Origin of the sequence: Aeromonas sp. R5-3 (assembly GCF_040908225.1) — a bacterium.
In the GTDB taxonomy this organism is placed as follows: Bacteria; Pseudomonadota; Gammaproteobacteria; order Enterobacterales; family Aeromonadaceae; genus Aeromonas; species Aeromonas dhakensis.
The window spans coordinates 112214-168734 of the sequence record NZ_JBFODH010000029.1; the positions used below are offsets into that span (position 1 = coordinate 112214).

Annotated in this window: 51 protein-coding genes, 3 tRNA genes, 1 pseudogene and 1 riboswitch (2 of these 56 cut by a window edge); of the genes and pseudogenes, 14 read left to right on the top strand and 41 right to left on the bottom strand. The window is 62.2% G+C overall.

The window, feature by feature from the left end:
* The 4 genes from AB5Y95_RS19825 to AB5Y95_RS19840 all read left to right on the top strand — a co-directional run.
* Positions 1 to 1454: the final stretch of a NahK/ErcS family hybrid sensor histidine kinase/response regulator gene (locus AB5Y95_RS19825; RefSeq protein ID WP_368161878.1), read on the top strand. The gene continues 2047 nt to the left of window position 1, outside the view; 1454 of the gene's 3501 nt are visible here — the last part of the coding sequence; its start codon lies off the left edge, out of view; its stop codon occupies positions 1452 to 1454.
* 174 nt (positions 1455 to 1628) lie between these two features.
* Positions 1629 to 1716, top strand: a riboswitch (cyclic di-GMP riboswitch).
* Positions 1717 to 1826: 110 nt separating this feature from the next.
* Positions 1827 to 4436 (top strand): glycosyl hydrolase family 18 protein, encoded by a 2610-nt coding sequence (locus AB5Y95_RS19830; RefSeq protein ID WP_260750882.1) that lies wholly within the window; start codon positions 1827 to 1829, stop codon positions 4434 to 4436.
* 68 nt (positions 4437 to 4504) lie between these two features.
* Positions 4505 to 6883 carry a M66 family metalloprotease gene (locus tag AB5Y95_RS19835; RefSeq protein WP_368161879.1) on the top strand — a complete coding sequence of 793 codons (2379 nt, stop codon included), beginning with the start codon at positions 4505 to 4507 and terminating at the stop codon, positions 6881 to 6883.
* A gap of 75 nt (positions 6884 to 6958) precedes the next feature.
* Positions 6959 to 8881, top strand: a complete 1923-nt coding sequence (locus AB5Y95_RS19840) for a glycoside hydrolase family 19 protein (protein ID WP_368161880.1) — start codon at positions 6959 to 6961, stop codon at positions 8879 to 8881.
* A gap of 59 nt (positions 8882 to 8940) precedes the next feature.
* Here the strand turns inward: AB5Y95_RS19840 and AB5Y95_RS19845 are convergent, their stop codons facing one another.
* The gene (locus AB5Y95_RS19845; protein WP_005304051.1) at positions 8941 to 9741 is read right to left on the bottom strand and encodes a putative RNA methyltransferase; all 801 of its coding nucleotides are present in this window, start codon (positions 9739 to 9741) and stop codon (positions 8941 to 8943) included.
* Positions 9742 to 9866: 125 nt separating this feature from the next.
* Positions 9867 to 10505: a cAMP-activated global transcriptional regulator CRP gene (gene crp, locus AB5Y95_RS19850; RefSeq protein WP_005304048.1), complete on the bottom strand. Its 639-nt coding sequence runs from the start codon at positions 10503 to 10505 to the stop codon at positions 9867 to 9869.
* A 311-nt stretch (positions 10506 to 10816) separates the two neighbouring features.
* Between crp and AB5Y95_RS19855 the strand changes: the two genes are divergently transcribed.
* The gene (locus AB5Y95_RS19855; protein WP_005304045.1) at positions 10817 to 11221 is read left to right on the top strand and encodes an OsmC family protein; all 405 of its coding nucleotides are present in this window, start codon (positions 10817 to 10819) and stop codon (positions 11219 to 11221) included.
* A gap of 49 nt (positions 11222 to 11270) precedes the next feature.
* Complete coding sequence (locus AB5Y95_RS19860) at positions 11271 to 11567, top strand: MliC family protein (RefSeq protein WP_017763891.1); 297 nt, start codon at positions 11271 to 11273, stop codon at positions 11565 to 11567.
* A gap of 62 nt (positions 11568 to 11629) precedes the next feature.
* Here AB5Y95_RS19860 and AB5Y95_RS19865 read toward each other — a convergent pair whose 3' ends face one another.
* From AB5Y95_RS19865 to arnB, 9 genes are all read right to left on the bottom strand, one after another.
* Positions 11630 to 12163, bottom strand: coding sequence for a DUF4136 domain-containing protein (locus AB5Y95_RS19865; protein ID WP_010634906.1), 534 nt, complete (start codon positions 12161 to 12163; stop codon positions 11630 to 11632).
* A 15-nt stretch (positions 12164 to 12178) separates the two neighbouring features.
* Entirely contained in the window at positions 12179 to 13048 is an 870-nt protein-coding gene (locus AB5Y95_RS19870) for a phosphoribulokinase (RefSeq protein ID WP_010634905.1), read from the bottom strand.
* A 166-nt stretch (positions 13049 to 13214) separates the two neighbouring features.
* Positions 13215 to 13628: a 4-amino-4-deoxy-L-arabinose-phosphoundecaprenol flippase subunit ArnF gene (gene arnF / locus AB5Y95_RS19875; RefSeq protein ID WP_368161881.1), complete on the bottom strand. Its 414-nt coding sequence runs from the start codon at positions 13626 to 13628 to the stop codon at positions 13215 to 13217.
* Positions 13625 to 13969: an EamA family transporter gene (locus tag AB5Y95_RS19880; protein WP_010634903.1), complete on the bottom strand. Its 345-nt coding sequence runs from the start codon at positions 13967 to 13969 to the stop codon at positions 13625 to 13627. The genes arnF and AB5Y95_RS19880 overlap by 4 nt, the downstream gene beginning before the upstream one ends.
* Entirely contained in the window at positions 13969 to 15612 is a 1644-nt protein-coding gene (arnT, locus tag AB5Y95_RS19885; RefSeq protein WP_368161882.1) for a lipid IV(A) 4-amino-4-deoxy-L-arabinosyltransferase, read from the bottom strand. The genes AB5Y95_RS19880 and arnT overlap by 1 nt, the downstream gene beginning before the upstream one ends.
* 69 nt (positions 15613 to 15681) lie before the next feature.
* On the bottom strand, positions 15682 to 16581 hold the full coding sequence (arnD, locus tag AB5Y95_RS19890; protein ID WP_368161883.1) for a 4-deoxy-4-formamido-L-arabinose-phosphoundecaprenol deformylase: 900 nt from the start codon (positions 16579 to 16581) through the stop codon (positions 15682 to 15684).
* On the bottom strand, positions 16574 to 18565 hold the full coding sequence (arnA, locus tag AB5Y95_RS19895) for a bifunctional UDP-4-amino-4-deoxy-L-arabinose formyltransferase/UDP-glucuronic acid oxidase ArnA (protein WP_368161884.1): 1992 nt from the start codon (positions 18563 to 18565) through the stop codon (positions 16574 to 16576). Before arnA ends, arnD begins: the two co-directional genes overlap by 8 nt.
* Positions 18562 to 19542, bottom strand: a complete 981-nt coding sequence (gene arnC / locus AB5Y95_RS19900) for an undecaprenyl-phosphate 4-deoxy-4-formamido-L-arabinose transferase (RefSeq protein ID WP_017782079.1) — start codon at positions 19540 to 19542, stop codon at positions 18562 to 18564. Before arnC ends, arnA begins: the two co-directional genes overlap by 4 nt.
* Before the next feature lie 6 nt (positions 19543 to 19548).
* Entirely contained in the window at positions 19549 to 20685 is a 1137-nt protein-coding gene (gene arnB / locus AB5Y95_RS19905; protein WP_095593328.1) for a UDP-4-amino-4-deoxy-L-arabinose aminotransferase, read from the bottom strand.
* Positions 20686 to 20906: 221 nt separating this feature from the next.
* On the opposite strand from arnB, the gene AB5Y95_RS19910 reads away from it, so the two are divergent.
* Positions 20907 to 22253 carry a UDP-glucose/GDP-mannose dehydrogenase family protein gene (locus tag AB5Y95_RS19910; RefSeq protein ID WP_005304013.1) on the top strand — a complete coding sequence of 449 codons (1347 nt, stop codon included), beginning with the start codon at positions 20907 to 20909 and terminating at the stop codon, positions 22251 to 22253.
* A gap of 425 nt (positions 22254 to 22678) precedes the next feature.
* Here the strand turns inward: AB5Y95_RS19910 and AB5Y95_RS19915 are convergent, their stop codons facing one another.
* From AB5Y95_RS19915 to AB5Y95_RS19930, 4 genes are all read right to left on the bottom strand, one after another.
* The gene (locus AB5Y95_RS19915) at positions 22679 to 22921 is read right to left on the bottom strand and encodes a YheU family protein (protein WP_019840225.1); all 243 of its coding nucleotides are present in this window, start codon (positions 22919 to 22921) and stop codon (positions 22679 to 22681) included.
* Positions 22922 to 23028: 107 nt separating this feature from the next.
* Positions 23029 to 24012, bottom strand: a complete 984-nt coding sequence (locus AB5Y95_RS19920) for a hydrolase (protein WP_368161885.1) — start codon at positions 24010 to 24012, stop codon at positions 23029 to 23031.
* A 56-nt stretch (positions 24013 to 24068) separates the two neighbouring features.
* Positions 24069 to 24968: a chemotaxis protein gene (locus AB5Y95_RS19925; protein ID WP_005304001.1), complete on the bottom strand. Its 900-nt coding sequence runs from the start codon at positions 24966 to 24968 to the stop codon at positions 24069 to 24071.
* Between the two features lie 182 nt (positions 24969 to 25150).
* Positions 25151 to 25837: a hypothetical protein gene (locus AB5Y95_RS19930; protein ID WP_368161886.1), complete on the bottom strand. Its 687-nt coding sequence runs from the start codon at positions 25835 to 25837 to the stop codon at positions 25151 to 25153.
* A gap of 39 nt (positions 25838 to 25876) precedes the next feature.
* Between AB5Y95_RS19930 and AB5Y95_RS19935 the strand changes: the two genes are divergently transcribed.
* Positions 25877 to 26083, top strand: coding sequence for a YheV family putative zinc ribbon protein (locus tag AB5Y95_RS19935; protein WP_005303994.1), 207 nt, complete (start codon positions 25877 to 25879; stop codon positions 26081 to 26083).
* A 232-nt stretch (positions 26084 to 26315) separates the two neighbouring features.
* Entirely contained in the window at positions 26316 to 26954 is a 639-nt protein-coding gene (locus AB5Y95_RS19940) for a peptidylprolyl isomerase (protein WP_005303992.1), read from the top strand.
* A gap of 62 nt (positions 26955 to 27016) precedes the next feature.
* Here the strand turns inward: AB5Y95_RS19940 and AB5Y95_RS19945 are convergent, their stop codons facing one another.
* Positions 27017 to 27232 (bottom strand): SlyX family protein, encoded by a 216-nt coding sequence (locus tag AB5Y95_RS19945; RefSeq protein WP_005303987.1) that lies wholly within the window; start codon positions 27230 to 27232, stop codon positions 27017 to 27019.
* 14 nt (positions 27233 to 27246) lie between these two features.
* Positions 27247 to 28215, bottom strand: a complete 969-nt coding sequence (locus tag AB5Y95_RS19950; RefSeq protein ID WP_010634893.1) for a WD40 repeat domain-containing protein — start codon at positions 28213 to 28215, stop codon at positions 27247 to 27249.
* Positions 28216 to 28334: 119 nt separating this feature from the next.
* Between AB5Y95_RS19950 and fkpA the strand changes: the two genes are divergently transcribed.
* Together fkpA and AB5Y95_RS19960 are read left to right on the top strand one after the other, a co-directional pair.
* Entirely contained in the window at positions 28335 to 29141 is an 807-nt protein-coding gene (gene fkpA / locus AB5Y95_RS19955; protein ID WP_005303977.1) for an FKBP-type peptidyl-prolyl cis-trans isomerase, read from the top strand.
* A gap of 139 nt (positions 29142 to 29280) precedes the next feature.
* Complete coding sequence (locus tag AB5Y95_RS19960; protein WP_017763901.1) at positions 29281 to 30687, top strand: sigma-54 dependent transcriptional regulator; 1407 nt, start codon at positions 29281 to 29283, stop codon at positions 30685 to 30687.
* A gap of 81 nt (positions 30688 to 30768) precedes the next feature.
* On the opposite strand, the gene AB5Y95_RS19965 is transcribed toward AB5Y95_RS19960, so the two are convergent.
* From AB5Y95_RS19965 to AB5Y95_RS19990, 6 genes are all read right to left on the bottom strand, one after another.
* Positions 30769 to 31638, bottom strand: a complete 870-nt coding sequence (locus AB5Y95_RS19965; protein WP_368161887.1) for a tetratricopeptide repeat protein — start codon at positions 31636 to 31638, stop codon at positions 30769 to 30771.
* A gap of 113 nt (positions 31639 to 31751) precedes the next feature.
* Complete coding sequence (locus AB5Y95_RS19970; protein WP_017763903.1) at positions 31752 to 32087, bottom strand: hypothetical protein; 336 nt, start codon at positions 32085 to 32087, stop codon at positions 31752 to 31754.
* 126 nt (positions 32088 to 32213) lie between these two features.
* Complete coding sequence (locus tag AB5Y95_RS19975; protein ID WP_017763904.1) at positions 32214 to 32555, bottom strand: DUF2956 domain-containing protein; 342 nt, start codon at positions 32553 to 32555, stop codon at positions 32214 to 32216.
* Positions 32556 to 32641: 86 nt separating this feature from the next.
* Complete coding sequence (locus AB5Y95_RS19980; protein WP_368161888.1) at positions 32642 to 34480, bottom strand: bifunctional UDP-sugar hydrolase/5'-nucleotidase; 1839 nt, start codon at positions 34478 to 34480, stop codon at positions 32642 to 32644.
* 233 nt (positions 34481 to 34713) lie between these two features.
* Positions 34714 to 36255, bottom strand: coding sequence for an EAL domain-containing protein (locus AB5Y95_RS19985; RefSeq protein ID WP_368161889.1), 1542 nt, complete (start codon positions 36253 to 36255; stop codon positions 34714 to 34716).
* A gap of 159 nt (positions 36256 to 36414) precedes the next feature.
* Positions 36415 to 37272 (bottom strand): Tim44 domain-containing protein, encoded by an 858-nt coding sequence (locus tag AB5Y95_RS19990; protein WP_017784371.1) that lies wholly within the window; start codon positions 37270 to 37272, stop codon positions 36415 to 36417.
* A 445-nt stretch (positions 37273 to 37717) separates the two neighbouring features.
* On the opposite strand from AB5Y95_RS19990, the gene dnaB reads away from it, so the two are divergent.
* Both dnaB and alr read left to right on the top strand, forming a co-directional pair.
* Positions 37718 to 39112, top strand: coding sequence for a replicative DNA helicase (dnaB, locus tag AB5Y95_RS19995; RefSeq protein WP_010673258.1), 1395 nt, complete (start codon positions 37718 to 37720; stop codon positions 39110 to 39112).
* A gap of 176 nt (positions 39113 to 39288) precedes the next feature.
* Complete coding sequence (alr, locus tag AB5Y95_RS20000; protein WP_368161890.1) at positions 39289 to 40362, top strand: alanine racemase; 1074 nt, start codon at positions 39289 to 39291, stop codon at positions 40360 to 40362.
* 81 nt (positions 40363 to 40443) lie between these two features.
* Here the strand turns inward: alr and AB5Y95_RS20005 are convergent.
* The 8 genes and pseudogenes from AB5Y95_RS20005 to AB5Y95_RS20040 form a co-directional block, all read right to left on the bottom strand.
* Positions 40444 to 40530, bottom strand: a pseudogene (locus tag AB5Y95_RS20005) (ferredoxin); the annotation flags it as partial.
* 24 nt (positions 40531 to 40554) lie between these two features.
* Positions 40555 to 40803 carry a YfhL family 4Fe-4S dicluster ferredoxin gene (locus tag AB5Y95_RS20010; protein WP_017787727.1) on the bottom strand — a complete coding sequence of 83 codons (249 nt, stop codon included), beginning with the start codon at positions 40801 to 40803 and terminating at the stop codon, positions 40555 to 40557.
* A 1-nt stretch (position 40804) separates the two neighbouring features.
* Complete coding sequence (gene yegQ, locus AB5Y95_RS20015; RefSeq protein ID WP_005303943.1) at positions 40805 to 42169, bottom strand: tRNA 5-hydroxyuridine modification protein YegQ; 1365 nt, start codon at positions 42167 to 42169, stop codon at positions 40805 to 40807.
* A gap of 218 nt (positions 42170 to 42387) precedes the next feature.
* Complete coding sequence (locus AB5Y95_RS20020; RefSeq protein WP_368161891.1) at positions 42388 to 43125, bottom strand: EAL domain-containing protein; 738 nt, start codon at positions 43123 to 43125, stop codon at positions 42388 to 42390.
* Between the two features lie 745 nt (positions 43126 to 43870).
* A complete protein-coding gene (locus AB5Y95_RS20025; protein WP_368161892.1) occupies positions 43871 to 44143 on the bottom strand; it encodes a hypothetical protein in 273 nt (90 codons plus the stop codon).
* Between the two features lie 134 nt (positions 44144 to 44277).
* Positions 44278 to 44362, bottom strand: a tRNA-Tyr gene (locus AB5Y95_RS20030).
* 31 nt (positions 44363 to 44393) lie between these two features.
* Positions 44394 to 44478: transfer RNA gene (locus AB5Y95_RS20035), tRNA-Tyr, on the bottom strand.
* Positions 44479 to 44509: 31 nt separating this feature from the next.
* Positions 44510 to 44594: transfer RNA gene (locus AB5Y95_RS20040), tRNA-Tyr, on the bottom strand.
* Between the two features lie 340 nt (positions 44595 to 44934).
* Between AB5Y95_RS20040 and AB5Y95_RS20045 the strand changes: the two genes are divergently transcribed.
* Positions 44935 to 46167, top strand: a complete 1233-nt coding sequence (locus tag AB5Y95_RS20045; RefSeq protein WP_181969435.1) for a cysteine desulfurase-like protein — start codon at positions 44935 to 44937, stop codon at positions 46165 to 46167.
* Between the two features lie 47 nt (positions 46168 to 46214).
* Here the strand turns inward: AB5Y95_RS20045 and AB5Y95_RS20050 are convergent, their stop codons facing one another.
* The 10 genes from AB5Y95_RS20050 to AB5Y95_RS20095 form a co-directional block, all read right to left on the bottom strand.
* Positions 46215 to 47276: a chemotaxis response regulator protein-glutamate methylesterase gene (locus AB5Y95_RS20050; protein WP_054544228.1), complete on the bottom strand. Its 1062-nt coding sequence runs from the start codon at positions 47274 to 47276 to the stop codon at positions 46215 to 46217.
* 10 nt (positions 47277 to 47286) lie between these two features.
* Entirely contained in the window at positions 47287 to 47757 is a 471-nt protein-coding gene (gene cheD, locus AB5Y95_RS20055) for a chemoreceptor glutamine deamidase CheD (protein ID WP_005303792.1), read from the bottom strand.
* Between the two features lie 10 nt (positions 47758 to 47767).
* Positions 47768 to 48571, bottom strand: coding sequence for a protein-glutamate O-methyltransferase CheR (locus AB5Y95_RS20060; RefSeq protein ID WP_010634880.1), 804 nt, complete (start codon positions 48569 to 48571; stop codon positions 47768 to 47770).
* Between the two features lie 56 nt (positions 48572 to 48627).
* Entirely contained in the window at positions 48628 to 50799 is a 2172-nt protein-coding gene (locus AB5Y95_RS20065; protein ID WP_368161893.1) for a methyl-accepting chemotaxis protein, read from the bottom strand.
* A 65-nt stretch (positions 50800 to 50864) separates the two neighbouring features.
* Entirely contained in the window at positions 50865 to 51437 is a 573-nt protein-coding gene (locus AB5Y95_RS20070; RefSeq protein WP_017763910.1) for a chemotaxis protein CheW, read from the bottom strand.
* A 12-nt stretch (positions 51438 to 51449) separates the two neighbouring features.
* Positions 51450 to 53372: a methyl-accepting chemotaxis protein gene (locus AB5Y95_RS20075; RefSeq protein WP_024943066.1), complete on the bottom strand. Its 1923-nt coding sequence runs from the start codon at positions 53370 to 53372 to the stop codon at positions 51450 to 51452.
* A 15-nt stretch (positions 53373 to 53387) separates the two neighbouring features.
* Positions 53388 to 55601: a chemotaxis protein CheA gene (locus tag AB5Y95_RS20080; RefSeq protein WP_368161894.1), complete on the bottom strand. Its 2214-nt coding sequence runs from the start codon at positions 55599 to 55601 to the stop codon at positions 53388 to 53390.
* A gap of 26 nt (positions 55602 to 55627) precedes the next feature.
* On the bottom strand, positions 55628 to 55954 hold the full coding sequence (locus tag AB5Y95_RS20085) for an STAS domain-containing protein (RefSeq protein WP_368161895.1): 327 nt from the start codon (positions 55952 to 55954) through the stop codon (positions 55628 to 55630).
* Between the two features lie 14 nt (positions 55955 to 55968).
* Positions 55969 to 56337, bottom strand: a complete 369-nt coding sequence (locus AB5Y95_RS20090) for a response regulator (protein ID WP_005303778.1) — start codon at positions 56335 to 56337, stop codon at positions 55969 to 55971.
* A 9-nt stretch (positions 56338 to 56346) separates the two neighbouring features.
* On the bottom strand, positions 56347 to 56521 hold the 3' portion of the coding sequence (locus AB5Y95_RS20095) for a methyl-accepting chemotaxis protein (RefSeq protein WP_368161896.1). The gene runs 1040 nt beyond the window's last position; only the last 175 of its 1215 coding nucleotides appear in the window; its start codon lies off the right edge, out of view; it ends in the stop codon at positions 56347 to 56349.

The following is a 56521-nucleotide window of genomic DNA, read 5'->3' on the forward strand; positions in this document are numbered from 1 at the left end:
ACGCCCAGCAGGGGCTGTGCGGCCCCGGTGATGTGGAGGCCCAGGTGGCGCGGCGGGTCGCCTTCATGCAGCGGGGCAGCCAGCACATCTCGGCCCGCGAGCGCCCAGATGGCCGGGTGATCGAGATGCAGGGCAACCCCATGCCGGCGGGCGGTTTCGTGATGACCTTCACCGACATCACCCCGTTTCGCGACGCCGAGCGGGTGCTGCGCGAGGCCAACGAACACCTGGAGGCGCGGGTGGCCGAGCGCACCCACGAGCTCTCCGAGCTCAACCGTCAGCTGCTGCTGGTGAACCAGCAGGTGGAGCGGGCCAACCACTCCAAGAGCCGCTTCCTGGCGGCGGTGAGCCACGACCTGACCCAGCCCCTCAACGCCGCCAAGCTGTTCACCTCCTCCCTGCTGGAGATGCTGCCGCCGGCGGACGAGCCGGCCCGCATCGCCCGCCACATCGACGATGCGCTGGGGGCGACCGAGGATCTCATCACCGATCTGCTCGACATCTCGCGCCTCGAAGCGGGCAAGTTCAAGGCCAAGAAGCTGGATTTCGCCCTGCGCGACGTGTTCGACAACCTCAAGGCGGAGTTCGGGGTGCTGGCGCAGGCGGGGGAGATCCAGTTCTCGGTGGTGGAGAGCAGCCTTGCGGTCTACAGCGACGTGCGCCTGCTGCGGCGGGTGCTGCAAAACTTCCTCACCAACGCCTTTCGCTACAACCCGGGCGGCCGGGTGCTGCTCGGCTGTCGCCGGCTTGGCGACAAGGTGCGCATCGAGGTGTGGGACAACGGCCCCGGCATTCCGGCCGACAAGCAGGAGGCGATCTTCGACGAGTTCTCCCGCCTCGATCACTCCCGCACCGCGCGGGAGCAGGGGCTGGGGCTCGGCCTTGCCATCGCCCGCGGCATCGCCCTGGTGCTCGGCCACAACCTGACCCTGCGCAGCTGGCCGGGGGCGGGCTCGGTGTTTGCCGTCACCCTCAACCTGGCGACCCGTCCTGTCGCAACGACGCAGGTGGCTGCCCCCGCCCAGCGCGACAGCCAGCTGGAGGGGATCCGGGTGCTCTGCATCGACAACGAGAGCGATATCCTGATCGCCATGCAGTCACTGCTGGGGCGCTGGGGCTGCGAGGTGGTGTGCGCCCAGAGCCAGGCCCAGGCGGAGGATCTCATCGCCGGCGGCTTCCTGCCGCAGCTGGTGCTCTCCGATTACCATCTGGACGACGGCAAGACCGGATTGCAGGCGCTGCACATGCTGCGCCTCGCTCACGGCAACCATATCGGCGGCATCATCATCAGTGCGGATCGCAAGAGCGAGCTGCAGGTGCAGATCCGCGAACACGGTTACGGCTACATCAGCAAACCGGTCAAACCGCTCAAGTTGCGGGCGCTGATGAACAGCATCTTGCGGCCGGCCAAACTTGATGGTGATCACGAATCCGGGAATTCGTCCGATTTTTAATCGGCGGTCCCCAAGTGGCAAGATCGGCACTTTCCGACCCGGAAATGTGCCTTTTCTTCTCGTTTGAGGCTCAAAACCGGTAAAAAGTGACTTATTAATAATCAATCAGGGGTTTGCCCTCTCTCCTTTGACTCCCTTATAGTCAGGTCGCGATTATTTTTATCGCAAATCAAGTTGTGCAAAAGGCAAACCGGACGAAAGTCCGGGACGCAAAGCTTCCGGTCTAAGGGTCAGCGGTACCTAGGATAGCGGGGCCACCACAGGTTGTTTCGTCCATGGGCCAAGCCATGGTGCGATGTTGTCTGCGTTACCTGTCAGGTTGCGTTGCCTTTTTCGTTATCTATTCCAAGAACGAAATAAGGATATTCAACTATGTTAAGTCCAAAACCCTCCGTACTGGCACTGATCGTCGGGGGGCTCTGTGCCTCCTCCGCCTTCGCTGCCGCCCCCGGCAAACCCACCATCGGCTGGGGCGAAACCAAGTTCGCCATCGTCGAAGTGGACCAGGCCGCCACCTCCTACAACAAGCTGGTGACGGTTCACAAGGATGGTGCCCCGGTCAGCGTGAGCTGGAACCTCTGGTCCGGTGATGTCGGCCAGACCGCCAAGGTACTGCTCGATGGCAAGGAGGTGTGGTCCGGCGCCGCCTCCGCCTCCGGCACCGCTAACTTCAAGGTCACCCAGGGGGGCCGCTACCAGATGCAGGTGGCCCTGTGCAACGCCGACGGTTGCACCCTCTCCGACAAGAAAGAGATCCTGGTGGCCGACACCGACGGCAGCCACCTGCTGCCGCTCAAGGCGCCGCTCAAGGAGAACAACAAGCCCTACGTCAACAAGACCGGCAAGGTGATGGGGGCCTACTACGTGGAGTGGGGGGTCTATGGTCGCAAGTTCACCGTGGACAAGATCCCGGCCCAGAACCTGACCCACATCCTCTACGGCTTCACCCCGATCTGCGGTGGCAACGGCATCAACGACAGCCTCAAAGAGATCTCAGGCAGCTTCGAGGCGCTGCAGCGCTCCTGTGCCGGACGCGAGGACTTCAAGGTCTCCATCCACGATCCCTGGGCCGCCATCCAGATGGGGCAGGGCAATCTCACCGCCTATGATGAACCCTACAAGGGCAACTTCGGCAACCTGATGGCGCTCAAGAAGGCCTATCCGGACCTGAAGATCCTCCCCTCCATCGGTGGCTGGACCCTCTCCGACCCCTTCTTCTTCTTCGGTGACAAGGCGAAACGCGACACCTTCGTCGGGTCGGTGAAGGAGTTCCTGCAGACCTGGAAATTCTTCGACGGGGTGGACATCGACTGGGAATTCCCGGGTGGCCTCGGGGCCAACCCCAACCTCGGCAGTCCCTCCGATGGCGAGACCTACGTGCTGCTGATGAAGGAGCTGCGCGCCATGCTCGACGAGCTGAGCGCAGAGACGGGCCGCACCTATGAGCTCACCTCCGCCATCAGTGCCGGCGGCGACAAGATTGCCAAGGTGGACTATCGCGCCGCCCAGCAATACATGAATCACATCTTCCTGATGAGCTACGACTTCAACGGCGCCTGGACCAACACCGGGCTGGGTCACCAGACCGCGCTCTACGAGTCGAGCTGGGATCCCAACACCAAGTACACCACCGACAAGGGGGTCAAGGCGCTGCTGGGTCAGGGCGTCGAGCCGGGCAAGGTGGTGGTGGGGGCCGCCATGTATGGCCGCGGCTGGACCGGCGTCAGCGGGTATCAGGGCAACAACCCCTTCACCGGCACCGCCACCGGCCCGATTGCGGGCACCGAGGCGGAAGGGATCTGGGAGAAGGGGGTCATCGACTACCGTGGCATCGCCAAGGGCAAGATGGCCGGCGACTGGCAGTACAGCTATGACGAAGTGGCCGAGGCACCGTCCGTGTTCAAGGCTTCCACCGGCGAGCTCATCACCTTCGATGACGAGCGCTCGGTCAAGGCCAAGGGGCAGTACGTGCTGGCCAATCAGCTCGGCGGCATGTTCGCCTGGGAAATCGACGCCGACAACGGCGACATTCTCAACGCCATGCACGAGGGGCTGGGCCACGGCGATAGCACACCGCCGGTCAACAAGCCGCCGGTGGCCAATGCCGGCAGCGATCTCGCGGTGACCGGCCCGGCCGAGCTGGTGCTGGACGGTTCCTCCTCCCGCGATCCGGAAGGGGCGGTACTGAGCTACAGCTGGGCCCAGATCTCCGGTCCCAAGGCGACCCTGAGCGACGCCACCCAGGCCAAGGCCAAGGTAGCCGTCGATGCGGTGAGCCAGGACGTCAATCTGGTGTTCGAGCTGACCGTGACCGATGACCACAACCTCAGCGCCAAGGATCAGGTGGTGGTCACCAACAAGGCGCCACAGCCGAACTTGCCGCCGGTCGTCACCGTGCAGGACAAGGTCTCGGTGCAGGCCGGCAAGCAGGTGAGCATCACCGCCAACGCCAGCGATCCCAATGGCGACACCCTGAGCTATCAGTGGAGCGTGCCGGCCGGGCTCACCGCCAGCGGTCAGAACAGCAAGACCCTGGTAGTGACCGGCCCCAGCGTCACCGTGGAGACCGGCTATGACCTCACCGTCACCGTGACCGACGGCGCACTGGATGCACAGGCCGTTACCCGCCTCACCGTGACCCCGGTCAGCGGTGGTGGCGACTGCAACGCCACCGATCCGGATGCCGCCAACTGGCCGGCCTGGAAGGCCGCGACCACCTACAACGGTGGCGAGAAGGTGAGCCACAACCAGCTGGTATGGCAGGCCAAATACTGGACCCAGGGCAATGAGCCGAGCCGCAGCGCCGATCAGTGGAAGCTGATAAGCCAGGTGCAACTGGGTTGGGATGCCAATGTTGCCTACAACGCAGGTGACGTGACCAGCCACAACGGTCGCCAGTGGAAGGCCCAGTACTGGACCCGCGGCAACGAGCCAGGCAAGCACGACGTCTGGCAGGACATCGGCGCCGCCAGCTGCAAGTAATTCACCATCCACAGGGGCATGCAGGACATGCCCCTCCTTTTCCCCCATAACAACAAAAGAGCACCACCATGACCACATGCACCACACGTCTTGCCTGCCTGATCGGCGCAGCCCTGGCAAGCGGCCCGCTGCTGGCCGCCGTTCAGCCACCCACGCCACTGGTCTTTGACACCACCCGGCCGCAGAACGATCTGCAGGGATCGCTGCAGGCCGGGGTCCAGTTTGCCCAGAGCCAAATCCTGCCCGCCCATCCGCGGGAGGGTGACAACCAGCCCCGTCTCACCGCCCTGCGCAAGAGCCTGCTGCTGGTGCGCCCGCTGCAGACCGGCAACGAGGCGCCGCTGGCGCTCGAGGCCCGCGACGGCACCGGCAAGCTGCTTGGCAGCCTCACGCTGGAGCCGCCCTCCCGCCTGCCCAAGACCGCCTACTACCTGGAAGGTACGCCGGAGGAGGGGGTCGACTTCACCCCGGGTCCCGGCACCAGCACCCTTATCAACAGCAGTAGCGAGCTGGCCAGACTGAGCGATCCGAGCGGCGCCTTCCTGCTCGGCAAGCTGCAGCCTCATGCCCTGGTCACCATCCAGACCGCCGACGGCCGTTGGGTGCGCGACATCTTCTTGCCCCGCGACGCAAGCCTGGAGGGCAAGATGGTGCGCCTCGCCTCCAATGCCGGCTACAACTCCACCGTCTACTTCAGCGGCCGTCAGGTGACCCTCTCCCGTGGCCAGAGCCAGCAGTTCAAGTTCGTGCGCGGCCAGTGGATCCGCGATGGTGAGCTGGAAAACAACGGCATCACCTATGCGAGCGACGCCTGGAGCGCCGTGCTGCCGGCCGAGTGGATCATGCCCGGCCTCACCCTGCGCCTGAGCCAGGGAGATCTGAGCGGCGAGCTGAGCGACCTCAAGGTGGGGGCGCCGGGGGAGCTGCTCATTCACACCATCGACATCGGCATGCTGACCAGTCCGCGCGACCAGTTCGCCTTTGCCAAAGATAAAGAGGCCCAGCGGGAGTATTTCCAGACCATTCCCGCCAGTCGCCTGGTCGTCAGCCAGTATGCGCCGCTGGCGCTGCCGGAAGTGATGCTGCCAGATGGCACCTTGCTCACCGACTTTGATCCGAGCGAGGGGGGCTGGCACAGCGGCACCATGCGCCAGCGCATCGGCAAGGAGCTCATCTCCCTTGGCATCGACAATGCCAACTACGGCATCAACAGCACCGCCGGGGAGGGGGAGAGCAGCCATCCCTACGTGGTGGCCCAGCTGGCGGCCCACAACAGCCGCGGCAAGTACGCCAACGGGGTGCAGGTGCATGGCGGCTCCGGCGGGGGCGGCATCGTCACCCTGGACGCCTCCCTTGGCAACGAGTTCAGCCACGAGGTGGGCCACAACTACGGCCTCGGCCACTACGTGGGCGGCTTTGCCGGCTCGGTGCACCGCAGCGCCGACCAGATCAACGCCACCTGGGGCTGGGATGGCGACAAGAACCGCTTCATCCCCAACTTCTTTGCGAGCCGCAGCGGCCAGAGCGCCTGCCTGGACGGCCAATGCCAGGCCCCGTTTGACGGCCGCAAGTTCGGCTTCGACGCCATGGCCGGCGGCGAGCCGCTCTCCGGCTTCAACCGCTTCACCCTCTACACCCCCAACTCGGCGGCCATCATCCAGCGCTTCCTCGAGAGCAAGGCGGTGTTCGATGCCAGCTCACCCACCGGTTTCAGCAAGTGGAACGAAAGCCAGGCGAAGATGGAGCCCTACCGCCACCGGGTCACTCTCGCCGAGCAGATCACCGCGCCGGTGAGCGATCTGGGTGAGGCCAGGCTGGCCGCCCTGCTGGCCGAGTACGATCTGGTCAAGGTGGCCATGTGGGATGGCAACTGGACCCGTAACATCCAGCTGCCGGCCGCCTCGACGGTCAATCGCGGCCGCATCGTCAGCATCGACCACAATGCCGGCTACAACAGCACCCTCTTCATCAACGGCCAGCAGATCACCGTCTCGCGCGGCTTCAAGAAGAGCTACACCTCCGACGGCAGCCGCTGGAACGAGGGGGCGCCGGCGGATCTGGCGGTAGATCGCAAGCCCGCCGCCTTCGGCGTGCCGGTGACCACCCTGGTCGGCTACTACGACCCGCAGGGTCAGCTGCCGAGCTACCTTTACCCGGCGCTGCACGGCGCCTACGGCTTTGCCTATGGCGATGACGGCGAGCGGCTCGGCAACAGCGACTGCCAGCTGCAGGTGGAGACCCGCGATGGCCTGCTGCGCTTCAAGCTGGCCAACCACAGGCTGAACGCCAGCGTGATGAACAAGTTCCACGTCAACGTGCCGACCGCGAGCGAGCCGCGCAGCGCCAGCGTGCAGTGCCGCGGCCAGTCACAGACCGAGGCCCAGCTTGCGTCTGCGCCGGCCGGGCTCGGTTACACGGTCAACGGCATGCCGCTGGCGACGCGCTGATCCCTTTTCGCCTCGCGCAACGCGAGGTGCCACGGGCGGGGGCCAAGCCCCGCCCTTCTCTAGCAAGAGGTAAATATGATGACAAGAAAGTCCTCTGTGGCCACCCTGCTGGCCGCGCTCTGTCTGAGTGGCCAGTTGTGGGCCGCCACCCCTTATGACATCAATCAGGGCTATGCCGGCGGCAGCCAGGTCAGCTTCAACGGCCAGATCTACGAGGCCAAGTGGTATGCCAATCCGGGCCAGAGCCCGGGGCTGCAGGTGGCCAACGAGTGGGACTCGCCGTGGGCGCTGATGGGGGAGGGTGAGGTGACGCCCCCCGCCGGCGGAGAGGGGGTCACTCCACCTGAGCAAGGCGGCAGCGGTACCGCCGATGGCAGCCCCGTCTACCTGAGCCAGAGCGAACTGGATGCCAGGGAGCAGGCGCTCACCGACTTCCCGGCCATGACGGCGGTCAAGGCCTCCATCGCCACCCGCGACAACGCCGTGGTCGAGGCGGTGGCCCCCGGTCTGCCGCTCAACCCCGCCAACGTCAAACGGGTGGAGGGATTGCTCAGCGAGTCGCAGTTCAACTTCCTGTTCCCGCTGCGAGCGCCGGAGTACACCTATCGCGGCTTCCTGCAGGCGGTGGCCAAGTTTCCGGCCTTCTGTGGCGACTACAGCGACGGGCGCAGCGCCGAGGCCATCTGTCGCAAGTCGCTGGCCACCATGTTCGCCCACTTCGCCCAGGAGACCGGCGGCCACGAGAACTGGCGACCCGAGCCCGAGTGGCGCCAGGGGCTGGTGTGGGTGCGGGAGATGGGCTGGACCGAGCAGATGCGCGGCGGCTACAACGCCGAGTGCAACCCCGAGGTGTGGCAGGGTCAGCAGTGGCCGTGCGGCAAGTTCGACAACGGCGAGTTCAAGAGCTACTTCGGTCGCGGTGCCAAGCAGCTGTCGTACAACTACAACTACGGCCCCTTCTCCGAGGCCATGTTCGGCACTGTACGCACCCTGCTGGACAACCCGGAAAAAGTGGCGGACACCTGGCTCAACCTGGCCAGCGCCGTCTTCTTCTTCGTCTATCCGCAGCCGCCCAAGCCCTCCATGCTGCACGTGATCGACGGCACCTGGCAGCCCAATGCCCACGATCGGCAGAACGGCCTGGTGCCGGGCTTCGGGGTGACCACCCAGATCATCAACGGCGGGGTGGAGTGCGGCGGTGCGGCCGAACATGCCCAGTCCCAGAACCGGATCACCTACTACCAGGCCCAGGCCCAGTATCTGGGGGTGCCGGTGCCCGCCGACGAGGTGCTCGGCTGCAAGAACATGAAGGTGTTCGACGAGGCTGGTGCCGGCGCCCTGCCCATCTACTGGGAGAACGACTGGAGCTATGTGCCGGGCAACCCCAACGGCGGCAAGAGCTACGCCTGCAAGCTGGTGGGCTACCAGACCCGTTTCAGCGCCTTCAAGGAGCGTGACTACAGCCGCTGCGTGCAGCACTTCTTCCCCGAGGTGGTGATCGAGGATAACGGTGGTGGCACCAACCTGCCGCCGGTGGCCAGCATCAGCGGCCCGAGCGAGGCGCTGGGCGGCGCCACCGTGCTGCTCTCCGGCCAGGGCTCGAGCGATCCGGAAGGCAAGCCCCTCAGCTACGCCTGGACCCTGCCGGCCGGGGCCAGCGCCTCGGATCTGACCCAGTCCACCCTGAGTGCCACCCTGCCGCCGACCCCGGCCAGTGACACCCGCTACGGCTTCGTGCTCAAGGTGACCGACGACAAGGGGCTGAGCCGCAGCGCCACCCACGAGATCCTGATCAAGGGCAGCGGCGGTACCACGCCGCCGGATGGCAACCCGCCTTACAAGGAGGGCACCGCTTACAAAGCCGGTGACAAGGTGAGCAACCTGGGGGGCAACTACCAGTGCAAACCCCATCCCTACACCGGCTGGTGTGCCGGCGCGGCCTGGGCCTACGAGCCCGGCAAGGGCACGGCCTGGAGCGATGCCTGGATCAAGCTGTAACGACATCTCCGCGCAATAAAAAAGGCCCGTCAGGGCCTTTTTTCATGGGATGAATGCGCTTACAGCGGCTTTTGCCACAGGCTCAGCAGCAGATCCTGCTCCAGCGCGTCCGGCCCCTGGTGGGTGAAGGCGTGACGCTGCTCGCCGCTGGCGCGCCAGCCGAGGCGACTGGTCTCCAGAATGTGCTCGCGCAGGCCCTGATCCATCTGCATGCTGAACTGGCAGCGCAGCTGACCCATGGGGTCGAGGCCGGCCAGGCTCGGCCAGCTCAGCGGGTGTTCCATGCTGACCGGATTGAGGCTGACCCTCAGCTGCCACTGATGGCGCGGCCCCGGCTGCAGGTAGAGCAAGTAGCCGCCCGGTGCCAGCCAGTTGACCAGCAGCTCGGTCTTGACCTTGAGATCGTTGACCAGCAGCAGCTGGGCCGTGCCCGGCATGATGGGGGCGCGGGCCGGATCGGCGATGACGAACTGGCCTTCCGGCTGGGCCTTGTTGGCGGCGAAGATGGTGTTCTTGGCGATGTCGACGCCGGCAAACTGCCAGCCCGGCAGCCGTTCGGCCAGGGCGCGGCAGTAGTAGCCCTCGCCACAGCCCAGGTGGATCAGCTCGCGTGGTTCGAGGGGGGCGAGCAGGCTGGCCATCGCCTCGACCAGCGGCAGCTGGTGGCCCTGCTCCAGGAAGTGGCGCTTGGCGCGCATCAGGGCGCGACTGTCGCTGTCCTTGGGATTCTTCTTGCCGGGAATGAGATCCAGATAGCCTTCCGGGGCGGGATCGAAGTGGTGCTTGTTGGCGCAGTAGCGCCCCTTGGAGGCGTCATGCAGCTGAAGGGGGCTGCGGCAAATGGGGCATTGAAGGTGCATAGGATCTCTCTTGGCGAAAGCCGTGCTGGCAGGGGCGTTCGGGATTATAGGGGAGGCGATCAGAAAAGGCTGCCGTGGCAGCCTTTTTATCCGGCGACCCAGTGCGGGGCCGCCAGTAGCGGGGATCAGCGGGTGCCGAACACCACTATGGTCTTGCCGTGGGCGGAGATCAGCTCCTGCTCTTCGAGCATCTTGAGGATCCGGCCGACGGTCTCGCGGGAGCAGCCGACGATCTGGCCGATCTCCTGACGGGTGATCTTGATCTGCATGCCGTCCGGGTGGGTCATGGCATCCGGCTGTTTGGCCAGGTTCAGCAGGGTCTGGGCGATCCGGCCGGTCACGTCCAGGAAGGCGAGGTTGCCGACCTTCTGGCTGGTGTGCTGCAGCCGCTTGGCCATCTGGCCGGAGAGGCGCATCAGGATTTCCGGGTTGACCTGGATCAGCTGGCGGAACTTCTTGTAGGAGATCTCGGCCACTTCGCAGGAGCCTTTGGCACGCACCCAGGCGGAACGCTCGGGATTCTCGTTCTCCTCGAACATGCCCATCTCGCCCAGGAAGTCGCCCTGGTTCAGATAGGAGAGGATCATCTCCTTGCCTTCATCGTCCTTGATCAAGACGGCCACAGTGCCCTTGACGATGTAGTAGAGGGTTTCCGCCTTCTCACCCGCGTGGATCAGGGTGCTCTTGGCGGGATACTTATGAATGTGGCAGTGCGACAAGAACCATTCCAGGGTGGGATCGCTTTGCGGTTTGCCAATGACCATGAGAATTCCTCTGTAGTGTCTTTTTATGGACTCGTGCGTCCGGGCAAGCTGCCAACCTTGCCATTCCTTGTATTAGTCGCAGTAGGATAAGAGCCTTTGTCTGTGCTGACAAGGCTTTGAGGGCTTTTGCCAGCTCCCCTTGCAACCCCTGCTGCGCTCCGTTCGCCATTGTAAGGAAGCTGGGGGCATCAGATGTTGATTTTGATCTAGTTAGCCCGGAAGTTCGTGAAAATGGCGGATATGTGCCGCTGTCGCGCCGTCTGGGGTATGCTATGTCGGTCAGATCTGTCGTCATCAAGAGGAAAAGTGAAATGAAAGCCAAGGTCAGCTGGGTGGAAGGCATGAAGTTTGTGGGCGAGAGTGAGTCCGGTCACCAGGTGATCCTGGACGGCGCCAACCCCGGCGAGGGTGCCAGCCCGATGGAGATGATCCTGCTGGCGGTGGGTGGTTGCAGCTCAATTGATGTGGTCTCCATTCTGGAGAAGGCGCGTCAATCCGTGACCGCCTGTCATGTGGAGCTGGCCGGAGAGCGGGCTGACTCGGTTCCGCGGGTGTTCGAGAAGATCCACCTCAACTTCGTGGTGACCGGCAAGGGGCTGGCCGAGAAACAGGTGGCCCGTGCGGTGGATCTGTCGATGGAAAAATATTGTTCAGTTTCCCTGATGTTGGAAAAAGCGGTAGAAATTACCCATAGTTATCAAATTGTTGAAGCCTGATAGCCGTGATTATTCCGATCGAATAACGCCATGACATAAGGAAAGTGCAATGAAAAAAATGATAGTGTTGCTCCCCCTGCTGGGACTGGCGGCTTGCAGCATGCCGCAGCCGACCCAATACCAGTTCAGCCAGTACCAGTGTGGTGAAGAGATGCTGGCCGTGACCTATGACGCCCAGGCCGACATGGTGCAGTTCCCCTATGCCGGCGTCTACCACAAGCTGGGCCGGGTCGAGGCGGAGTCCGGTGCCAAGTATTCCGACGGTGTCACCACCTTCTGGAACCAGGAGAAGCAGGCCATCCTCAGCCAGAAAGGGGTAACCCTGCTGACTTGCCAGCGCAAGTGACTGTCATGGTGTGATCGCAACGGCCTGCTTGATGCAGGCCGTTTTGCATTCAAAGGAAGGGATCAGCGGGTGGGCAGGGAGTCGAGCATCTTGGCGGCCAGCTGCCGGCTCAGCTGCTGGCGATCCCCTTCGGCGATGGCCACGTCGCTGGCCAGGGAGATGGCGCTGCTCCACACCGCCTGCTGGGTACGCCGGTCGAGCAGCACGATGGCCAGGGTCCCCTTGCGGGCATCGGCCTTGGCCTGCAGCCCGGGCGTCATGCCGAGCCGGGCAAAGATCTCGCCGTCGCTCAGATCCTTGCTGCCGGCCACCCCGATGGCGACCCAGAGGTCGGCCTCGTCGAGGGGCACGCTCTGCCACCCCTTGCTGCCCAGCGCCTGGTTGACCGCCTGCTGGACCGGCTCCAGCCAGCCCTCGGCGCTGTCGCCGGCATACTGGAACTGCTCGGCCAGCGCATAGCGCGGCGTTGCCCCGAACGGCCAGCTGGCCGCCGGGCGCACCACCATGGTGCCCGCCTCCAGGGTCGGTGCAGCGGGGCCGCTGCTGCAGCCGCCCAGCAGGGCGGCCAATCCCACAGAGATAAATGCTAACCGCATCGTCAGCTCCTTGGCTCAGGTGATCTTGCCGGTTTCGAGCAGCTGCTGGATCAGCGGGCGCAGGATCAGCTCCATTGCGAAGCCCATCTTGCCGCCCGGCACCACTATGGTGTTCATCCGCGACATGAAGGACCCGTCGATCATCGACAACAGGTAGGGGAAGTCCACCTGCTTGATGCCGCGAAACCGTATCACCAGCATACTCTCGTCCAGGCTCGGGATCACCTTGGCGCTGAAGGGGTTGGAGGTGTCCACCGTCGGCACCCGCTGGAAGTTGATGTGGGTGCGGGAGAACTGGGGGGTGATGAAGTTGATGTAGTCGTCCATGGAGCGGACGATGGAGTCGGTGACCGCCTCGCGCGAATGACCGCGCTCCGAGGTGTCGCGAATGAGCTTCTGGATCCACTCCAGGTTGACGATGGGCACCACCCCGATGAGAAAGTCCACGTGGCGGGCCACGTTGTGATCCTCGGTGACCACGCCGCCGTGCAGCCCCTCATAGAACAGCAGGTCGGTGTCGTTCGGCAGGTTCTGCCAGGGGGTGAAGGTGCCCGGCATCTGGTTGAAGGGCACCGCCTCGTCGAAGCTGTGCAGGTAGCGCCGATACTGGCCGCTGCCGTTCTGGCCGTACTCCTGGAAGAAGCTCTCCAGCAGGCCGAAGTCATTTGCTTCGGGGCCGAAATAGCTGATGTGGCGCCCCTGTTCGCGCGCCTTGCGGATCGCCACGTCCATTTCCGGGCGGGTGTAGCGATGAAAACTGTCCCCTTCCACCACGGCCGCCTGATATCCGAGCTGATGAAACATGGAGCGAAAGGCGATGGTGGAGGTGGAGGTGCCGGCACCGGACGAACCGGTAACCGCAATGATGGGATGCTTGGCCGACATAGAATTCTCTCTTCCTTGGGAGTTTCCGTTATAAGGGCATGTTCCGAGTACGGTCAAGTGTGCGGTCTGACAGTACCGCCGCGCAACTGCTTCGCTGGCGTGCCAGCATCGGCGGCAGACGAAAAAAGGGCTGCCATGGCAGCCCTTGCGACAAACAAGAGAAAAACTAGTCTGCCTGCTTGTTGCCAGCCGCAGGCTTGATCCCCACCAGCACGGCCCCCAGCAGGATAAACAGCACCCCGAGCGCCTTGCCCGGCTCCAGCGGCTCGGCGAAGAGCGGGATGTTGACCACCAGCAGGTAGACCAGCGCATAGCTGGTGCTGAGCAGGGGGTAGGCGATGTTGAGCGGGGTGGAGTGCAGCGCCGCCAGCCAGCAGAGCAGCGACAGGGCATAGCAGCCGATGCCGGCCAGGATCACCAGCAGCGGCAGCGGATGGGCCAGCATCAGGGCGAGATCCGGCTGCCAGGCCGGCAGCTGGATCGCCCCCCACTTCATGCCGAGCTGGGCCACCGTCACCAGCACTATGCTGCCGAGCACGTAGAGATACCCCTTCAGCGCCTGCTGATGGCCGCCGCTCATAGCAAACCTCCCAGCAGCAGGGCACCCACTATGATGGAGCCCACCCCCAGCCAGTTGTGGTAGCTGATCTGCTCGTGAAAGAACAGTCTGGAGCCCACCAGCACCAGCACCAGATTGATGCTGAGCATGGGGTAGGCCATGCCGAGCGGCAGCCGCTGCAGCAGGTAGATCCAGAGCAGCATGCCGCTGCCGAGGGCCGCCACGCTGGCGATGAGCCAGGGGGAACGCAGCTTCTGCCAGTGGTTGCAGGGGCGGCGCTGCCAGCTGATGACCGCCTGCTTTTGCAGCATCTGGCCGCTGCAGGTCAGCAGGCACACCAGCAACAGCAGCAGTATGTCCATCACTGGGCCCCGTGGTAGATGAGCAGGGTCAGCCGGTGGCTGACGATGGTCTCGTCGGCGGGGGGCACGGGCCCGGTGTTGCCGTCGCGATCCGTCTTCATCAGCAGGGCTACCTGGCCATTTTTACGCGCCTGTGCCAGCCAGGCCGGGAAGTCGGCGCGGGCCACGTAGCGCCCCGCTGCATCCGGGTAGCTGAGGCCGTAATGGACCTCGCCCTTGCTGTCGAACAGGTTGATTTCGCTGCGCCGGGTGCCCCAGGCGAGGGAGGAGGCCAGCCCCACGTCGTTGGCCAGCAGGGTGCCTGACTTCATCAGCACGGCCTGGTTGGCCTCGATGAAGCGCTCAGGCAGCTTGGAGTCGATCAGCGATTGCGGCAGTGCCCAGGGCAGGCCGATGGCCAGCACCATGGGGCAGAGCGCGCTCAGGGTCCAGCGCTGGCTGATGGCCTTGAGCTGAACGAAGCCAAGCAGACTCCAGCCGGCGAAGATCACCATGGCTACCGCCAGCGCACCGTGATCCTCCTCGCCATAGACGGCGTGACGGGGGGAGAAGGCCAGCACCGCCAGCACGATCAGGCAGATGAGGCCGAACAGGCCGTTCAGCCAGGCGTTGACCTTGAAAGCCCGCTCTTTCCCCTCCTTGAGCAGGTCGACGGCGCTGGCGGCCATCAGCATGGCCAGCGGGGCGAAGCAGGGCAGGATGTAGGTGAGCAGCTTGCCCTTGGCCACGCTGAAGAAGAGGAAGGGCAACACCACCCAGGCCAGCAGATAGAGGGTCTCCGGGTTTATCTTGCGCTCCTGCCAGCCCTTGCGCAGGGCGCCGGGCAGCAGGCCGAGCCAGGGCAGGGTGCCGAGCAGCCCCATGGGCAGGTAGTACCAGAACGGCGCCTTGTGCTGGGCGTTGTCGGCGGCGAAGCGCTGGATGTGCTCAATCCAGAAGAAGTAGTGCCAGTAGTCCGGCTCGCGCAGGTGCACGGCGATGGCCCAGGGGGTTGCCAGCAGGGCCGCACTCAGGATGGCCAGCGGCCCGAAGCGCACCAGCTCGAGCAGGCGGCGCTGATAGATGACGTAGGGCACTATGACCACCACCGGTACCGCCAGGGCGATGAAGCCCTTGGTGAGAAAGCCCATGCCGCAGGCGAGGCCGAACAGCAGATAGCCGCCGACCCGGCTGGCAAGGGAGCCCTCCTTGCGGATGATGTAGAAGCTCACCATGGCGGCGTTGAGCCAGAGGGTCACCATGGCGTCCAGTACGCTGTAGGTGCCGATGCCGTAGACGATCAGCAGCGACAGATAGATGAGCCCGGCGAGGAACGCCTTGCGCCGGCATTGCCACAGCTGCAGGGCGAACCAGAAGATGAGCACGGCACTGAGGCCGGTGGCGGCGGCCGAGGCGAAGCGCACGGCGAAGTTGGTGTCACCGAACAGCTGCTGGCTGATGCTGTTGAACCAGTAGCCGGCGATGGGCTTCTCGAAGTAGCGCAAGCCCAGGAAGTGGGGGACCACCCAGTCTCCGGTGCTCACCATCTCCCGGCTTATTTCGGCGTAGCGGTTTTCGTCCGGGCTCCAGAGCGGCCGCTGGTCGAGCGGCAGCAGGTAAAAGAAGAGAAAGAACAGGGGCAGGGCCCACTTGGTCAACGTCATGACATCCTCTGTTGCATGGTGTGATTAGCGCGATGGTTAGTCCTGCCACCCGAGGTGGCGTCATTCATCTCAGGCCTCGGCCTTGCAGCCGAGCCAGCCCTCCCGCCCGGGCAGGGTGCCGCGCACCAGCCGGCCGGTCGGCAGCGTGGTCGGGTCCGATGGTAACAGATCCCCGAGCGGCACGAAGCGGATGCCGCGCGCCCTGGCGTCGCCGAGCAGGGCATCGAACTGATCCGCCATCACGATCCCTTCCACTTCGGCATGGATGGTGTAGACGTGGGGGCCCTGCGCCGGCGGGGTCGCCAGCTGATCCAGCAGGAAACGGTTGAAGCCGTCGACCGTCACCTGATGACCCACCACCTCGTCGAAGGTGGGCAGATTGACCGGGATCTGCGGGGTGCCGGGGCGACCGTCCTGCAGCAGGGGCCGGAACAGGCCGCTGCCACGACAGTCGCTGTTGTAGCGAAAGCCGAACTGCTCCTTGGCCTGGGTGGTGAGCGGGTCGGCCCGCCAGCCGGCGGCGGCGGAGCAGTCCACTTCGCGCCCCAGGATCTGGTTGAGCGCATCCACCCCTAGCCGGGTCTGACGAATCAGCTCGGCTTCGTCCCAGCGGCCGGTGTTGGCCTGCCAGCCGTGGTGATCCCAGGCGTGCAGCCCCACCTCGTGGCGGGCGCTGTCGGTGTCGCGCATCAGGGAGCCGAGCTGCTTGCCGATGGACTTGCCGGGCCAGGCGGTGCCTGCCAGCAGGATGTCCAGCCCATAGAGGGATGCTGCGTTGGAGCGCAGCATCTTCAGCAGAAAGCGGGGTTTTAGCAGGCGCCACAAGTGGCGCCCCATGTTGTCCGGTCCGACCGAGAAGAAGAAGCTCCCCTTGACCTGATGCTTGTCGAGCATTTGCAGCAGGCGGGGTACCCCGTCACGGGTCCCCCTGAAGGTATCGACGTCGATCCGCAGACCTACCTCAGTCATGCTCGACTCCCGTGGTGACCGCCCCTTGCAGGAAGAAGTCCAGGGTGTTGCCTATGGTCTCTTCCATCTCGATGGTCGGTTCCCAGTCCAGCAGGCGGCGGGCATTGGCGATGCTCGGCCGGCGGTGGGAGACGTCCTGATAGCCGTCGCCGTAGAAGGATTTGCTCTCCACCAGCTTGAAGCCGGCGAACGGCGGGAACTGGTCACGCAGCGGGTGAGCCTCGAACTTGGCGAGCAGGATCTCGGCCATCTGCTGGATGCTGGCCTCGTTGTCCGGGTTGCCGATGTTGATGATCTGGCCGTCGCAGCGGTTCCCCTTGTTCTCGATGATGCGGAACAGGGCCTCGATGCCGTCCTCGATGTCGGTGAAGCAGCGCTTCTGGGCGCCACCGTCCACCAGCTGGATCGGGGTGCCGTCCACCAGGTTGAGGATCAGCTGGGTGATGGCGCGGGAGCTGCCGATGCGGGCGGAGTCCAGGCTGTCCAGACGCGGCCCCATCCAGTTGAAGGGACGGAACAGTGTGAAGTTGAGTCCCTCCTTCTTGCCGTAGGCCCAGATGACGCGGTCCAGCAGCTGCTTGGAGACCGAGTAGATCCAGCGCTGCTTGTTGATGGGGCCGACGATGAGGCGGGAGCTGTCTTCATCGAAGCTGTGATCGTCGCACATCCCGTACACCTCGGAGGTGGAGGGGAAGATGATCCGCTTCTGGTACTTCACGCAGTAGCGGACGATCTTGAGGTTCTCCTCGAAGTCGAGCTCGAACACGCGCAGCGGGTTGCGGGTGTACTCGATGGGGGTGGCGATGGCCACCAGCGGCAGGATCACGTCGCACTTCTTGATGTGGTACTCGATCCACTCGGTGTGGATGCTGATATCCCCCTCCACGAAGTGGAAGTTGGGGTGACCGATGAAGCGATCCACCGCGCTGGAGCCGATGTCGAGGCCATAGACCTCGTAGCCGCCATCCTGGAGCAGGCGCTCGGTCAGGTGGTTGCCGATGAAGCCGTTGACGCCGAGGATCAGCACCCGGGTCAGCCGCGCCTTGCGCAGGGCATTGCTCGCCTTGGCGCCGATCTTCATCCCTTCCACCAGCCCCAGTTCGCGGGCCAGCTGGGCGCCGCGTACATAAAGACCCCCTTCGGCCTGACCGGCCACGATTTCCAGCACCCCTTCACCGCAGGCGATGCGCAGCGGCTCCTGGCTCAGGATGGTGCCCGGCTGCTTGTCGCTCTGCTGGGCCAGCCAGTGGCTCTTCCACACCGTCAGCTTGCGATCGCCGGCGAAGCTGAAGGCGCCCGGGTAGGGCTGGGTGACGGCGCGCACCAGGTTGTGCAGTTCGTGGGCCGGGCGGTGCCAGTGCAGCTCGCCATCGGCCGGGGTGCGGCGGCCATAGTAGCTGGCCTTGCTCTCATCCTGCGGGGTGAGGCGGATGTCGCCGGCGCGCAGCTTGGGCAGCTCCTGCTCCAGCAGCGCCCGGGCGGCGAGGCGCACCTTGCCGTGCAGGGTCAGCGCGGTGTCGTCGTCGGCAATGGCTACCGCCTGCTGGGCGACAATGGCGCCGGCATCGGGCTTGGCGGTCATCTGGTGCAGGGTGATGCCGGTCTGGGTCTCGCCGTTGACCAGGCACCAGTTGATGGGCGCGCGGCCGCGGTAGGCCGGCAGCAGGGAGCCATGCAGGTTGAAGGCGCCGACGGTCGGGATGTCGAGGATCGCCTGCTTGAGCATGTTGCGGTAGTAGAAGGAGAAGAGGGCCTGGGGCGCCAGCTCGCGAATGCGCTCGATCCAGAGCGGGTGGTTCACGTCCTCGGGGGAGTAGACCGGCAGGTTGTGCTCGGCGCAGAGCTGGGCGACCGAGCCGAAGAAGCGGTTCTCGCCCGGATCATCGGCGTGGGTGAAGACGGCCTGGATCTCGTAGCCTGCCTCGAGCAGGGCCTCGATGCCGGTGCAACCGATATCGTGATATGCAAAGACGACGACTTTCATTGTTCAGCTTCCTGTTGCGAAGGGGTGGTGGCGGTGCGCACGATCCGGTGGATGAAGTAGCGGGGACGGGCGCGCACGTCTGTGTACATGCGGCCTATGTACTCTCCCAGCAGCCCCATGCCCAGCAGCTGCACGCCGACAAAGGTGAAGAGAATGGCAAAGAGGGTGAAGACGCCATCGGCGGCCCAGTCGGCGCCCAGAATGAGGCGCATCAGGATCAGCAGGATGGAGAAGGTAAAGCCGATGCCCGCCACCACGCTGCCGACGATGCTGAGCAGACGCAGCGGGGTGGTGGTCATGCAGGTGACCAGGTCATACATCAGGTTGATGAGGTGCATCAGCCCGTACTTGGACTCGCCGTGGGCCCGCTCGGCATGGCCCACTTCCAGCTCTATGGTGCGGCGGGCGAAGCTGTTGGCCAGGATGGGGATGAAGGTGCTGCGCTCCTGGCAGCAGAGCATGGCGTCGATGATGTGGCGGCGATAGGCGCGCAGCATGCAGCCGTAGTCGCTCATGTGTACGCCGGTGGCCTTTTGCACCGACTTGTTGATGAGTTTGGAGGCGGTCTTGCGAAACCAGGAGTCCTGGCGGTTGCGGCGCATGGTGCCCACCACGTCGTAGCCCTGCATGGCGGCCTCCACCAGGCGGGGGATCTCCTCCGGCGGGTTCTGCAGATCCGCATCCAGGGTGATCACCAGATCCCCCTTGGCGGTCTCGAAGCCGGCCATGATGGCGGCATGCTGACCATAGTTGCGGTTGAGCAGCACCCCGACCAGCTTGCTGCCCTCGCGGGCGGCGGCTTCGCTGATGAGCTCGGTGGAGCCGTCGTGGCTGCCGTCGTCGATGAGGATCACCTCGTAATCCTGCGACAGCTGATCGCAGGCGGCGGTGACCCGGCTCAGCAGCACGGGCAGGCTGGCCTCCTCGTTGTAGACGGGGATGACCACCGAAACCAGCTTGATGTCAGTGTTGTTCACGTTTGGTTACTCCAATATGTCGATAAGGGCCGCGACCACGCGGTCAACGTCGGCCAGCGTCATGTCCGGGAAGAGTGGCAGGGTGCACAGGCGTGAGGAGTTCCACTCGGTATGGGGCAGGCTGAGGGTCGGGTAGCGTTCGCGGTAGTACTTCTGGGTATGGGCTGCCCGAAAGTGCAGACCGGTGCCGATGCCGCGCTCCTGCAGCGCCTGCATCAGCTGATCCCGATCGAGGCCGCAGCGCTCGGGGTCGACTCGTACCATGAACAGGTGCCAGGCGTGCAGGTGGGGGTAGCCCGGCACGGCGAGCGGTGCCAGCGGCAGACCGGCCAGCCGCTCCTGGTAGCGGGCCACCAGTTCGGCCCGTTTGGCATTGAGCTCGGGCAGGCGTGCCAGCTGCACCAGGGCGATGGCGGCGTTGATGTCGGCCAGGTTGTATTTGAAGCCCGGGGTGATCACCTCCGCCTGCGGCTTGCGGCCCAGGCTCATGCGATCAAAGGCATCCACTCCCAGGCCGTGGAATTTGAGCATCCGCACCTTGTCTGCCAGCGCCTTGTCGTCGGTCACCAGCATGCCCCCTTCGGCGCAGGTCATGTTCTTGATGGCGTGGAAGGAGAAGATGGCGGTGCCGCTGGCGCCGATCCAGCGCTCCCGATAACGGGTACCGACCGCGTGGGCGGCATCTTCGATGACCGCAATGCCGTGCCGGCCGGCCAGCTCGAGGATGGGGTCCAGGTCGAGGGGGGCACCGGCATAGTGCACCGGGATGATGGCCTTGGTCCTGGCGGTGATGAGCGGGGCGATCAGCTCGGCGCTGGTCATCAGGGTATCCGGGTCCACGTCGACGAAGACCGGCTCCGCCCCCAGCAGGGTGATGATGTTGATGGTGGAGACCCAGGTCTGGGAGGGGGTGATCACCTCGTCTCCCGGGCCTATGCCCAGCGCCATCAGGGTGACGTGCATACCGGCGGTGGCGGAGCAGAGGGCAACGGCATGCTGGCAGCCGAAGGTGTGGCAGAATTGCTGCTCCAGTTCATGATTCTTCGGGCCCGTGGTGATCCAGCCCGATTTCAATACATCACAGACAGCACTTATCTCGGCATCGCCCATGGCTGGCCGTGAAAATGGCAGAAAATCTTGCATATGAGATCCAACAAAGAATATTAATCAGCGCCCATTAAATTGGGCTCCCCCAAACTGTTTTACTCAACATACGGATATAAAAGCGGGCCTGCAATGGTCCAGAAACAGCTGGTAACAATTAACTGGTGCGGACATCTTAGGTAGTGTGATAAATATTTATAACCCCCCAAACCTACTGTTTTTCCAAATTACAAATTCTCTGACATTCTGGTTGTATCAATATGAACATTACTGTATTTGGAAGTGGCTACGTGGGCCTGGTTCAGGCCACCGTGCTGGCCGACGTCGGTCACCAGGTCATCTGTGTCGATGTCGATGAACAGCGGGTGGCTGCCCTGATGGACGGTCATGTCCCTATCTATGAACCCGGGCTCGACACCCTGCTGCAACGCAATATCAAGAGCGGCGCCCTGGTGTTCACCACGGATGCCGTACAGGCCGTCGAACACGGTGATGTGCAGTTTCTGGCAGTGGGGACACCACCGGGGGAAGATGGCTCCGCCGATCTCAGCCACGTGCTGACGGTGGCCGAAACCATCGCCCGGCATCGTGACCGGCCCGTCATCATAGTCAACAAGTCGACCGTGCCGGTGGGCACCGCCGACAAGGTGACCGCCAGGGTGAAGAGCATCTTGCAGCAGCGGGATCAGTCGTTCGCCTTCGACGTGGTCTCCAACCCCGAATTCCTGAAAGAGGGCTCCGCCATCCAGGATTGCCTGCGGCCGGATCGCATCGTGGTGGGCACCGCCAACGAGGCTTCCCGCCAGTTGATGCGCGAGCTCTACGAGCCGTTCAACCGCAACCATGACCGCATCCTGTTCATGGATGTGCGCAGCGCCGAGCTGACCAAGTACGCCGCCAACTGCATGCTGGCCACCAAGATAAGCTTCATCAACGAGATGGCCGGACTGGCCGAGCGGGTCGGCGCCGACATCGAGATGGTGCGCCAGGGGATAGGCTCGGATCAGCGCATCGGCTATCAGTTCATCTACCCGGGTTGTGGCTATGGTGGCTCCTGTTTTCCCAAGGATGTCAAAGCCTTGCTGGCCACGGCCCAGGAGCTGGAGTACGACACGCCGCTGATCCGGGCGGTGGAGCGGGTCAACGAATTGCAAAAGTCGCGGCTGTTTCAGCTGCTGTCAGCGTTCTTCCGCTCCGAAGGGGAGACCCTGGCCGGCAAGACCATCGCCCTGTGGGGGCTGGCGTTCAAGCCCAACACGGACGACATGCGCGAGGCGCCGAGCCGGGCCCTGATGGAGGCGCTGTGGCAGGCCGGTGCGATCGTGCAGGCCTACGATCCCGAGGCGATGCAGGAGGCCCAGCAGATCTACGGCAACTGCGACAAGCTGCGCTTGATGGGCACCAAGGAGGCCGCCCTGTTTGGTGCGGATGCTCTGGTGATCTGCACCGAGTGGAACCACTTCAAGGCCCCCAACTTTGCCGCCATCAAGCAGGCGTTGAAGCGACCCCTGATCGTGGATGGTCGCAATCTGTTTGATCCGGGCCGCATGAAAGATCATGGGTTCCATTATTACGCCATCGGCCGGGGCGAATCAGTAATGAAATAACATCTTGTCATATCGGGCCACCATCAATAATCAGCTGTGTGGCGGATTAATCTGCTGGATATTGGCTGAAGCGAGATATTGCTCTCACTATTTTTATGGTGAGGGCGAGTTTTGTCATATTAATTTAATATTGTGAACCGCTTCACTTTATTTATTCTATTTTGTCGATACGGCCCGGCGCTTAATTATTGCGGTCACCCTTGTCGTTATCCGCTATCAGGGAGAGAGGACAGGCCGCGCCAGGGGCGCAGGGTGTTTGCAGAACAGGCATGAACAAGATTTGGCAAGGTGGCAGCAATGCCAGTCAACATGGCCCTGCGCAGTTGCGCAGGGCCATGTTGTTTTATCGGGGGCAGGGAGACCTGGCGGGAACAGACAGGGAGAAGGGCGGCCAGGGTGGCAGGCCCGCAACGGCAATGGGCAGGCTATTGCGGTAGGTCGTCCACCTGCGCCCTGTCGAGGGTCGCCTTGGGCATTATGTTCACGCTCTCGTGCAGCTCACTGTACACGATCACCGCCACGCCCTGCTGCAGCTGCGTTCTGACATCGTCGACCTTGTCGGCCAGACTGACATCCTGTTCGCCATACTCGGTGCCTTCCTGCAGCACGAAGTGCTCGAGCAGGTTGTTGAGGGTGTCTGCATCCAGCTCTTGCCAGGGGATTATCATGGTTTCATCTTCCGTTACCAGAGAGCGGGTATTGTCTATCTGTGGTCGGCCAGCGCAAGGGATTTATCTGGCCGCCCGCCGATGAGGTGAGAGAGCAGCCGCCATGGTTACCGGCCCGAACCTTGAGTCTGCTCCTGCAGCCACTGGCTGATCCGCTCTTCCAGCCAGAATCTTGGCCGCCAGGGGGTACCGTGCAGGAAGCCCACGTGGCCGCCCCGCCGGCTCAGCTCGTAACGCACCATGGGGGAGAGCTGCTCCGCCTGCGGGATCACCGCCTCGGTCATGAAGGGGTCGTCGGCGGCGTGGATCACCAGGGTGGGGATGGGGATTTGCGCCAGCATCCCCAGGCCCGAGCAGCGCTGGTAGTAGTGATCGGCGCTGTCAAAACCGTGCAGCGGCGCCGTGACCTGCTCGTCGAAGTCGCGCAGGGTGGCGATGGCGCGCACCTGCTGCGGCTGCCAGCGGGCGCTGGCCGCCGCCTGTCGCCGGATCTTCTGCTGCAGGTTGTGGCGCATGGTGCCCAGCAGATAACGCTGATAGACCCGCGAGAAGCCCTGATTGACCCGATCGGCGCAGCTGTCCAGCCGCAGCGGCGCCGAGATCACCACCGCCGCCTTCAGCTCGCGCGGGCAGGCGCGCGCCAGCAGATTGACCAGCATGTTGCCCCCCAGCGAATAGCCGATGGCGATGAGCGGCTTGCCGGGAAAGCGGCGGCCGAGCTCGGCGATCACCGCCTGGGCATCCTCGATGGCACCGGAGTGATAGGCCTGCAGCAGCCGGTTTGGCTCGCCGCTGCAGCCGCGAAAGTGCATCAGCACCGCCTCGTTGCCCTGGCGTTGCAGGTGGGCGAACAGCCCCTTGGCATAGTGGGAGTGAATGCTTCCCTCCAGCCCGTGAAACAGCACGATGAGCGGTCGCTCATCCCGGCTGATCTCGCCGCTCCAGGCGAGATCGACGAAGTCGCTGTCCGCCAGCTCGAAGCGCTCGGCCACGAAGCGGGCCGGCTGGCGGCGCAGCCACTTGGGCAGGATGGTTTGCAGGTGGGGATTGCGTGCCCACCAGGGGGCGTGAAAGTGGCTTTCGATCAGCATGCTGGGTCCGGGACAGAAAAGGAAACGGCGAGCAGCCGGGCTGCTCGCCGTCGGGATCAGGCCGGCAGGCTGTCGTGGTGCTCGGCACCGCGCAGCATGGCCTGGATCAGCTCGTTGGCTTCAAACTTGGTCAGCGCCTCGTGGGCACCCACCTGGTGGGCCCGCTCCACGCTGATCTCGCTCGAGAGCGAGGTGTGCAGGATGATGTAGGCACCCGCCAGCTTGGCGTCGCTCTGCACCTCGAAGGCCAGCTCGTAGCCGTCCAGCCCCGGCATCTCGATGTCGCTCACCAGGATGTCGATGGGGGTCTTCTGGGCGGCACGGGTCTGCATCAGGGTCAGCGCATCCTTGCCGTTGGTGCACACCTCGTAGGGGATGTTGATGTAGTCCAGCGCCGCCATCAGCTGGCGGCGGGCGACCGAGGAGTCATCCACCAGCAGGATCCGCATCGGCTTGATCCGCTCCCGCTGCACGTCGGTCAGCACCGGGTAGAGGTGACTGGGGTCGTCCGGGTAGACCCGGGAGAGGATCAACTCCACGTCCAGCAGCTGGATCAGCTGGTCATTGACCCGGGTCACGCCGGTCACGAACACGTTGTGACCGAGGGAGGCGGGGGGCGGCGCTATGTCGCGCCAGTTGCATTCGGTGATCTTGTCGATGCCGCGCACCAGAAAGCCCACCAGGGTGCGGCGGCAGTCGGTGATGATGATGAAGCAGTGCGGCATCTCTTCCTGGCTGATCGGGCGATAACCCACCGCCATGGCCATGTCGATCACCGGGATGGTAGTGCCACGCATGCTGGCGGCGCCGAGCACGGTCGGGTGCGAGTGCGGCATGGCCGTCAGCTGGGTGTAGGGCACTATCTCTTTTACCTTGAGGGTGCCGATGGCGAAGGATTGCTTGGCCGAGAGATGAAACAGCAACATGCCCTGGGATTGGTTGGCCTTGCTTTTCATGGCAGATGTCCTGTGAGTCAAAACGGTATCAGTCGATTCAGGCCCCTAGCATAAAGGATTATAGGAGAAATGGCCCTTCCGTTATTAACGACCGTTTGCCGTAAAACTGGACTCATTTCATCCATTTATTGCGGCGATCCGCCCTGGTGCGAACCGCCGGGGGCCGAGCTGCGAGGGGGCGGTCAGACCGCGAGCAGGGTCGCCAGCGGGCAGCCGAGCCACTGCTGGCAGGCGCGATCGAGGGCGCGCTCATCCTCGTAACCGAGCTTGCTCGCCACCTGGGGAGCCTTGCTGCCGCTCTTGAGCAGACGCACCGCCTGCAGCAGCTGCCACTGCGCCCGCAGGGCATCGGCCGCCAATGCCGGTTCGCTGAGACCGCGCTGCGCCAGCGCCTGCTGCCATGCCTCGTTGCCGCCAGCCTGGCCAGCGGCCAACCCCTGCCAGGCGGTCTGCAGCGCAACATCCGCCTGCGACTGGATGGGGCAGCCCTGCAGCTCGTCGAGCAGCACCTGCAGCCGGTGACCGTAGGCGCCGTGCCAGTCGCGGGGGCGCTGCCAGTCGGCCAGGCTGTCGAACAGGGGATCCAGCAGCGGGCCGGGTTGCAGCCAGCCCGCCTGGGCGGGCTGGTCGACACGCACCGAGCAGGTCAGCAGATCGTAACGGCAGCCGGCCAGCGGGCTGAACGCGGCAAGGGCATCGGCACAGAGCCAGAAGTGGCTTCCCGCCGTCAGCAGCAGCTCATGGGCGCCGAGTCGCAGCAGCGCCGCACCCCGTGCAATCCGCAGCAGTTGCCCTGCCGGCACGCGTTTGCGAACGCCAACTTGCAGATGGGGGGTGAAAAAATGCTGATGTTCGATGGCGTGATGCATGTAAAAACCCTGATATGATGCTGCCCGGAGGTAACGAAAATGGAAACCAGACGTAAAAAACGCTTCATTGCCGGAGCTGTCTGCCCGGCGTGCGGCAAAATGGACACCATGATGCTGTATATGGAGCATGGAGTCGAGAAGGTGACCTGCGTCGAGTGCGGGGACACCCAGGTGCAGACCGAGGCCGAGGTGGCCAGGGTAACCCGCGAGACCGAGCAGGTGATCGGGGTGTTTCGCCCGGAATAATGGAGGGGCAGAGCGCGGACTGTGCCTACCCCTCGGACTGATGGCGGTCGCCAGCCTGCACGGGCCAGCGCGCCGCTCACTCCCATGAGTGCCGGCCAACGGGATGGCGGGCGGCTTGGCATTGCCATCCCCTGCTGGCTTTTTCATCACGACTGAGCCGGGCCCACCATATGCTTGTCTGCCTTTTTGAGGTATTCTGGGCCCGTTTTTTTCTATCCGCAGGATCCCTGACATGAAAGTAGCTCCCCTGAGCGTGGTTACGCTGGAATACACGGTCACCGACGAACACGGTGAAGTCATCGACACCACTGTCGGTAAAGAGCCTCTGGTGTATCTGCACGGTACCCGTTATCTGGTCTCCGGCCTCGAAGCCGAGCTGGAAGGGCGCAGCGTGGGCGAGGCGTTCGACGTCACCCTGACGCCGAGCCAGGCCTATGGCGAGTACGACGAGAACCTGGTGCAAGAAGTGCCGGGCGAGCTGTTCGACGGCATGGAAGTGTCTGAAGGGGATACTTTTGTGGCCGAGACCGACGAAGGTCACCGTCCGGTGACCGTGGTCGAAGTGTCCGAAGAGTTCGTCAAGGTGGATGGCAACCATCCGCTGGCCGGCGTGACCCTGGGCTTCAAGGTCGAGATCAAGGACGTGCGCGCCGCCACTGCCGAAGAGCTGGCCCATGGCCATGTGCACGGTGCCGGTGGTTGCGGTCACGATCATGGCCACGACCACGATCATGGTCACGACCATGAGCACGGCGGTTGCTGCGGCGGTGGCCATCACGGCCACGATCACGGTCATGACCACGGCGACGACCATGGTCACGGCGGCTGCTGCGGTGGCGGCGGTTGCGGTGGCAAGGGCCATCAGCACTGATCACGGCGTTGCCGATGATAAAAAAACCCGCGCCTGGCGCGGGTTTTTTTATGGCTGCGCACTCAGTAGTGCGGCGGCGGGGTCTCTTCGGCCATGCTGGCGATCTGGCTTGGCTGCACGCTCTGCAGCTTGTCCACCAGCAGCTGGATCCGATGCTTGAGCCGATCCAGCTCGCGCCCCTGGGTTGTGACCTCCTCGTTGAGCTGCTCCACCGTGTATTCGGCGAAGGCGAGGCGGCTTTCCAGGGTTTCGAGGCGATCGTTTAATTGCTGACTCATGGGCCTTTTGGTCCTTACTTGATAGTCCAGATTTCGGCCAGGCCGCTGGAGCTGGCACTGACAAGGTGGCTATTGTCGCGCAAAGCCACGCCGTAGACCACTGCGCTCGGCGGTTTCACCTTGGGATGGGGCGAGACGCGCCAGCTCTGCAGCAGGCTGCCGTCGCTCACCTGCCACAGGGAGAGCTGGCGGGAGGGGGCGCCGGTGATGAGCCACTTGCCGTCGTTGGCAAAGCGCGCCGTGGTGTAGACCTCGAAGCGGTGATCGAACTGCAGCCGGCTCAGCTCCTTGCCGGTTTTCAGATCCCAGATGCTGGCCTGGCGGCTGTCGGCGGTGAAGGCGAGCCGTCCGCTCGGGTCGAGCCGGGCCAACACCACCCGCCCCGCGTGGTTGAAGCGCCACACCACCTGGCCTGAGCGGGTATCCCACAGGTAGGCGCTGTAGTCGTTGCCGCCGGTGAGGGCGTAACGGCCGTTGGGGGAGATGTCGACTGTGTTGACCTGCTCGGTGTGGCCGAGGAATTGCAATCTGCGGCCGGTGCGGGTGTCCACCACCTCCGCCTTGCCGTCTTCCCGGCCGATCAGCACCTGGCGGCCGTCGGCGGAGAGGGCGATGTCCCTCAGCCTGGATTCAGGAAGCGAATAGTAGCCTTGGGACTGGCCATCCTTGAGGCGCCAGATCCCGAAGGTATTCAGGCTGGCGGTCACGGCGTGGCTGTTGTCCGCCGAGAAGCGGGTAATGATGACGAAGTCGTCCGGATTGTCGGACTGGCGCCAGCGCCAGCGCTCCTTGTCCTGCTCCAGGTCCCACACTACCGTGCCCTGGCCTAGGCTGGAGACGATGGCCTGCTTGCCGTCACTGGCCAGATCGGCGCTCAGCAGCCCCTGGCTGGCGAGGGTCAGTTGCCGGTCCGGCGATGAGCTCTGTTCGCAGCCTGTCAGTATCAGGCAAACCGCGACGAGATAAATGGCACTTTTTATCATTTTTCCTGTCTCATGCTTTCGTTACCTGCGATCACGGCGTTAGTATAAGGCGCTTATCACGATAAACCTCTCATTTCACGAAGGAACCGAGAGCGGTATTTAGAGTTTTGGAGAAACTGATGAACAATTTTCTGAAGGTGTCCCTGTTGGCTGCGGCGGTTGCCGTAGGTCTGACTGCTTGCCAAAAAGACGAGAAGACTGCTGCGAATACCGCAGAGGTCAAGGCAGAAGCCAGCAAGCCGGCAGAGGCCCCCAAGGCTGAAGCCAAGAGCTTTGAAGAGCAATCCGGCTATGCAATTGGCCTCTCCATGGGTCGTTATATCGCCAATACCCTGGAGCGCCAGCAGGAGCTCGGCATCAAGCTGGACAATGCCGTGATCCTGAAGGGCGTCACCGACGGTCTGGGCAAAGAAGCCAAGATGACCGACGAGGATATCCAGAAGGTTCTGCAGCAATACGATGCCAAGATCAACGAGCTGACCAAGGCCAAGGCTGACAAGGATGCGGTGGAAAACCTGAAGAAGGGTGAAGAGTACCTGGCCGCCAACGCCAAGAAAGAGGGCGTGAAGAGCACCGAATCCGGCCTGCAATACCAGGTCGAGAAGATGGGTACCGGCGCCAAGCCGAAGGCCACCGACATCGTCAAGGTACACTACACAGGTACCCTGACCGACGGCACCAAGTTTGACAGCTCCGTCGATCGCGGCGAGCCGGCCACCTTCCCGCTCAACCAGGTGATCCCGGGTTGGACCGAAGGCGTGCAGCTGATGCCGGTTGGTTCCAAGTTCAAGTTCTTCCTGCCGTCCAAGCTGGCCTATGGCGAGCACGGTGCAGGCTCCATCCCGGCCAACGCCGTGCTGGTGTTCGACGTTGAGCTGCTGGCCATCGAGAAGCCGGCTGCCGATGGCGAGAACGCCAAGAAGTAAACGGCCCGCGTTGAAAAAACGGCTCCTTAGGGAGCCGTTTTTGCTTGTATATCCTGCCGAATGGCGGGATAAAAGAGAGAGTCGCCAACTGTGCTAAGATGGCGAAATAGACAACAAAATCAATTGCAAGGATGGCGCCGTGGCGGAAAGCAAACCCCGAGTCCTGCTGGTGGAAGATACCCGCAGTCTGGCAGTGGTCTATGAACAGTATCTGGCCCAGGATGGCTATGAGGTGCTGCGGGCCGACTGTGGCCAGCAGGCCCTGGCCCAGCTGCTGAGCAGCCCGCCCCCCGTGGTGCTGCTGGATCTCGAGCTGCCCGACATGTCCGGCATGGACATTCTGCAGCAGATCACCGAACAGCAGCTGCCCTGCTCGGTGGTGGTGATCACCGCCCACGGCTCGGTGGACGTGGCGGTGGAGGCGATGCGGCTTGGTGCCTTCGACTTTCTGACCAAGCCATTTGACGGCAAGCGGCTGTGCGCCACCGTTCGCAACGCCTTCAAGCACCAGCAACTCAGCTCGCTGGTGGCCCAGTACCGGGAGAACTTCGAGCGCAGCTCGTTTGCCGGTTTCATCGGTGCCTCCATGCCGATGCAGGCGGTCTATCGCATCATAGAGAGCGCGGCGCCAAGCAAGGCGACCGTGTTCATCACCGGCGAGAGCGGCACCGGCAAGGAGGTGTGCGCCGAGGCCATCCACCAGTGCAGCCCGCGTCGCGAGCAACCCTTCATCGCCCTCAACTGCGCCGCCATTCCCCATGACCTGATGGAGAGCGAGATCTTCGGTCACGTGAAGGGGTCATTCACCGGCGCCCAGGGGGATCGCAAGGGGGCGGCCAGCCTGGCGGATGGCGGCACCCTGTTCCTCGACGAGATCTGCGAGATGGATCTCGATCTGCAGAGCAAGCTGCTGCGCTTCATCCAGACCGGCACCCTGCAGCGGGTCGGCAGCGGCAAGCTGGAGACGGTGGACGTGCGCTTCGTCTGCGCCACCAACCGGGATCCCCTGGTGGAGGTGAAGGCGGGACGTTTTCGCGAGGATCTCTACTACCGGCTGCACGTGATCCCGCTGAGCCTGCCGCCCCTGCGCGAGCGGGGCGAGGACATACTGCTGCTGGCGCGCAACCTGTTGCAGAGCTACGCCAAGGAAGAGAGCAAGCGTTTCAAGGATTTCGATGCCGAGGCGGCGCGGGTGCTGCTCGACTACCCCTGGCCCGGCAACGTGCGCGAGCTGCAGAACGTGGTACGCAACATAGTGGTGCTCAACGATCGCGAGCTGGTGAGCCCTGACATCTTGCCGCCGCCCCTCAACGGCAGCCGGGGTGGCCTGCCGCTGGCGGTATCCGCACCGGCGCCGGTCGGCAGCACCGAGCCTGTGATGTCGAATGCCCCGATCCGCCCGCTCTGGCTGGTGGAAAAAGAGACCATAGAGCAGGCCATCGCCAGCTGTGACGGCAACATTCCCAAGGCGGCGGCCCTGCTGGAGATCAGCCCCTCCACCATCTATCGCAAGAAACAGAGCTGGGAGGAGGCGAGCCTGGTCTGACGTCCTGGGGCTACCCCCTCGGGGGATGAAGCATGCGGGGCGGCCCATTGGCCGCCCCGCTGCGTTTCTGACGATGGTTGACTAGAGCTTGCCCAGCGCCTTGAGCCTGGCCAGCCGCTCGGCCTCGTTGGCCTTGAGCCAGCGATCCTGCGACAGCAGAAACCAGGCGCGGGCGAAGTATTCGGCGGCGGCCGGATCATCCAGCGCCAGCGCATTCTCCCCCAGCTCTTCGAACACATAGCCATCCTCGGGCGCGCCTGCGGCGGCCATGTCGTCCTTCAGCTGGGTCAGCTCGGCCCGGGCCTGCTCGTGTTGTTCCTGGGCTCGGCTCAGGCGGGCCAGACTCCAGCGGGCGATAAAGGCCTTGGCCTGATTGTGGTGCTGCTCGTGCCAGGCCAGGCATTTTTGCTGACATTGACGGGCCTCATCCAGCCGGCCCAGTTCGAACAGGGTCCAGCCCTGATTGTTGTAGAGGGTGGCGAGCCAGCCGCGCACCTTTGGATCCTGACTGCGCTCCGCCAGCTCCATCGCCAGCTGATGCCAGCGGTTCTGCTCCTCCAGCGGGGCGGCGATGGCCACCATGTGGGCCGCATCGATGGCGAGATAGAGCTCCTTGTGCTTGAGCCCAAGCTGCCACGCCTGTTCAAACAGCGTCCTGGCGCTGGCCTTGTCGCCGGCGGAGTTGAAGGTGCGGCCGCGCTCCAGCAGGGCGCGCAGGCGGGCCCGCGGGGTCGCTTCGGTGAGGCGGGGCTCTATCTCATCGAGCAGCTGGTGCGCCTCGGCAAACTGGCGTTGCAGCGAATGGGTGCGGGCTATCTGGGTGAGCAGTTCCAGCTCGTATTGCAGGTCGGCGGCGGCGCGCGCCTCGGGCAGCAGAGCATGAAAACGCAGGGCGGTGGCGGCGGGGTCCTTGTAATCCCACTGCGCCATGAAATCAGGCGGATTGTCCATCTGGCCTCCTTGCTGGCGATCCTTTCACCAAGATGCCTGCAAGCCATTGTTTGTACAAGGGGCCCTCGTCACAGAGCGCCCCTTGAGTCATGGCAACGGCAGTAGCCAGCCGGTCAGTAGACCATGGCCAGGCTCATCAGCATCAGGCCGAGGGCGGCGAAGGCTCCCTCCTTGATGGCGAGGCGCGGCACCAGTGCCTTGGGCAGAGCCGGAAACAGGCTGAGGGCAAAGCCGAGCCCCGGCATCAGCCAGTGGAAGGCCGGGTTGCGCAGGCTCGGGTCTGCCGCACTATTGATGATGATGAGCAGAATGAAGAGGGTGAAGGCGGGCAGGATGAACCAGCGGGCGCTGCCGGCCGCGACCGCTCGCAGCGGCGAGATGCGATAGAGCAGCAGGGTCACGATAAACAGCACCAGGGGGGCCAACAGGTAGAGGGGAGCCGGGTTCATAACGGGTATCCTGAAAAAGGGGGGTAAACAGCAGTGGCGGGATTTAATCAGCCCGCAGCCGGGATGACCAGCCACAAGGGCCCGGGCTGTGAAGAAGATCCCAGGCAAAGGTTTGCCGGCGGCGTCTCAGCGCAGCCAGTACCAGGCGGCAAAGCCGAGCCAGCTCAATACCAGCAGCAGCCAGGGCAGGGGATGCTGGCGGGTCACTTCCACCAGTTCGACGATGTCGTCCTGCTCCTCATCCTGCTGCGCTGGGTGAGACTGTTTGGCCTTGGCCTGCAGTTTTTTCTGGCGATTGGCCTCGCGGGCCCGCGCTTTCATCTGCTTCTTGTATTCGTCTATGCCTTTCTGGATCCCCTGGGCGATCAGCTGGGTCTGCTCCTTGGTCTGTCCCGGTTTCTGGTTGGCGCGGGCAATTTTCATCGCCTCCTGCTGGGTCTCGGGGGAAATTTTGTCGTACTTCGCCATCAAAGGGTCTCCTCGGCATCGATTGGCAGGGAGTATGCCATAAAAACGGCGCCCTCAGGCGCCGTTGCAACAGCTTGTGAGCCGGATCAGGGCTTGTAGTAGGTCACGGTCGCATAGGGCAGCGGATTGAGGGTGCCATGGGACTCGGCGTACTCCATGAACATCTCGTTCTCGCCCACGCCGGAGTCGACGTAGTCACCCTTGTTGGGCAGCTCTTCGCGTTTGAGCAGACCGCTGTAGCCATCCTTGCCGGAAGCGATGTAGGTGTTGGCACCAACGCGGTAGACCTTCTCGTCATCCAGCGGCAGCCACTGGCCGTTGGCGTCCAGCATCTCCAGCTTGGTGATGCGGGAGCCCTTGGCCAGCTTGCCGTCGTAGGTGTAGCTCAGGTGACCGACGTAGGGGAAGGCACCGCTGGAGGCGGCGATCCCGGTCTCCAGACCGATGGAGTAGTCAACGGCGTACTCCAGGGTGGCACGCACGTCCTTGCCCTTGAGGTTGAAGGCGGCGATCTTGTTGCCAAACGGCAGCAGGGTCCCCATCACGTAACCGACCGAGAGCGGGCCCGCGTTCACGTCGGCACGCACGCCACCGGCGTTTTGGATGGTGAAGTCCACCTTGGTGTTGAGCTTGTTGAGCTTCCAGTAGAGGGATTCGGCCACCAGGGGATCGATCAGGCCGGCGCCGTCCGGGGTGGTCGGCACGCGCACGTGGGGCAGCTTGGTCGGCACGTCGGCGATGATCTTGGCCTCGAGCTCGGCCACGGCCGGCTTGTACTCGGTGTCGATCACGTCGCGCATGGCGGTGTCTTCCGGCACGATCTCGATGACCGGGGACTTGCTGATGAAGTCGACCACGTTGGTCTGCTCGGTGCCGCTCAGCGGCACCTTCTTCTTGGCCACTTCCTTGGTGAAGTCGTCGCCGGTCATCAGGGTGTTGCGCCCTTCACACTTGGTGAGCTCGCCTTCCTTGCTCAGGGAGACGTTGACCAGGCCGTAGCCCTTGGCCCATTCGCCGGCCTGCACGATACAAGTCTTGCCGCCGTCCGGGTTGTTGACGATCTGGGCATAGGTGTTGTCGTCGGCCGGGTTCTGGTTGTGGGCGGTGTAGCCGATGCTGTTGAGCTCGGTGATATCGCCGAGGAAAGTCTGGGAGTGACCGCCGACGATCAGGTCGATGCCGTTGACGGCCTTGGCGACCGCCTGGTCATTTTGCAGACCGATATGGGTGACCATGATGATCTTGTTGGCACCCTTGGACTTGAGGGTATCGACCATTTTCTGGGCGGTCTCAATCATCGGCAGGAATTGGGTGTCTTTGTCCGGTGAGGAAATATCATGCATATTTTCCAGCACCAGTCCGAAAATACCCACGCTCTCGCCATTGACTTCCTTAATGACATATTCGTGAATATTCTCGCTGTCCTTCAGGGTGGCGCTACTGGATTTCACCATATTGGAAGCCAATACCGGGAAATTCACCCGTGAGACGAAGTCTTTAATTGCCTGGTTGCCCAGATCGAATTCATGGTTGCCGAGCACCATGGCATCGATACCCATGTCGGAGAGCAGTCGGGACTCCTCTTCCCCCTTGAACTGGGTGAAGTAGAGGGTGCCCTGGAAGGCGTCACCACCGTTGAGCACCATGAAGTTGCGGCCTTCGCTGGCCGCCTGGCTGCGCAGCTCGTCCAGCTTGAACTTCAGACGCGGATAGCCGCCCAGCTTGGCGTTGAACTTGAACAGCTCCTGCCCGCTCGGCTGGATCGCCAGGGCATTTTCGGTCGGGTCGAGGTGGGCGTGGGTATCATTGATGTGGGCAATGGTCAGATCCAGCGGAATATGTTCCTTGCTGCTGTTTTCTGAATTGCAGGCGGTCAGCCCGAACAGGGTAATAGAGACGGTGACGGCCAGTAGCGTCTTCTTCATCGGTAATATTCCTCTTGTTGTTATAGTCCTGTATATCGTTCCTGCATGACAGGAGTGTGGCGATTCTAGGCAAAAAGTAATAATTGGAAATAAACAGAGCTGATTCCTTTGAGCTACTGCACATTAATAAAGCAAATAAACGTTTGCGTGATTTTGCGCAGCAGGACAGGGGCGCGGCGGGGATTTTCCATCAGCACGGCGGGCGATGCAACCCTGCCGTACCCGGGCAGGATTCAGGGCGTTGAAATGATGTTCAGCCGCTGCAGAAATTGTTGCGGGGTGAGCGGGCGACCATAGAGATAGCCCTGCAGGTAGTCGACGTGACGCTCGGTGAGGAAGTCGGCCTGCTCCCGGGTCTCGACCCCCTCGGCGATGGTTTTCAACCCCAGCCGGGTCGCCAGGTTGATGGTGCTGTCGAGAATGTGGCGGGAGAGGGCGTTGGTGCCGATCATGGCGACGAAGCTCTGGTCGATCTTGAGATAGTCCACATGAAACTGCTGCAGATAGGTGAGGCTGGAGTGGCCGGTACCAAAGTCGTCCAGCCCTATCCTGACCCCCATCTGCCGCAACTCGTCAAACAGCTGCCCGGTGAGCTGGTTGGGGGTGATGAGCTCGCGCTCGGTCAGCTCCAGCACCAGGGTGACCTCGTTGGCGGCGAAGGCGGCGAGAAAGGTGCGGCAGTCATCCACCAGGCTCAACTGCTGGCAGTGACGGGCACAGATGTTGAAGCTGAAGTGGAAGCGGGGTGGCAGCGCTGCCGCATGGGGGGCGAACTGCAGCCGCACCTGCTGCATCAGGGTCTGGGTCATCAGGATGATGAGGTCGCTCTCCTCCGCCAGCGGGATGAAGAGATCCGGCCGGATCAGCCCCTGGCTGTGATGCTGCCAGCGCATCAGCACCTCGCAGCCGTGCAGCTGGCCACTCTGGCTGACGACGATGGGTTGCAGATAGGGGACGAACTCCTGCTTGATGATGGCGCGTCTGAGTTCCTGGGTCGGGGTCGAAATATGGCTCCACCAGCGGTAGGTGGCGAGGCCGGCCAGCCCTCCCAGGAGCAGGATCAGCAGTATGATGGTGCTCTGTTTTTGCAAGGTGGTGGTCAGCACGGCGCTCAGCGGAAATCCCTGATTGAGGCTGTAGTTGAATGCCGCCGAGTCGAGCCGGTAGTTGAAGCCCCGCAGCCTGGGCGGTTGGCCATCATGCACCTTGCCACGCAGGTCGAGCCACTGCTCGCCTATCTGTACCCAGCTGTGCGCCCCGGCGAGGCGCCACTGCAGCGGTTTGCTCAGGTGATAGGGGTTGATGGCGACCACCACGGCGTTGTTCCCCTCGCTCAGGTGATAAAACAGCAGCGACGGCTTGCGTCCGAGCCGGGTCACGGCCTCCAGCCTGAGCCGCTCGTGGCGATCGTCCTGCAGCCGGTCCTCGAGATCGATCTCGTCGAAGATGGAGGAGCAGTAGAGGCGGCCGTTGCGGGAGAGGTTGATCGAGCGCACATAGGGGGAGGTGGCGACCAGCACCCGCAGCTCGCGGGCCACCTCGCGACAGGGGCGGCTGGCCAGTGGCAGGGCCGCCCTGGCCGCCTGGGTCGAATGGGAGAGCGCGCTGTCGATCTGCGTGATGGCGCGCTCGGCGGCGGTCTGGGCCTGCTGCCGGGTCATCGACCAGGTTTGCCAGTAGAGGGTGGCAAGGGAGATGAGGATCAGGATGGCGCAGCAGAGCAGGCTGGCCAGGAGACGAGGCATGTTGCTGCTACGCAGAAAGGGGAACACCATGTACCACGCCTCGTGAAGGTTCAATTGAACAAAAAAAGGTCGGACATACTACACAATCACACCTCAATCTCCTAGCCACCACAAGGGGCTTCAGCGACCCACCAAAAAGCAAAGGCGGCCCGCAGGCCGCCTTTATCCGTCATCACTGGCTGGTCGAGCTTACAGCTGCTCGATGCCGACGATGTGCCAGGGAGCATTGTCCTTGGCCAGGTTGCGCTCGAGGTGCCACACCTCCTTGATGTCCTCCTCAACCTGCTCCTGGCGATCCATGTAGCGGCCGCTGAAGCGCACGCTCACCTGGGCCCAGTCGCTGCCGTAGTCGGCGCGCACCAGCTGGGTATCCACATACATCACCTCGGTATGCTGCTCACCGGTCAGCTCGGCGCGGTCGGCCTTGAGCTGCTCGAACAGCTCGGGGCTGACGTATTCACGGATCTTCTCCAGATCGTTCTTGTTCCAGGCTTCCTGCAGGGTGCGGTAGTGATCGCGGGCACCGGCCAGGAAACCGTTCATGTCAAAACCTGGCGGCAGGCGGAACGGCACGTCGCTGTCGGCAAAGCCGGTGGCCTGCGGGGCGCTGTGGTTCTGCTCGAACTGCTGGGGAGCCGCACTCTGGGGCGGCTGGTAGCCGGCATAGGCCGTCTGTTGCTGTTGTGATGCCGCCATCTTGCCCTTGCGCAGGGTGCGGAATAGGAACACGCCGCCCAGTGCCAGCAGGGCGATCAGCAGGAAGTCCATCCCTTGCAGGCCTTCGAAGGCACCGCTGCCCAGCAGGTAGGCGAACAGGCCGCCGGCCAGCAGACCACCCAGCAGACCACCCATCATGCCACTTTTCTTGGGGGCCTGAGCGCCCACTGTGGGATTCTTGGTGTCGACCGGCTTGGCGGCGGGCTGGGCCGGTGCCGTCTTGTAGCTCTTGCCGAAGGATTTGCCGCCGCCAAACTTCTTGGCTTCGGCGTGAGGTGCCCCCAGGCCAATGGCCAGGATCACGGCAAACAGGGTCAGCATCTTTTTCATTTTGACTCTTTTCACTCTCGTCTGTGGGTGGGGCATGCTCTGCTTTGGCAAGCTCAGCGAGGCGCATGGCAGGCTGCATGTCCCTAAATGTGTCGCAGCTTGGGGCGATATGTACCATGATTGGCATGAATTATTCATGAACGAAGAACCACATCGTGTGGGTATCAATGGCAGGAGTGTGTCCCATGAAAAACAGACGGTTGAGCCGCAAGGAGCGCAAACTGCGTAGCAAAACCAGACAGAGCAAGGGGGAACTGACCCTGGTCTGGCCCTTTATCGTGGTTTGAGCCCCGTTTTGCGCGGCAACGGACATCAGGAGGCGATGGCAGCAACCAACAGGAGGGCGGTTGGGCCACAGAGAAGTGAATAGCGCGTATTTGCGCTCGCGATGGCGGGGTTTCTTTTGTAAAATTCCCGTCCCCTTCCCGCTGCGGTTTTTATGTGTATGGCAGAGCAAGTGACGGCGAAAAAAGACGCCAAGACACAACAGCTGAAAGTACCTCCCCACTCTTTTGAGGCCGAACAGTCCGTACTGGGCGGCCTGATGCTGGACAACGAGGCCTGGGATCGGGTCGCCGAACGGGTGATCGACAAGGATTTCTACAGCCGCCCGCACCGCCTGATCTTCCAGGCCATGACCCGCCTCTCCAATGCGGGCAACCCCATCGACCTCATCACCCTCCAGGAGGAGCTCGAGCGCTCCGAGCAACTGGAAGAGGCCGGTGGCTTCGCCTATCTGGTGGAGATCGCCAAGAACACCCCGAGTGCCGCCAACATCAGCGCCTACGCCGAGATCGTGCGTGAGCGGGCGGTGGTGCGGGAGATGATCTCGGTCGCCAACGAGATAGTCGAAGCGGGTTACGAGCCCCAGGGGCGTACCTCCAACGATCTGCTGGATCTTGCCGAGAGCAAGGTGTTCCAGATCGCCGAGCAGCGCACCAGCGCCAACGAGGGCCCCCAGCCGCTCAAGCTCATCCTCGAGCAGACCGTCGACAAGATTGAAGAGCTGTTCAAAACCCCCCACAACGGGGTGACCGGCGTCTCATCCGGCTACAACGACCTGGACAAGATGACCGCTGGCCTGCAGCGCTCGGATCTGGTCATCGTCGCGGCCCGTCCCTCCATGGGCAAGACCACCTTTGCCATGAACCTGTGCGAGCACGCGGCGCTCACCGCCGACAAGCCGGTGCTTATCTTCTCCCTCGAGATGCCCTCCGAGCAGATCATCATGCGTATGCTCGCCTCGGTGGGGCGCATCGACCAGACCAAGGTGCGGACCGGTCAGCTCGACGACGAGGATTGGGCCCGTCTCTCCTCCACCATGGGGCTGCTGCTCGAGAAGGGCAAGATGTATATCGACGACTCCTCCGGCCTGACCCCGACCGAAGTGCGCTCGCGCGCCCGTCGGGTGGCGCGGGACAACGGCGGCATCAGCATGATCATGGTGGACTACCTGCAGCTGATGCGGGTGCCGAGCCTCTCCGACAACCGTACCCTAGAGATCGGTGAAATCTCCCGCTCCCTCAAGGCGCTGGCGAAAGAGCTGCAGTGCCCGGTAGTGGCGCTCTCCCAGCTTAACCGAAGCCTGGAACAGCGCGCCGACAAGCGCCCGGTCAACTCGGATCTGCGGGAATCGGGCTCCATCGAGCAGGATGCGGACTTGATCATGTTCATCTACCGCGACGAGGTCTATCACGACGACAGTCCCGACAAGGGGATCGCCGAGATCATCATCGGCAAACAGCGTAACGGCCCGATAGGAAGAGTGCGGCTCACCTTCCAGGGGCAGTTCTCGCGTTTTGACAACTACGCGGGTCCGGCGTTTGATGATGACTACTGATCATCAGGTGACCCGCTCTGCGTGCGTCACCCTGATGATGGTAAAGAGAGTTCCATAAACAGTTTTCCCGGTTCGACAATTCTGCCGGTCCGGCCTTAGACGATGACATTTGAGGGCTGACACCACCCGGTGCCTGACGCGTTGGCGCGTTATCATGCCCTCGTAAGGGAAAACAGATGAAAGCGGCTATCGCCCAAATCAATACAGCGGCCCTGCGCCACAACCTCGCCGTGGTCAAACGCCACGCTCCCCAATGCAAGATCATTGCGGTGGTCAAGGCCAACGCCTATGGCCATGGCTTGCTGCCGGTCGCCCGCACCCTGGTGGATGCGGACGCCTACGCGGTGGCCCGCATCGAAGAGGCGCTGATGCTGCGCTCCTGCGCCGTGGTCAAGCCCATCGTGCTGCTGGAGGGCTTCTTCAGCGCCGCCGACCTGCCGGTGCTGGCGGCCAACAACCTGCAGACCGCGGTGCACACCTGGGAGCAGCTCGAGGCGCTGGAGCAGGCCGAGCTGCCTGCCCCCGTGGTGGCCTGGCTCAAGCTCGACACCGGTATGCACCGGCTCGGGGTACGGGCCGACGAGATGCCTGCCTTTATCGAACGGCTCGGCAAGTGCAAGAACGTGGTGCAGCCGTTCAACATCATGACCCACTTCAGCCGCTCCGATGAGCTGGAGCAGCCCACCACCCGCGAGCAGATCGACCTGTTCAGCCAGCTGACCGCGCCGCTCAAGGGCGAGCGGGCCATGGCCAACTCGGCGGGCATCCTGGCCTGGCCGGATTCCCACTGCGACTGGGTGCGCCCGGGCGTCATCCTCTACGGCGTCTCGCCCTTCCCCAATACGGTGGCGGCGGATTACGACCTGCAGCCGGTGATGACCCTCAAGACACAACTGATTGCGGTGCGGGATCACAAGGCGGGCGAGCCGGTGGGCTATGGCGCCAACTGGGTGTCGGATCGCGATACCCGGCTCGGGGTCATCGCCATCGGTTACGGCGACGGTTATCCACGGATGGCCCCCAACGGCACGCCTGTGTTGGTCAATGGCCGCATCGTACCCCTGGTGGGGCGGGTCTCCATGGACATGACCACGGTGGATCTCGGCCCACGCGCCACCGACAAGGCGGGCGACGAGGCGGTGCTGTGGGGTGAGGGCTTGCCGGTGGAGCGGGTGGCCGACCAGATTGGCACCATCCCCTACGAGCTCATCACCAAGCTCACCTCCCGGGTCTTTATGGAATACGTCTAGCTGCCGTGAGCACCAAACGTGAAAAAGCCCCGCATGCGGGGCTTTTTTTATGATGTTGTTGCGACCTGCAGATTACCGATGTTACTGCCGGTGCATCCGCACGAACTTCTCCATCAGCTGCTCTTCGGTTTCCACCATATGGAGGGGATCCCGGAGGATGCAGTCCATGTGGCGCAGATGCTGATGCCGGTGCTACTGCCTGTGCATCCGCACGAACTTTTCCATCAGTTGATCTTCGGTCTCCACGTGGGCGGGATCCCAGATGATGCAGTCGATAGGGCAGACACTGATGCAGGTCGGCTTCTCGTAGTGACCGACGCACTCGGTGCAGCGACTGGGGTCGATCTCGTAGATCTCCTCGCCAAGGCTAATGGCCTGGTTCGGACACTCGGGATCGCACATGTCACAGTTGATGCACTTGTCGGTGATGAGCAGGGACATCTCAGGCGGCCGAGTGGGGCTGACGGGTGTCCTCGCGCTCGCCGAGGTTGCGCAGCAGGATGCCGTAGTTAACGTCCACTTCCTTCGGAACCGGCACGTAGACCACGTGGCCGTTGCCCGGCGCTGTGTCGATGAGTTCGCCCTTGCGGTTCTGCATCTGCTCCAGATTGAAGCTGAGGTTGCCCTGCGGGGTCATCAGCTCCAGGCTGTTGCCCACCAGGAACTTGTTCTTCACCTCGACTTCCACCATGTCGCCGTTGCGACCGGTGATCTCGCCGACGAACTGCTGGGTGTCGGAGACAGAGTAGCCGTAGTCGTAGTTCTGGTATTCGCTGTGGTTGTGACGGCGCAGGAAACCCTCGGTATAGCCGCGGTGGGCCAGGTTTTCGAGGGTGCCCATCAGGCTGCGGTCAAACGGCCGGCCGGCTACCGCATCATCGATCGCCTTGCGATAGACCTGGGCGGTGCGCGCACAGTAGTAGAAGGACTTGGTACGGCCTTCGATCTTCAGCGAATGGACGCCCATCCTGGTCAGCCGCTCCACGTGCTCGACGGCGCGCAGATCCTTGGAGTTCATGATGTAGGTGCCGTGCTCGTCCTCGAACGCGCTCATGTACTCGCCCGGGCGGTTGGACTCTTCCAGCAGCACCAGCGCATCGGTCGGTTTGCCGGCACCCAGGGTCGGGTCCACTTTCTGCACGGCGATGGGCTCCTGGCGGTGGACGATCTGGCCCACCTCGTCCTCTTTACCCTCGTGCACCTTGTACTCCCAGCGGCAGGAGTTGGTGCAGGTGCCCTGGTTGGGGTCGCGCTTGTTGATGTAGCCGGAGAGCAGGCAGCGGCCAGAATAAGCCATGCACAGCGCCCCATGGACGAACACTTCCAGCTCCATCTCAGGGACCTGCATGCGGATCTCTTCGATCTCGTCCAGCGACAGCTCGCGAGAGAGGATGGCACGGGTCAGGCCCATCTGATGCCAGAACTTCACCGTGGCCCAGTTGACCGCGTTGGCCTGTACCGAGAGGTGAATGGGCATATCGGGGAAGGCTTCACGCATCATCATGATGAGACCGGGGTCGGACATGATCAGCGCATCCGGGTTCATCTCCACCACAGGGCGCATGTCGCGGATGAAGGTCTTGAGCTTGGAGTTGTGGGGCTGGATGTTGGCCACCACGTAGAACTGCTTGCCTAGGGCATGGGCTTCGTTGATGCCAAGCTGCAGGTTCTCGTGATCGAATTCGTTGTTGCGCACCCGCAGGCTGTAGCGGGGCTGGCCGGCATAGACGGCATCGGCGCCATAGGCGTAGGCGTAACGCATGTTCTTGAGGGAACCTGCGGGGGAGAGCAATTCTGGTTTAAACATGTCGGACTCTTATGTCTGATTGCAAATCAGGACGGCGCCACCTGATGGCGTCGTATGGGTTGAGCTGCGCCGGGAGTGGATACTCACACCGCCACCCGGTCACGGCATACCCGGCATCGGCCGGATAAACGGGGTGCGAGATTGTACTCGCCCTCACCGCATCATGCAATTTGGCAGGGAATCATCCCCGGCGCGAGTCGACGGGTAAAATGGGCCGCTCAGGCCCAGCGGGAGAGGGGGGAAGGAATGGTGTAGGCGTAACCCTGCTGATAGTCACAGCCGAGCCGGTTGGCTGTCTCGATGTGCTGCAGGGTTTCGACCCCTTCGCACACCACCTTGATGCCAAGCCGCTGCAGGTACTCCACCAGACCGGTCAGCATGCGCAGGGCATGGGGTGTCTTGCTGGCTTGCAGCAGCAGGGAGCGATCCAGCTTGATGATCTCGTAGGGTAGCGCCATCACTCGCTGGAAGTTGCAGGCCTGGGTGCCAAAATCGTCGCAGGCGATGTGGGCACCGTGCTCGCGCAGCACCTCGATCAGCGCCCGATGCGGAGGATGCAGCGGGGCCTGTTCCAGCACCTCGAACCAGATCTCGATCCCCAGCTTGCGCGCCTGCATCAGCACCAGCAACAACAGGTTCTGATAGGTGGGGCTGCTCAGGGTCGGGTTGAGGTTGATGGAGAGCAGATAGGAGCCCGCCTTTGCCAAGGTCGGCAGATCCCGCATGACGGCTCTGAGCATGACGATGTCCAGATGCAGTGACTGCTCCTCACTGAGGGAGGCAAAGTCGATGCCCTGATAACTCAGTTGAGCCGGCCCCCAGCGTCTGGCCAGCACCTCATAGCCCTTGACCTGATGATCCCGCCCTATGATCGGCTGATAGAAGGGCACAGCAAGCTCGGCCACCGGGATGCTTGCCATGTCACTCATTGGGTACTCTTCTTGAAATGCAAACACGGCACTCACCTGTTGACGGATATGGCCGTGGATAATAGCGGAGGGGGCGCGGAATGTTCTGTAGGAATTCTCTGATAATATGGGTGAACTAGCCGGATGGATATATTGATGTGCCTCGATGAAATATATTTTTTATATAAAATCAATACTTCCTGACTGCATGTAATCATGCAGAAGAGAAGTTAACCGGATGCTGGCATTAAATGGCAGTGCCTAAATGTCGGCTTGAACAAGTATTTCAACGCTGTATGGCAGGTCAGCATGATTTGGTAACAATTGGGCACTCAAACTGGCGGGTGCCAAGGTGTTGGCGAGAGTTGCCATTCATTGGATTACCCGCTAGCCGGCCTGCCTTGCTCACCACCTTAGCAGAGCAAAGTCGGCAGGACTTAGGTGGCGTTCCCTCTGGGGTCATCAACCAGGACCACAGGGGAGGGGGAAATAGAATGTTTATGAGAAACAGACTTGGTAACTGACCAAAAATATTGATGGCGAGTTTTCAATGTCTTTTATTAAGGTCATTTTTATGGAGTCATAGCTTGGCGGGATATTTCGCAGGGGTCATGATGAGTGAGGGTGATGATGGTCGGAATTGAAGAAATATACTGCCTAGTTGAGAAAATATATCCAGCCGCATGGCCAGCTATAGTGAGTAGCTTGTGGTAAAAGTCTTGGACAGAATTTTTAAAATAAATACCGATATTGAGTTCATTTCTGCATGTAACGGTATCGCGGGCGCTGACTATCAGCGGGCAACGGCCTCAAGCGGCAGCAATTGGGTTTTGCGCTGTTCTGGCTCTATGGCCTGTGCCAGCCAGTCCCAGTCGAGCAGGGGGGTGTCTGCCTTGAAACGCTGATAGGCGAGGCCCTTGTCGACCGTCAGAAACAGGGTGGTCGGTAAGCCGATGCGGTTGATATAACGCACCATCACCTCACCCCGGTAGCTGGTCAGCCGCTGCTGCAATTGCTGCAGGTTCAATCCTTTCGCCTGCCCTGCTTCATCCCAGATCTCAAACATGGTCATGTCCTTGAACGATATGGCAATACTGTTTCTAAAAGCGGGCCCACAGGCAATTGTCAGATCTGACAGTGTCAAATGGATAGATGCGTGAAAAGCGAAAACCCGGCACTAGGCCGGGTTTTCTTGAATGATGGTGGAGGGAGAAGGATTCGAACCTTCGAAGGCAGAGCCGTCAGATTTACAGTCTGATCCCTTTGGCCGCTCGGGAACCCCTCCACAGGGGTACTACACAAATTGTTCAGGAATATGGTGGAGGGAGAAGGATTCGAACCTTCGAAGGCAGAGCCGTCAGATTTACAGTCTGATCCCTTTGGCCGCTCGGGAACCCCTCCACGGGGTATTTTCCTGATTGTTGCACTTGAATGGTGGAGGGAGAAGGATTCGAACCTTCGAAGGCAGAGCCGTCAGATTTACAGTCTGATCCCTTTGGCCGCTCGGGAACCCCTCCCCAAGTGCGAGGCGCATACTATCAGATCTTCGCTCTTTGTGAACCCCTTGCGGGCATATCTGGCGACAAAAAAGTATCATTCGGTCATTTTTTGATATTTGTCGCTCATTTTTCACGCTTATCAACGACTTCCCTGCTGCTGTCTGGCATTGATCACGATGGTGGCGAGGCGAGGCGAGGTGTCGCACCAGCCGGTAGCCATCAGGCAGCGTTTTATACCAAAAAACTCACCTTATTTTGTAAGTGTGATGGCTGACCGCTTCGCTGATGGACATTGCTGCTGCCGCATTTTACTCTCGCCATGTTATTCAACTGTTAACATGGATTGTGGACTTATCCTATGCAGGCTCTCGATATCGCCGTGTTGCGCGGCCAGTTTCCCGCTCTCAATCAGCTGGTTGAAGGCAAAACCCCCGTTTTTTTTGACGGCCCCGGCGGGGCCCAGGTGCCACATGCCGTGCTCACGGCCATGACAGATTACCTCGGCCGCTTCAACGCCAATCTGGGCGGCCCCTTTTTCTCGGCCAGGGCGACCGAGCAGCAGGCCCTGCGGGCCAGGCTGGCGGTGGCGGCCTTGCTGGGGGCGGAGCGGGCTGAAGAGATAGTGTTTGGCGCCAACTTCACCACCCTGACCTTTGCGCTGAGTCGTGCCTTGGCCAGAGAGTGGCGGGCGGGGGACGAGATCATCGTCAGCGCGCTCGATCACTACTCCAACGTCTCCAGCTGGCAGCAAGCGGCAGCGGATCGCGGCGTGGTAGTGCATCAGGCAAGAGTCGATGTGACGACCGGGGGGTTGGACTATGCGCATCTGTTCAGCCTGCTCGGGCCCAAAACCCGGCTGGTGGCGGTAACAGCGGCCTCCAACACCACAGGCACTCTGGTCGATATTCCGCGTATCGCCGATGCGGTGCACGGGGTGGGGGCCCTGCTCTATGTAGATGCGGTGCACTTTGCGCCCCATGAGCGCATCGATGTGCAGGCCTGGGATTGCGACTTCCTCGGTTGCTCCGCCTACAAGTTTTTCGGCCCGCACCTCGGCATCCTCTTCGGCAAGCATCGCCACCTGGCGCATTTCACCCCCTACAAAGTCGAGCCGGCCAAAAATGTGGCGCCCTACAAGTGGGAAACCGGTACCCAGAGCTGGGAGGCGCTGGCCGGAGTAGAAGCGACCGTAGAGTATCTGGCCTCCCTGTCCGGGCTGGACGGCACCGAGCATGAGCTGGAAGCTCGCCTCGATCTGGCGTTTGCCCGCAGCCAGGCCCATGAGCGGCAGCTCAGCGAGCATCTGCTGGCCAGGCTGGCCGAGCGCCCCTGGTTCACCCTGCACGGCATTCAGGGCAGCAAGGGGCGCACTCCTACCTTCGCTCTCACTTCAAGCCGTCATAGTCCCGCCGAGATGGCCGAGTATCTGGGGCAACATCAGGTGTGCAGCTGGGCCGGCCACTTCTATGCGCTGGCGCTGGTGGAGCAGCTGGGGGTGAGCGACGGTGTGCTGCGAATAGGTTGCATGCACTACAACACCTCGGCGGAGATTGATCGCCTGTTTGCCCTGCTCGACGACATGCCGCATTGAAACAACACAGCCCGGGTCAGGCCGGGCTGCGTCGCCTCATCTGTCTGCTAGCGTCCCACGATGGCGTGATGGATATCCTGCAGTGGCAGGACATGGCGGGCGGCGCCGAGCTTGATGGCCTCCTTGGGCATGCCGAAGACCACGCAGGAGGCCTCATCCTGGGCAAAGGTATTGGCACCTGCCTCCAGCATCTCGCGCAGCCCGCGCGCACCGTCATCCCCCATCCCGGTCATGATGATGCCGGTGGCATTGCTGCCGGCAAACTTGGCCACCGAGCGAAACAGCACGTCCACCGAAGGGCGGTGGCGGTTGATGAGGGGGCCGTCCATCACGTCGACGTGATAGTAGGCGCCGCTGCGCTTGAGCAGCATGTGCTTGCCGCCGGGGGCGATGAGCGCGAGCCCGGGGATCACCCGATCATTGCTTCTGGCCTCCCGCACCTCTATCTGGCACAGGTTGTTGAGCCGCTCGGCAAAGGAGGCGGTGAACTTCTCCGGCATGTGCTGCACGATGACGATGCCGGGGCAGACCCGGGGCAGGGTAGTCAGCACGGCCTCCAGCGCCTGGGTGCCGCCGGTGGAGGTGCCGATCGCCACGATCCGCTCCGTAGTCTGGGCCATGGCATGCTGGCTGGCCGGCGCCATGATGGCGTCGGCATTGAGCTTGGGGGCGACCGTGGTGGACTGGGTTCTGACTTGGCGTCTGACATTGGCCTGGGCGGCAGCGCGCACCGCCATGGCCAGCTCTTGTGCCGACTCTTGCAGGAAGCTTTTCAGACCGATCGTGGGCTTGGTGATGATGTCGACGGCGCCGGCGGCCATCGCCTGCAGCGTGGTTTCCGCCCCCTTCTCGGTCAGGGAGGAGCAGATCACCACTGGGGTGGGGTGCTCGGCCATGATCTTGGTGAGGAAGGTGATGCCATCCATGCGTGGCATCTCCACGTCCAGTACGATCACGTCTGGCCACTCCTTCTTCAGTTTCTCTTGTGCAAACAGTGGGTCGGAGGCGGTGGCAATCACCTTGATATCGGGCTCCTGCTCGAGAATGGCCTGCAACACCTGCCTCACCACGGCGGAATCATCCACCAGCATGACTCTTATCTGTTTCATTCCCGTCCCCTTAGCGGTGTGGCAAGCGATGATGACGCACCCAGACATTGCCGTTGGCCAGCTCGAAAATCAGACTTCTGTGTCCCGCATGGCCAAGATGATGGGCCTTGATGGTCAGGCCCAGGTGCTGGGTCAGCTGCCAGGCCGCCTTGATGTTCTTGATGGCCACATTCATGGTGTTGAGCGTTTGCTGTTCTATAAACATGTTGCCGCCGCCAAACAGCTTGACCTCGTATTCGTGGATGGGGGCGGGGTGCTTGCCTATTTCGTGGATAAACAGCTGGATTGCCTCATCGGCATAACGACCGTCCAGACTCGGTGCGCTGTGGCCGCGGCTGGGCAGCATGTAATGGCACATGCCACCTCGCTTCTGCTCCGGATGCCACATGGTAATGGCCACGCAGGAGCCAAGATGGGTGCGGATGATGGCGTCATCCTGCCCAAAGAAGAACTCGCCCGGTTGCAGCATGACCTCTTTCATACTGAAAAACTCAAGGTTTCAAATAGATGGAAGGGGATACCAGTTGCAGGCCGTGGGGCAGGCCGTTCAGGCTCTCGGCGTGACTGACGATGAGATAGCCCCCTTTTCTCAGGCGCGGCACCAGCCGCTGCAGCACCTGTCCCTTGGTTTCCCGGTTGAAATAGATCATCACGTTGCGGATCAGGATGACGTCGAACAGCCCGATGTCAGGCAACTCCTGATTCAGGTTGATATGGTAAAACTGAACTTTCTCGCGCAGCTTGCGATCGATGATGAAGGTGCCCTCCTGAAAGCCGACCCCCTTCAGGCAGTACTTCATCAACAATGGCAGCGGGATGTTGTGGGCCCGTTCGATGGGATAGAGCCCCGTTCTCGCCTGTTCCAGCACTCGGGTCGAGATATCCGAGGCGATCACTTCCCAGTTACCCAGCTCCAGATGGTCGGCCAGGGTCATGGCCAGGCTGTAGGGCTCTTCGCCGGAAGAGCTGGCTGCGCTCCAGATCCGAACCATCCGCTCTTTTGGCAACTGGCGCAGCACCTTGGTCCCGAGAAACTCGAAGTGCTTGGGTTCGCGAAAAAAGTAGGTCTCGTTGGTGGTGAGCAGATCGAGCGCAATCTGCAGTTCACTGCCGCGGTTGTGCATGATCAGGCTGAAATAGTCGCCGTAGCTCTCCAGCTCATAGTAACAGAGCCGTTTTGACAATCGGCTGGCGACCAGGGCCTTCTTGGCCGGTGACAGATCGATCCCCGCCGTCTGGTGGATCCAGCGTTGAAACTGCGCAAATTCATCATCATGCAACTGGGTCTGATACACGGAAGGGCTCCCGAAACAAACGGGGTGCGGGTGAGCTCCACTCACCCGCATCCGGGTTAGAAACGAACAAAGTCGCCGTCATTGTGGGGTCGGGGCAGGTTGCCATTACCCTCTGCGGCACTGTTCTCGAGCATGAAGCGGCCGCGGGGGCCGGTGCGGGTGGCCGTCACCTTCTGGCCGGCATTGAGCTTGTGCCGCTCAAGGGTGAAGAACTCCATCGCCAGTTGCAGCTGTTCGGCCTGGCTGCTCATCTCCTCGGCGGTGGCGGCCAGCTCTTCGCTGCAGGATGCGTTCTGCTGGGTTACCTGGCTCAGCTGGTTCATGGCGATGTTGATCTGGCTGACGCCGGTTGACTGCTCTGCGGAGGCGGCGCTGATCTCCTGCACCAGATCCGAGGTCTTGTTGATGGAGGGCACCATCTGATCGAGCAGGCGTCCCGCTTTCTCCGCCATGTCGACGCTGCTTGAGGCCAGCTCGCCAATCTCCTGGGCCGCTACCTGGCTGCGCTCCGCCAGTTTGCGCACTTCGGCGGCTACCACGGCAAAGCCCTTGCCATGATCCCCGGCCCGGGCGGCCTCGATGGCAGCATTGAGGGCCAGCAGATTGGTCTGGTAGGCGATGTCATCTATGATGCCGATCCGCTTGGCGATCTGCTTCATGGCATCGACCGTGAGCTTGACCGCCTCGCCGCCTTCCACGGCCTCCTTGGCGGCCTTGCTGGCCATGCCATCGGTAACCTGGGCGTTGTCGGTGTTCTGGTTGATGCTGGCGCTCATCTGCTCGATGGAGGCGCTGGTCTCCTCCATGCTGGAAGCCTGTTCGCTGCTGGACTGGCTGATGGACTGGGCGGTGGCGCTGACCTGCTCGGCGGCGCTGGAGAGGTTGTCGGATGCCCCCAGCACCTCGGTGACAATGTTGGTGAGCGAGACGATGGTCTGGTTGAGGGAGTCCTTGGTCGTGCCGAATACGCCGGGGTAATCGGCCTCTATGTGCTGGGTCAGATCCCCGCGCGCCAGTGATTGAACCACCCTGATCACGTCGTTGAGACTGGTGTCGATCACCTCGGCGATACGGTTTATCCCCTCCCCAAGGTTCTGGAAGAAGCCGCTCTTGCCGGTGAGATCCATGCGACGGTGCAGTTCGCCATTGATGACAGACTGGACGATTTCCGACATCTCCCGCTCGATGGCGACCTCCTTGGTGCGATCCGACCACTCGACCACGGAGCCCAGCCGCTCGCCATCGTCGCCGAATACCGGGTTGGCGATGAGGGCGAAAGTGCGTCCCCCCAGCATGATCTGGGTACGATAGGTGTTGTTCAGCTTGGCCAGCATGCTGCGTTGATGGCCTGGATTCTTGTGAAAGCTATCGATGTTGGCGCCCATCAGGTTGGCCGAGCTGAAGTGGTGCAGTTCCTTGCGGATGTCGGTTTCGGCCTGGCCCAGCATTTCCCTGACCGCTTCGTTCATGTAGATGATGTTGAGGTCGGTATCGGCGATCATCACGTTGGTGCTGGCCCCGTCGAGCGCCTTCTTGACTCGCAGACTTTCGGCGGCCGCCTGCTTGGCGGCGGCATTGGCGGCTTTCACTTCATTCTCGATGGCGATCTCCTTGGTACGGTCGGCCCACTCCACCACGGAGCCGAGCCGCTCGCCACCGTCATTGAAAACGGGGTTGGCGATCAGGGAGAAGGTGCGGCCTCCGACCGTGATCTGGGTACGGTAGGTCTTGTCCAGCTTGGCCAGCATGTTGCGCTGGTGGGAGGGCTCCTTGTGGAAAGTATCGATGTTCTTGCCCATCAGGTGCCTGACGTCGAAGCTCGGCAGATCCTTGCGAATATCCGACTCTGCCAGTCCCAGCATGGCCAGCACGGCTTCATTCATGTAGACGATGTTCAAATTGGTATCGGCGATCATCACATTGGTCGAGGCACCATCCAGCGCCTTGCGCACTCGCAGGTTTTCTTCGTAGAGCGCCTGATTGGCCTCGCGAGCGGCGAGCGCACTGCCAAGGCGATCTCCCAGCAGCCCCAGTACGGCATTGAACTCCTGGCAGAGCTCCTTGAGAGGGCCGGTGAGCGTGTCCAGTTCTAGCTGGGCGGACTGTTTGCCTTGCTGGATCCCCTGAGCCAGGGTGCGGGTTGCACCAGTCAACTGGCGCAGTTGTTCCTGCAGCAAGGCATGAGCATTGCCGTTGCCAAACAGATTGCCAAAGAGTGATTGAGTCATGGGCCTTATCCTTGTGCGACATGTCATTGCTGTGTGGTGGAGCGAAACGCTGATTTATGTTGTTGTCATGGCGTTTGTGGTTTTTGTTCCAGCAGCCGTTCCTGCTGCTGGGTCAGCTCGCTGAGCTGGGCCATTTCGTCGATGGAGAGCACCTTCTCGGTATTGATGAGAATGACGAACTTGCCGTTGACCTTGCCCATGCCGCTGATGAAGTCGGCCCGGATGCGGGCTCCGAAGCTCGGTGGCGGCTCAATCTCGTTGCAGGGGATGGTCAGCACCTCGGAGACGGAGTCCACCACCACGCCTATGTCCTGATTGCCGTGTTCCGGGTCGTCCGGGTGCACGTTCTCGATGATCACGATGCAGCTGCGGCGAGTGATGCTGGAGGGGGCATTGCCAAAACGGGCGTTGAGATCCACCACAGAGACGACGGCGCCCCTCAGGTTGATCACACCCCGGATAAAACTCGGCATCATGGGGATGGGGGTGATGTTGCCGTATTCGATGATCTCCTTGACCCCGAGAATGTTGATGGCAAACATCTCACCGTTGATGAGAAAAGTCAGGTACTGGGCATCACCCTGATTGTCATGTACCAGCGTGCCAGGCTGGGCGACCACTTCGGTAGACATGCTCATGAGGCTCTCCGGTTAAAAGCGGACAAAATCGGTTTCGTCAACCTGCGGTTGCGCAGCCGCATTGCCATGCAACGGGGGCTGGGCCGGCATCACAAACTTGCCTCTGGGAGGCACCCCCTTGTGCAGGTTTTCGACCTGTCTGGGTGAGCGGCCGCTGCCTTGCAGGGAGAAAAAGTCCATGGTCTGCTGCAGCTCGTTGGCCTGGGAGCTCATCTCTTCTGCAGTGGCGGCCAGTTCCTCGCTGCTGGCAGCATTTTGCTGGGTCACCTGATTGAGCTGGCTCATGGCCAGGCTTATCTGGTTGGCGGCGCTGGCCTGCTCCCCGGAGGCGGCGTTGATCTCCTGCACCAGATCGGAGGTCTTGCGAATGGAGGGCACTATCTTGTCGAGCAGACTGCCCGCCTTCTCGGCAGTATCGACGCTGCTTGACGAGAGTTCGCCTATCTCCTGCGCCGCGATCTGGCTGCGTTCGGCCAGCTTGCGGACCTCGGCGGCGACCACAGCAAAGCCTTTGCCATGTTCGCCGGCCCTGGCCGCCTCGATGGCGGCATTGAGCGCCAGCAGATTGGTCTGGTAGGCGATGTCGTCGATGATGCTGACCTTGCGGGCGATCTGCTGCATCGCGGCAACCGTCTGCTGTACCGAACGGCCCCCTTCGGTGGCCTCCAGTACGGCGCTGCTCGCCATGTTGTCGGTCACCTTGGCGTTGTCCGTGTTCTGGTTGATGCTGGCGCTCATCTGCTCGATGGAGGCGCTGGTCTCTTCCACGCTGGCCGCTTGCTCACTGGTGGCCTGGCTGAGGGACTGGGCCGTGGTGCTGACCTGATTGGAGGCGTTGGTCAGGTTGTCGGCGGCGTTGCGTACTTCCTCGATGATGGCGGTCAGCGCGGCGATGGTGCTGTTGAGGCCATCCTTGGTCTGACCGAAAATCCCCGGATAGGGCTGCTCGATCTTCTGGGTGAGGTCACCCTGCGACAGGGCGGTGGCAATGCGCATCACGTCGTTGAGGCTGGTGTCGGTCACGTTGGAGAGACGATTGAGCAGTTCGGAGAGGCGCTTGATGTAACCCTGCCGTCCGTCCAGTTCAATCTTGTAGCTGAAATCCCCCTGTTCGACGGCGGCGGTCACCAGCGTTTCTATGTCGGTGATGAGGGACGTCAGCTTGTTGACCATGTTTTGCATGGCCAGCAACAGCTGGCCGGCTTCATCGTGGGCTCCGATGTCGATGGTGACGTCGAGATTGCCGTCCGCCAGGTGGTTGGCAACCTGCAGGGCCTGGTTGATGGGAGAGATGATGCTGCGAATGAGGACGATGCCAAACCAGGCTGCGGCCACCATGCCGGCGGCGACCACAGCCATCATGGTAAGCAGCATGACGTCATACCAGGCCTGTGCCTGTTCGTATTCGGATTTGGCAACGTCGAGCTGCAGACTGACCAGCTCGGTTATCTTGCTGCCGATGGGGTCGATGGAGCTATATAGCTTGCCGTCAAACTCATTGAGCGTATCCGCAATGACACCATGCTGATTTGAGAGAAAGGCCTCCAGCCTGGTGATGTCTCGATCCGCGGTATTAAACAGGCTGTTGGCCTCGGCCGACAGCTTCTGTTCGGCTGCGGTCAGCTTGGTGGCCTGATAGTGTTGCCATTCCAGCTTGATCTGCTGCTGGGCATGCTGGATCTGCTGCAACGCCTCCTCGGCGCTGACGAGACCGGCATTGGCCTTGTTGACATTGTCTATGATGGCGACGGCGTAGTTGTCCGAGATGGTTTTGAGCTGCTTGAGCGGCACCACCCGGTCGTTGTAGACCCGTTGCAGCCCCTTGTTGCTGCTATGCATGTTGTAGAGCCCGAGCACTCCTACGCCAAACAGCAGTACGCAGAGCAGACAGAGCAGAATGGTGAGTCGTAGTTTGATGGTGGAGTTTTTGAACATGTCAGGCTCCTGATGTTAATTGACTCTTGGTTGGGATTGCAGACGTGGAATGGCGTACTGGCTCAGCTGGCCCAGTTCCTGGTCGATGGCATGCTGGATCAGAGAGGGAATATCCAGAATGAGGGCTACCTCGCCGCCACCCAGAATGGTGGAGCCGCTGATCCCCTGCAGGCGCTGGAACAGCTTGCCGAGCGGCTTGATGACGGTCTGGAACTCCCCTAACAGCTCGTCGACCACCAACCCTGATTTCTTGCCGCCATGGCTGACGACCACGATATTTTCCCGGCGGCCACGGGTTCCCTCGACATCGAAGTAGTGCTGCAGCCGGACGAATGGCAGCACTTCACCACGCAGATTGATGTAGTTGCGCCCCTGGGTATCGGCCAGCGCGTTCTGGGTCAGCTCCACGCACTCGATCACCATGTCGAGGGGGATGACGTAGTAAGTGGTGCTGACGCGCACCAGAAAACCGTCGATGATGGCCAGAGTCAGCGGCAACCTGATTTGTACCCGGGTGCCGAGGCCGGGCTTGCTGTCCAGCTCGACGCTGCCACGCAGGGCCTGGATGTTGCGTTTGACCACATCCATGCCCACCCCACGCCCGGATAGATTGGTGATGGCCTCCGCGGTGGAGAAGCCGGGCTCGAAGATGAGCTGGTAGATCTCCTGATCCGACAGGGTGGCATTGGCTGCCGCCAGCCCCCGCTCCTGTGCTTTTTGCAGGATCCTGGCTTTGTTGAGGCCGGCACCATCGTCCTGAATCTCGATGACGATGCTGCCGGAGTCGTGATAGGCGTTGAGGGTCAAGGTGCCCCGTGCCGGCTTGCCGGCCGCCAGCCGTTTCTCGGCCGCTTCTATGCCGTGATCCATGGCATTGCGCACCAGATGCATCAAGGGATCGCCGATCTTCTCCACCACAGACTTGTCCAGCTCGGTGTCGCCGCCGGTGATCACCAGCGCTATGTCCTTGTTCAGCTCGTGGCTGACATCCCGCACCACCCGCTGGAAGCGGTTGAAGGTATCGCCGATGGGCACCATGCGCAGGCGCAGGGCACCATCGCGGATCTCCTCGACCAGCATGGCAATGGTGGAATTGGCCTCCTGCAGCTGGCTGTCCCGTGAACGCTGGGCCAGCAGGTTGGCGCCGGAGCTGGCCACGACCAGTTCTCCCACCAGATTGATCAACTCATCCAGCTTGTCGGCGTGGACCCGGACATAACGCCCTTCCTTGTTCTTGTTCTCCTTGCTCTGATTCTGTTTCTTGAGCGCGGCGTCCACCACCACTTCGTTGACGGCACCCTGGGCGATCAGGATCTCCCCCAGCTTGTTGGTGTCGGCCTGCGGCTGCTCATGTTGGGCTTGCAGGCCGAGCGCAAGCTCGCTGGCCGTCAGTGCGCCTGTTTTGACCAGCAGTTGCCCCAGCATCTCGTTGTCTTCCGGCAGGGCGTTGATGAGCGCTATGTACTCGGCGATCTTGCTGTGGGGCGGCAAGATGCTGATGAGACAGTCATCTCGCACGAATTCGAACACGTCGCTCAGGGCACTCTTGTCGGCCTGGGAGTCCAGATCGATCTCGTAGCCGAGGTAACAGCTCTCCGGATCGAACTGTTCCCACTCCGGCAGGGCATGGTGAATGGTCTCGATGGCGCAGAGGGTACCCATGGTACCGAGGTAGCGCAGGAAAGAGGTGGGATCCATGCCGTTGCGCAGCACGTCAGGACCAAAGCGCAGGGAGATGTGCCACAGGGAGGTAGCGCTGACATGACTCTCCTCCTTGGTGACCGGATCGGCATCGGCAGGCTGGGTCCGCTCCGGCAGCGTGGTCTGGTTGCCGCTTTGGTGACGAGCCAGATTGCGCCGCAGCAACTCATCCTGAGCCTGTTCATCCGCACCAAGGGCTTCCCCTTGTTCAGCCACCAGACTGACGAGGCGTTCGATGTGATCCCGACTCTCCAGCAGATCCCTGATGAGGGGGGCACTTATCGCCAGCTGCTGGTTGCGTACCTGATCGAGCAGGTCCTCGACGATGTGGGTGAAGCTGACTATGGGTTGCAGGCCGAACAAGCCGGCGGAACCTTTGATGGTGTGCGCCGCCCGGAAGATGGCCCCGATGAGCTCGCCATTGTCCGGGTCGTTCTCCAGGGTCAGCAGCGCGGACTCCATCTCCTCCAGCAGCTCGCGCGCCTCGGCGATATAGGTTTGCAGGGCCTGATCAAGATTGATGCTCACGAATGACTCCTTGTCCGCGGAACCGGTTAGGCGTGATCGGCGTGGGGAATGAGGGTGGGATCACCGAAGAAGGCCGCCAGCTGGCACAGCTCAAGGGCATCAAGCACGGCATGGCTGTGCATGACCAGATGCAGCGGATAGCCTCCCTGCTGCGCCGTCTTCTTGGCCGCCAGCAGCAGCTGCAAACCAGCGCTGTCTATTTCGCTGACCTGGGAGAGATTCAGTTCCAGCTCCTGCTGGCGATAGAGCAGGGGTGTGAGCGCCTGTTTCAGCTCGGCTGCCGTGTAGATGGTCATCTCGCCCGAGATGGTCACGACACACTTGTGCTCACCCGTTTCGATTTGCAGCGGCATGAACGTCTCCCGGCTCAGGGCATGATGAGCTTGGCCACGGCAGCCAGCATCTGATCCGGCTGGAATGGCTTGACCACCCAGGCCTTGGCTCCCGCGGCCTGCCCCTCCTGCTTCTTGCTGTCCTGGGACTCTGTCGTCAACATGATCACCGGAGTGAACTTGTAGCTGGCCAGCTTCTTGGCCTCCTTGACGAAACTGATGCCGTCCATGTTCGGCATGTTGACGTCACTGATGATGAGGTTGATCTTCTTGCCGTCGAGCTTTTTGAGGGCATCCTTGCCGTCACTGGCCTCCATCACCTCGTAACCGGCTCCCTTGAGTGTCATGCCGACGACTTGGCGTATGGTGGCCGAGTCATCCACGATCAGGACTGTTTTGGGCATATATCTCTCCTAGAAAAAAATGACATCAGCATTGCTGGATGGGGTTGCCGCCTGGTGCTGGCGACCATGATGAATGTTGCGTTGTTCATCGGTGGCGTATGAGAGCTCCATGTCCGCCAACCAGCTCTCCGCATCGATTCGGATGGGGCCTGACTGGTGTGTTCTGTTGCGTGACGAGACCAGG

Bases quoted from the DNA above. Each gene is read 5' to 3' on its own strand.
- AB5Y95_RS19830 (WP_260750882.1), top strand. From the start codon at position 1,827: ATGTTAAGTCCAAAACCCTCCGTACTGGCACTGATCGTCGGGGGGCTC.
- AB5Y95_RS19835 (WP_368161879.1), top strand. From the start codon at position 4,505: ATGACCACATGCACCACACGTCTTGCCTGCCTGATCGGCGCAGCCCTG.
- AB5Y95_RS19840 (WP_368161880.1), top strand. From the start codon at position 6,959: ATGATGACAAGAAAGTCCTCTGTGGCCACCCTGCTGGCCGCGCTCTGT.
- AB5Y95_RS19845 (WP_005304051.1), bottom strand. From the start codon at position 9,741: ATGCACCTTCAATGCCCCATTTGCCGCAGCCCCCTTCAGCTGCATGAC.
- crp (WP_005304048.1), bottom strand. From the start codon at position 10,505: ATGGTCATTGGCAAACCGCAAAGCGATCCCACCCTGGAATGGTTCTTG.
- AB5Y95_RS19855 (WP_005304045.1), top strand. From the start codon at position 10,817: ATGAAAGCCAAGGTCAGCTGGGTGGAAGGCATGAAGTTTGTGGGCGAG.
- AB5Y95_RS19860 (WP_017763891.1), top strand. From the start codon at position 11,271: ATGAAAAAAATGATAGTGTTGCTCCCCCTGCTGGGACTGGCGGCTTGC.
- AB5Y95_RS19865 (WP_010634906.1), bottom strand. From the start codon at position 12,163: ATGCGGTTAGCATTTATCTCTGTGGGATTGGCCGCCCTGCTGGGCGGC.
- AB5Y95_RS19870 (WP_010634905.1), bottom strand. From the start codon at position 13,048: ATGTCGGCCAAGCATCCCATCATTGCGGTTACCGGTTCGTCCGGTGCC.
- arnF (WP_368161881.1), bottom strand. From the start codon at position 13,628: ATGAGCGGCGGCCATCAGCAGGCGCTGAAGGGGTATCTCTACGTGCTC.
- AB5Y95_RS19880 (WP_010634903.1), bottom strand. From the start codon at position 13,969: ATGGACATACTGCTGCTGTTGCTGGTGTGCCTGCTGACCTGCAGCGGC.
- arnT (WP_368161882.1), bottom strand. From the start codon at position 15,612: ATGACGTTGACCAAGTGGGCCCTGCCCCTGTTCTTTCTCTTCTTTTAC.
- arnD (WP_368161883.1), bottom strand. From the start codon at position 16,581: ATGACTGAGGTAGGTCTGCGGATCGACGTCGATACCTTCAGGGGGACC.
- arnA (WP_368161884.1), bottom strand. From the start codon at position 18,565: ATGAAAGTCGTCGTCTTTGCATATCACGATATCGGTTGCACCGGCATC.
- arnB (WP_095593328.1), bottom strand. From the start codon at position 20,685: ATGCAAGATTTTCTGCCATTTTCACGGCCAGCCATGGGCGATGCCGAG.
- AB5Y95_RS19910 (WP_005304013.1), top strand. From the start codon at position 20,907: ATGAACATTACTGTATTTGGAAGTGGCTACGTGGGCCTGGTTCAGGCC.
- AB5Y95_RS19915 (WP_019840225.1), bottom strand. From the start codon at position 22,921: ATGATAATCCCCTGGCAAGAGCTGGATGCAGACACCCTCAACAACCTG.
- AB5Y95_RS19920 (WP_368161885.1), bottom strand. From the start codon at position 24,012: ATGCTGATCGAAAGCCACTTTCACGCCCCCTGGTGGGCACGCAATCCC.
- AB5Y95_RS19925 (WP_005304001.1), bottom strand. From the start codon at position 24,968: ATGAAAAGCAAGGCCAACCAATCCCAGGGCATGTTGCTGTTTCATCTC.
- AB5Y95_RS19930 (WP_368161886.1), bottom strand. From the start codon at position 25,837: ATGCATCACGCCATCGAACATCAGCATTTTTTCACCCCCCATCTGCAA.
- AB5Y95_RS19935 (WP_005303994.1), top strand. From the start codon at position 25,877: ATGGAAACCAGACGTAAAAAACGCTTCATTGCCGGAGCTGTCTGCCCG.
- AB5Y95_RS19940 (WP_005303992.1), top strand. From the start codon at position 26,316: ATGAAAGTAGCTCCCCTGAGCGTGGTTACGCTGGAATACACGGTCACC.
- AB5Y95_RS19945 (WP_005303987.1), bottom strand. From the start codon at position 27,232: ATGAGTCAGCAATTAAACGATCGCCTCGAAACCCTGGAAAGCCGCCTC.
- AB5Y95_RS19950 (WP_010634893.1), bottom strand. From the start codon at position 28,215: ATGATAAAAAGTGCCATTTATCTCGTCGCGGTTTGCCTGATACTGACA.
- fkpA (WP_005303977.1), top strand. From the start codon at position 28,335: ATGAACAATTTTCTGAAGGTGTCCCTGTTGGCTGCGGCGGTTGCCGTA.
- AB5Y95_RS19965 (WP_368161887.1), bottom strand. From the start codon at position 31,638: ATGGACAATCCGCCTGATTTCATGGCGCAGTGGGATTACAAGGACCCC.
- AB5Y95_RS19970 (WP_017763903.1), bottom strand. From the start codon at position 32,087: ATGAACCCGGCTCCCCTCTACCTGTTGGCCCCCCTGGTGCTGTTTATC.
- AB5Y95_RS19975 (WP_017763904.1), bottom strand. From the start codon at position 32,555: ATGGCGAAGTACGACAAAATTTCCCCCGAGACCCAGCAGGAGGCGATG.
- AB5Y95_RS19980 (WP_368161888.1), bottom strand. From the start codon at position 34,480: ATGAAGAAGACGCTACTGGCCGTCACCGTCTCTATTACCCTGTTCGGG.
- AB5Y95_RS19985 (WP_368161889.1), bottom strand. From the start codon at position 36,255: ATGGTGTTCCCCTTTCTGCGTAGCAGCAACATGCCTCGTCTCCTGGCC.
- AB5Y95_RS19990 (WP_017784371.1), bottom strand. From the start codon at position 37,272: ATGAAAAAGATGCTGACCCTGTTTGCCGTGATCCTGGCCATTGGCCTG.
- dnaB (WP_010673258.1), top strand. From the start codon at position 37,718: ATGGCAGAGCAAGTGACGGCGAAAAAAGACGCCAAGACACAACAGCTG.
- alr (WP_368161890.1), top strand. From the start codon at position 39,289: ATGAAAGCGGCTATCGCCCAAATCAATACAGCGGCCCTGCGCCACAAC.
- AB5Y95_RS20010 (WP_017787727.1), bottom strand. From the start codon at position 40,803: ATGTCCCTGCTCATCACCGACAAGTGCATCAACTGTGACATGTGCGAT.
- yegQ (WP_005303943.1), bottom strand. From the start codon at position 42,169: ATGTTTAAACCAGAATTGCTCTCCCCCGCAGGTTCCCTCAAGAACATG.
- AB5Y95_RS20025 (WP_368161892.1), bottom strand. From the start codon at position 44,143: ATGTTTGAGATCTGGGATGAAGCAGGGCAGGCGAAAGGATTGAACCTG.
- AB5Y95_RS20045 (WP_181969435.1), top strand. From the start codon at position 44,935: ATGCAGGCTCTCGATATCGCCGTGTTGCGCGGCCAGTTTCCCGCTCTC.
- AB5Y95_RS20050 (WP_054544228.1), bottom strand. From the start codon at position 47,276: ATGAAACAGATAAGAGTCATGCTGGTGGATGATTCCGCCGTGGTGAGG.
- cheD (WP_005303792.1), bottom strand. From the start codon at position 47,757: ATGAAAGAGGTCATGCTGCAACCGGGCGAGTTCTTCTTTGGGCAGGAT.
- AB5Y95_RS20065 (WP_368161893.1), bottom strand. From the start codon at position 50,799: ATGACTCAATCACTCTTTGGCAATCTGTTTGGCAACGGCAATGCTCAT.
- AB5Y95_RS20070 (WP_017763910.1), bottom strand. From the start codon at position 51,437: ATGAGCATGTCTACCGAAGTGGTCGCCCAGCCTGGCACGCTGGTACAT.
- AB5Y95_RS20075 (WP_024943066.1), bottom strand. From the start codon at position 53,372: ATGTTCAAAAACTCCACCATCAAACTACGACTCACCATTCTGCTCTGT.
- AB5Y95_RS20085 (WP_368161895.1), bottom strand. From the start codon at position 55,954: ATGCCGCTGCAAATCGAAACGGGTGAGCACAAGTGTGTCGTGACCATC.
- AB5Y95_RS20090 (WP_005303778.1), bottom strand. From the start codon at position 56,337: ATGCCCAAAACAGTCCTGATCGTGGATGACTCGGCCACCATACGCCAA.